Source organism: Thioalkalivibrio sp. ALRh, from assembly GCF_000381425.1.
Taxonomy (GTDB): Bacteria; Pseudomonadota; Gammaproteobacteria; order Ectothiorhodospirales; family Ectothiorhodospiraceae; genus Thioalkalivibrio.
The window spans coordinates 57,314-114,984 of sequence record NZ_KB906521.1 but is presented as its reverse complement, the minus strand read 5'-3'; the positions used below and the strand labels follow the sequence as shown (position 1 = coordinate 114,984).

At 66.5% G+C, this 57,671-nt stretch carries 47 protein-coding genes (2 of these 47 running past the window's edge); 22 read left to right on the top strand and 25 right to left on the bottom strand.

Annotation, left to right across the window (positions count from 1 at the left end):
* The 6 genes from alaS to F791_RS0109330 form a co-directional block, all read right to left on the bottom strand.
* Positions 1–1,254, bottom strand: the 5' end (the start) of a protein-coding gene (alaS, locus tag F791_RS0109355) for an alanine--tRNA ligase (protein ID WP_018994154.1). Its footprint begins 1,356 nt before the window's first position; the window shows 1,254 of its 2,610 coding nt (coding positions 1–1,254); its start codon is at positions 1,252–1,254; the stop codon falls past the left edge of the window.
* A gap of 390 nt (positions 1,255–1,644) precedes the next feature.
* Complete coding sequence (locus F791_RS0109350) at positions 1,645–1,881, bottom strand: GIY-YIG nuclease family protein (protein ID WP_018994155.1); 237 nt, start codon at positions 1,879–1,881, stop codon at positions 1,645–1,647.
* Between the two features lie 310 nt (positions 1,882–2,191).
* Complete coding sequence (locus tag F791_RS0109345) at positions 2,192–2,680, bottom strand: regulatory protein RecX (protein ID WP_018994156.1); 489 nt, start codon at positions 2,678–2,680, stop codon at positions 2,192–2,194.
* Entirely contained in the window at positions 2,655–3,701 is a 1,047-nt protein-coding gene (recA, locus tag F791_RS0109340; RefSeq protein ID WP_018138517.1) for a recombinase RecA, read from the bottom strand. The genes F791_RS0109345 and recA overlap by 26 nt, the downstream gene beginning before the upstream one ends.
* Before the next feature lie 153 nt (positions 3,702–3,854).
* On the bottom strand, positions 3,855–4,385 hold the full coding sequence (locus F791_RS0109335) for a CinA family protein (protein ID WP_018138516.1): 531 nt from the start codon (positions 4,383–4,385) through the stop codon (positions 3,855–3,857).
* Between the two features lie 7 nt (positions 4,386–4,392).
* Positions 4,393–4,692 (bottom strand): PilZ domain-containing protein, encoded by a 300-nt coding sequence (locus F791_RS0109330; protein ID WP_018138515.1) that lies wholly within the window; start codon positions 4,690–4,692, stop codon positions 4,393–4,395.
* Between the two features lie 389 nt (positions 4,693–5,081).
* On the opposite strand from F791_RS0109330, the gene mutS reads away from it, so the two are divergent.
* Positions 5,082–7,724, top strand: a complete 2,643-nt coding sequence (gene mutS / locus F791_RS0109325) for a DNA mismatch repair protein MutS (protein ID WP_019592478.1) — start codon at positions 5,082–5,084, stop codon at positions 7,722–7,724.
* A gap of 12 nt (positions 7,725–7,736) precedes the next feature.
* Here mutS and F791_RS0109320 read toward each other — a convergent pair whose 3' ends face one another.
* The 6 genes from F791_RS0109320 to recC all read right to left on the bottom strand — a co-directional run bounded on the left by F791_RS0109320 (position 7,737) and on the right by recC (position 23,153).
* On the bottom strand, positions 7,737–9,209 hold the full coding sequence (locus F791_RS0109320) for an efflux transporter outer membrane subunit (protein ID WP_018138513.1): 1,473 nt from the start codon (positions 9,207–9,209) through the stop codon (positions 7,737–7,739).
* A 7-nt stretch (positions 9,210–9,216) separates the two neighbouring features.
* Positions 9,217–12,363 (bottom strand): efflux RND transporter permease subunit, encoded by a 3,147-nt coding sequence (locus tag F791_RS0109315; RefSeq protein ID WP_018994159.1) that lies wholly within the window; start codon positions 12,361–12,363, stop codon positions 9,217–9,219.
* A complete protein-coding gene (locus tag F791_RS0109310; RefSeq protein ID WP_018174008.1) occupies positions 12,363–13,667 on the bottom strand; it encodes an efflux RND transporter periplasmic adaptor subunit in 1,305 nt (434 codons plus the stop codon). Before F791_RS0109310 ends, F791_RS0109315 begins: the two co-directional genes overlap by 1 nt.
* A 227-nt stretch (positions 13,668–13,894) precedes the next feature.
* Positions 13,895–15,934: an exodeoxyribonuclease V subunit alpha gene (gene recD / locus F791_RS0109305; RefSeq protein WP_019592477.1), complete on the bottom strand. Its 2,040-nt coding sequence runs from the start codon at positions 15,932–15,934 to the stop codon at positions 13,895–13,897.
* Positions 15,931–19,665 (bottom strand): exodeoxyribonuclease V subunit beta, encoded by a 3,735-nt coding sequence (gene recB, locus F791_RS0109300; protein ID WP_019592476.1) that lies wholly within the window; start codon positions 19,663–19,665, stop codon positions 15,931–15,933. Before recB ends, recD begins: the two co-directional genes overlap by 4 nt.
* Positions 19,662–23,153, bottom strand: a complete 3,492-nt coding sequence (gene recC / locus F791_RS0109295; protein WP_081622319.1) for an exodeoxyribonuclease V subunit gamma — start codon at positions 23,151–23,153, stop codon at positions 19,662–19,664. Before recC ends, recB begins: the two co-directional genes overlap by 4 nt.
* A 176-nt stretch (positions 23,154–23,329) precedes the next feature.
* Here recC and F791_RS0109290 point away from each other — a divergent pair, with 176 nt between their 5' ends.
* From F791_RS0109290 to F791_RS13515, 5 genes are all read left to right on the top strand, one after another.
* Positions 23,330–24,583, top strand: a complete 1,254-nt coding sequence (locus F791_RS0109290; protein ID WP_018994163.1) for a NupC/NupG family nucleoside CNT transporter — start codon at positions 23,330–23,332, stop codon at positions 24,581–24,583.
* 260 nt (positions 24,584–24,843) lie between these two features.
* On the top strand, positions 24,844–25,644 hold the full coding sequence (gene modA / locus F791_RS0109285) for a molybdate ABC transporter substrate-binding protein (RefSeq protein ID WP_018994164.1): 801 nt from the start codon (positions 24,844–24,846) through the stop codon (positions 25,642–25,644).
* A 6-nt stretch (positions 25,645–25,650) separates the two neighbouring features.
* Positions 25,651–26,343: a molybdate ABC transporter permease subunit gene (gene modB, locus F791_RS0109280; protein WP_018994165.1), complete on the top strand. Its 693-nt coding sequence runs from the start codon at positions 25,651–25,653 to the stop codon at positions 26,341–26,343.
* On the top strand, positions 26,340–27,446 hold the full coding sequence (modC, locus tag F791_RS0109275; protein WP_018994166.1) for a molybdenum ABC transporter ATP-binding protein: 1,107 nt from the start codon (positions 26,340–26,342) through the stop codon (positions 27,444–27,446). Before modB ends, modC begins: the two co-directional genes overlap by 4 nt.
* 314 nt (positions 27,447–27,760) lie before the next feature.
* Positions 27,761–30,031, top strand: a complete 2,271-nt coding sequence (locus tag F791_RS13515) for an ATP-binding protein (RefSeq protein WP_156000520.1) — start codon at positions 27,761–27,763, stop codon at positions 30,029–30,031.
* A gap of 215 nt (positions 30,032–30,246) precedes the next feature.
* Here F791_RS13515 and F791_RS0109265 read toward each other — a convergent pair whose 3' ends face one another.
* Together F791_RS0109265 and F791_RS0109260 are read right to left on the bottom strand one after the other, a co-directional pair.
* Positions 30,247–31,542 carry an NAD(P)/FAD-dependent oxidoreductase gene (locus tag F791_RS0109265; protein ID WP_026296456.1) on the bottom strand — a complete coding sequence of 432 codons (1,296 nt, stop codon included), beginning with the start codon at positions 31,540–31,542 and terminating at the stop codon, positions 30,247–30,249.
* 18 nt (positions 31,543–31,560) lie between these two features.
* Complete coding sequence (locus F791_RS0109260) at positions 31,561–31,875, bottom strand: c-type cytochrome (RefSeq protein ID WP_019592474.1); 315 nt, start codon at positions 31,873–31,875, stop codon at positions 31,561–31,563.
* Between the two features lie 356 nt (positions 31,876–32,231).
* On the opposite strand from F791_RS0109260, the gene F791_RS0109255 reads away from it, so the two are divergent.
* Together F791_RS0109255 and F791_RS0109250 are read left to right on the top strand one after the other, a co-directional pair.
* A complete protein-coding gene (locus tag F791_RS0109255) occupies positions 32,232–32,726 on the top strand; it encodes a GFA family protein (protein WP_018994170.1) in 495 nt (164 codons plus the stop codon).
* 97 nt (positions 32,727–32,823) lie between these two features.
* Positions 32,824–33,141, top strand: a complete 318-nt coding sequence (locus F791_RS0109250; protein WP_018994171.1) for a HigA family addiction module antitoxin — start codon at positions 32,824–32,826, stop codon at positions 33,139–33,141.
* Between the two features lie 72 nt (positions 33,142–33,213).
* On the opposite strand, the gene F791_RS0109245 is transcribed toward F791_RS0109250, so the two are convergent.
* On the bottom strand, positions 33,214–33,723 hold the full coding sequence (locus F791_RS0109245; protein ID WP_018994172.1) for a DsbC family protein: 510 nt from the start codon (positions 33,721–33,723) through the stop codon (positions 33,214–33,216).
* Positions 33,724–34,475: 752 nt separating this feature from the next.
* Positions 34,476–35,936, bottom strand: coding sequence for a membrane-bound lytic murein transglycosylase MltF (gene mltF / locus F791_RS0109240; RefSeq protein WP_018994173.1), 1,461 nt, complete (start codon positions 35,934–35,936; stop codon positions 34,476–34,478).
* 367 nt (positions 35,937–36,303) lie between these two features.
* On the opposite strand from mltF, the gene pyk reads away from it, so the two are divergent.
* The 5 genes from pyk (at position 36,304) to F791_RS0109215 (ending at position 42,253) form a co-directional block, all read left to right on the top strand.
* Complete coding sequence (pyk, locus tag F791_RS0109235) at positions 36,304–37,761, top strand: pyruvate kinase (protein ID WP_018994174.1); 1,458 nt, start codon at positions 36,304–36,306, stop codon at positions 37,759–37,761.
* A 512-nt stretch (positions 37,762–38,273) separates the two neighbouring features.
* A complete protein-coding gene (locus tag F791_RS0109230) occupies positions 38,274–39,365 on the top strand; it encodes a tetratricopeptide repeat protein (RefSeq protein WP_018994175.1) in 1,092 nt (363 codons plus the stop codon).
* 402 nt (positions 39,366–39,767) lie between these two features.
* Positions 39,768–40,247 carry a cupin domain-containing protein gene (locus F791_RS0109225; protein WP_018994176.1) on the top strand — a complete coding sequence of 160 codons (480 nt, stop codon included), beginning with the start codon at positions 39,768–39,770 and terminating at the stop codon, positions 40,245–40,247.
* A 263-nt stretch (positions 40,248–40,510) separates the two neighbouring features.
* A complete protein-coding gene (locus F791_RS0109220; protein ID WP_018137879.1) occupies positions 40,511–40,945 on the top strand; it encodes a DsrE family protein in 435 nt (144 codons plus the stop codon).
* 267 nt (positions 40,946–41,212) lie between these two features.
* Positions 41,213–42,253, top strand: coding sequence for a diguanylate cyclase (locus F791_RS0109215; RefSeq protein ID WP_018137878.1), 1,041 nt, complete (start codon positions 41,213–41,215; stop codon positions 42,251–42,253).
* Positions 42,254–42,476: 223 nt separating this feature from the next.
* Here F791_RS0109215 and F791_RS0109210 read toward each other — a convergent pair whose 3' ends face one another.
* Both F791_RS0109210 and F791_RS0109205 read right to left on the bottom strand, forming a co-directional pair.
* Entirely contained in the window at positions 42,477–44,594 is a 2,118-nt protein-coding gene (locus F791_RS0109210; protein ID WP_018994177.1) for an alpha/beta fold hydrolase, read from the bottom strand.
* 110 nt (positions 44,595–44,704) lie between these two features.
* A complete protein-coding gene (locus tag F791_RS0109205; RefSeq protein WP_018137876.1) occupies positions 44,705–45,112 on the bottom strand; it encodes a rhodanese-like domain-containing protein in 408 nt (135 codons plus the stop codon).
* A gap of 237 nt (positions 45,113–45,349) precedes the next feature.
* Here F791_RS0109205 and F791_RS0109200 point away from each other — a divergent pair, with 237 nt between their 5' ends.
* The 4 genes from F791_RS0109200 (at position 45,350) to F791_RS0109185 (ending at position 47,210) form a co-directional block, all read left to right on the top strand.
* Positions 45,350–45,763, top strand: coding sequence for a GreA/GreB family elongation factor (locus F791_RS0109200; protein ID WP_018174828.1), 414 nt, complete (start codon positions 45,350–45,352; stop codon positions 45,761–45,763).
* A 147-nt stretch (positions 45,764–45,910) separates the two neighbouring features.
* Complete coding sequence (locus F791_RS0109195) at positions 45,911–46,189, top strand: hypothetical protein (RefSeq protein WP_018174827.1); 279 nt, start codon at positions 45,911–45,913, stop codon at positions 46,187–46,189.
* 87 nt (positions 46,190–46,276) lie between these two features.
* Positions 46,277–46,579 carry a DUF3817 domain-containing protein gene (locus F791_RS0109190; RefSeq protein ID WP_018137873.1) on the top strand — a complete coding sequence of 101 codons (303 nt, stop codon included), beginning with the start codon at positions 46,277–46,279 and terminating at the stop codon, positions 46,577–46,579.
* A 283-nt stretch (positions 46,580–46,862) separates the two neighbouring features.
* Complete coding sequence (locus F791_RS0109185) at positions 46,863–47,210, top strand: antibiotic biosynthesis monooxygenase (RefSeq protein WP_018994178.1); 348 nt, start codon at positions 46,863–46,865, stop codon at positions 47,208–47,210.
* A gap of 63 nt (positions 47,211–47,273) precedes the next feature.
* Here F791_RS0109185 and F791_RS0109180 read toward each other — a convergent pair whose 3' ends face one another.
* Entirely contained in the window at positions 47,274–48,734 is a 1,461-nt protein-coding gene (locus tag F791_RS0109180; protein ID WP_018994179.1) for a plastocyanin/azurin family copper-binding protein, read from the bottom strand.
* A 239-nt stretch (positions 48,735–48,973) separates the two neighbouring features.
* Here F791_RS0109180 and mscL point away from each other — a divergent pair, with 239 nt between their 5' ends.
* Complete coding sequence (gene mscL, locus F791_RS0109175; protein WP_018994180.1) at positions 48,974–49,375, top strand: large-conductance mechanosensitive channel protein MscL; 402 nt, start codon at positions 48,974–48,976, stop codon at positions 49,373–49,375.
* Positions 49,376–49,406: 31 nt separating this feature from the next.
* Here the strand turns inward: mscL and F791_RS0109170 are convergent, their stop codons facing one another.
* Positions 49,407–50,723 carry a rhodanese-like domain-containing protein gene (locus F791_RS0109170; protein WP_018994181.1) on the bottom strand — a complete coding sequence of 439 codons (1,317 nt, stop codon included), beginning with the start codon at positions 50,721–50,723 and terminating at the stop codon, positions 49,407–49,409.
* Positions 50,724–50,840: 117 nt separating this feature from the next.
* On the opposite strand from F791_RS0109170, the gene F791_RS0109165 reads away from it, so the two are divergent.
* Positions 50,841–51,191 (top strand): hypothetical protein, encoded by a 351-nt coding sequence (locus F791_RS0109165; RefSeq protein WP_018994182.1) that lies wholly within the window; start codon positions 50,841–50,843, stop codon positions 51,189–51,191.
* Positions 51,192–51,223: 32 nt separating this feature from the next.
* Here the strand turns inward: F791_RS0109165 and F791_RS0109160 are convergent, their stop codons facing one another.
* Positions 51,224–51,796, bottom strand: a complete 573-nt coding sequence (locus F791_RS0109160) for an NUDIX hydrolase (protein ID WP_018174822.1) — start codon at positions 51,794–51,796, stop codon at positions 51,224–51,226.
* A 1-nt stretch (position 51,797) separates the two neighbouring features.
* Positions 51,798–52,412: a microcompartments protein gene (locus F791_RS0109155; protein ID WP_018137866.1), complete on the bottom strand. Its 615-nt coding sequence runs from the start codon at positions 52,410–52,412 to the stop codon at positions 51,798–51,800.
* 294 nt (positions 52,413–52,706) lie between these two features.
* Here F791_RS0109155 and F791_RS0109150 point away from each other — a divergent pair, with 294 nt between their 5' ends.
* Together F791_RS0109150 and F791_RS0109145 are read left to right on the top strand one after the other, a co-directional pair.
* Complete coding sequence (locus F791_RS0109150; RefSeq protein ID WP_018994183.1) at positions 52,707–53,336, top strand: alternative oxidase; 630 nt, start codon at positions 52,707–52,709, stop codon at positions 53,334–53,336.
* Positions 53,337–53,489: 153 nt separating this feature from the next.
* Complete coding sequence (locus tag F791_RS0109145) at positions 53,490–55,121, top strand: methyl-accepting chemotaxis protein (RefSeq protein ID WP_018174820.1); 1,632 nt, start codon at positions 53,490–53,492, stop codon at positions 55,119–55,121.
* A gap of 78 nt (positions 55,122–55,199) precedes the next feature.
* Here the strand turns inward: F791_RS0109145 and F791_RS0109140 are convergent, their stop codons facing one another.
* From F791_RS0109140 to F791_RS0109130, 3 genes are all read right to left on the bottom strand, one after another.
* Entirely contained in the window at positions 55,200–55,700 is a 501-nt protein-coding gene (locus tag F791_RS0109140) for a DsrE family protein (RefSeq protein WP_018137863.1), read from the bottom strand.
* Between the two features lie 71 nt (positions 55,701–55,771).
* The gene (locus tag F791_RS0109135; protein ID WP_018137862.1) at positions 55,772–56,260 is read right to left on the bottom strand and encodes a DsrE family protein; all 489 of its coding nucleotides are present in this window, start codon (positions 56,258–56,260) and stop codon (positions 55,772–55,774) included.
* Between the two features lie 11 nt (positions 56,261–56,271).
* Entirely contained in the window at positions 56,272–56,895 is a 624-nt protein-coding gene (locus tag F791_RS0109130) for a TetR/AcrR family transcriptional regulator (protein ID WP_018174819.1), read from the bottom strand.
* Between the two features lie 186 nt (positions 56,896–57,081).
* Between F791_RS0109130 and F791_RS0109125 the strand changes: the two genes are divergently transcribed.
* Positions 57,082–57,671 carry the start of a diguanylate cyclase gene (locus F791_RS0109125; RefSeq protein WP_018137860.1) on the top strand. It continues 820 nt past the right edge of the window, so only the first 590 of its 1,410 coding nucleotides appear in the window; its start codon is at positions 57,082–57,084; its stop codon lies beyond the right edge, outside the window.

Below are 57,671 nucleotides of genomic sequence, written 5' to 3'. Positions count from 1 at the left end.
GCCCGCCATGTCCAGCTCCAGACCGCGCTCGCGGGCGATGTCACCGGTCAGGTCCACCGGGAAGCCGTAGGTGTCATACAGCAGGAAGATGGTCTCGCCCGGGATCACCGTGCCCTTCAGGTCACGCAGATCGTCTTCCAGGATCTTCATGCCCTTGTCGAGCGTCTCCAGGAACTTGCGCTCTTCCTTCTCCAGCACCTGCTCGACCCGGGCCTGTGCCTCTGCCAGCTCCGGGAAGGCCTCGCCCATCGCGCGCACCAAATCGCCGACCATCTGGTAGAGGAAGGCGTCCTGCGCGCCCATCTTGAACCCGTGGCGTGCGGCGCGGCGGATGATGCGGCGCAACACGTAGCCGCGGCCCTCGTTCGACGGCAGCACGCCGTCGGTGATCAGGAAGGCGATAGAACGGATGTGGTCGGCGATCACGCGCAGCGAGGCGGAGTCCTGCTCCTTTGCCCCGGTCACTCGCGCGGCGGCCGCGATCAGGTCCTGGAACAGGTCGATCTCGTAGTTGGAGTGCACGCCCTGCAGCACCGCGGCCAAGCGCTCGAGGCCCATGCCGGTATCCACCGACGGGCGCGGCAGCGGGTTCAGCGTGCCGTCCGCGTCGCGGTCGTACTGCATGAACACGAGGTTCCAGATCTCGATATAGCGGTCGCCGTCCTCGTCCGGGGAACCGGGCGGGCCGCCCTCGACCTCCGGGCCGTGGTCATAGAAGACCTCGGTGCAGGGGCCACAGGGGCCGGTGTCGCCCATCTGCCAGAAGTTGTCGGAACCGCCGCCTGGCTTGTCGCCGATGCGCACGATGCGCTCGGCTGGAACCTGGATCTCGTTCGCCCAGACGTTGTAGGCGTCGTCGTCGGTCTCGTAGACCGTGACCCACAGCTTTTCCGGCGGCAGACCGATGGTCTCGGTCAGAAACTGCCAGGCGTAGTGGATGGCATCGCGCTTGAAGTAGTCGCCGAAGCTGAAGTTGCCCAGCATCTCGAAGAAGGTGTGATGCCGCGCGGTATAGCCGACGTTTTCCAGATCGTTGTGCTTGCCGCCGGCGCGCACGCAGCGCTGGCTGGACACCGCGCGGTTGTACGAACGCTTCTCGCGGCCGAGGAACACATCCTTGAACTGCACCATCCCCGCGTTGGTGAACAGCAGCGTGGGATCGTTGCCCGGTACCAGTGGGCTGGAAGACACGATCGTATGACCATGCCCTTCAAAGAATTCGAGGAAACTCCGGCGAATGTCGGCGCTTTTCATGCGGTTCCGATTGAATATGGGGTCAAAACCGGAATCCTATCACGCAAGCCCCCAACCCGCGTATTGCCGCCCCCGCCTTCGGGCCATGTTGCCTATCATCACCAGGCTCCGAAGAGGGTGTGGCAATCGGCTGGGCCTGGCCAGAATCGGGATCAGGTGGTTCCGTAGAGCGATTGCTTCGCTGCGCTCGCAATGACGGGACAATGACGACGTCATTGCGAGGAGCAACGCGACGAAGCAATCGGCATCCACGGCCACCTGATCCAAGCGCCGAGTGACCCACCAACGACTGCCACGGTCCCTCCAACGCCTCGCAATGACGCACCATGATCGCGGTCATTGCGAGGAGCCCGGCGACGAAGCAATCGGCAAGTACCTCCCCAGCCGCGTTCAACCCACAATGTCGTCGAACAAATCCCGCCACCCGGGATTCACCTGCTCGATCAGCGCAACCTTCCTGCGCCGCGGACCCGCCTTCAACTGCTTTTCGCGTTCGATCGCGGATTCCATCTCCACGCATTGCTCGAACCAGACGAGCCGATGCAGACCGTAGCGGCTGGTGAACCCGGATACCTCTCCCGAACGATGCTGCCAGACCCGCTGCACAAGGTTACTGGTCACACCCACTTAGAGGGTCCCGTCACGACGGTTGCTCATCATGTAGACACAGGGTTGTTTCATCGCTCCCTCCGTGGGCGACTGCACATTGGTACTCAGCGGCCGAGAATCCTTTCGGCCATTCACCACCGGTGACACTCGCGTGTCCTCGATACCAGCACGTCATTGCGATGGCCTGAAGGGGCAGTGGCAACCGCTGGTGGATCACTCGGCGTCTGGGCCGGGTGGTTCTGGACACAGATTGCTTCGTCGCAGGGCTCCTCGCAATGACGGGTTTGGAGGAACGTCATTGCGAGGAGCAACGCGACGAAGCAATCGGTCAGGAACCACCAGCGTCGTCTTTCCAGGCGGCGAGGGCCTGGTGGGCGACACCGCCGGGGAAACCGCGCCCGGCGAGGTGGCGCAGGTAGCGGGCCTCGTCCTCGCGGGTCTCGGGGGGGTGGCGGAAGTGGCGTTCGAGCTGGCCGCGGGCCTGGTCGGTCCAGTCGACCTCCAGGGCGTCGATGGCGGCACTGACGGTCTCGCTGCCGATGCCGTTATGGGCGAGTTCGGCACGGATGCGCTGCTCGCCGTAACCCTGCTCGGTGCGGTGGCGGGCGATGAAGTCCGCGTAGCGGGTGTCGCTCAGGTAATCGAGCTCGCGCGCACGCTCAAGAGCGGCATCCACCGCGTCGCGCTCGAACCCGCGCTCGGCCAGCTTGCGCGCGAGCTCCAGCGCGGAGTGCTCGCGCCGCACCAGCAGCCGGAGCCCGGCCTCCAGTGCGGCGTCCGGATCAGCCGGGTCAGCCCTGCTCCTCGACCGGGGCATCGACCGGCTCGTCCTCCACCGCAGCCTTGTTTCGCTTCGGCAGCAGGCGTTCGCGCAGGGTCTTTTCGACTTCCTCGGCGATGTGCGGGTTGTCCTTCAGGTACTGGCGGGCGTTTTCCTTGCCCTGACCAATCCGCTCGCCGTTGTAGCTGTACCAGGCGCCGGCCTTGTCGATCAGGCCTTCCTTCACGCCCATCTCGATGATCTCGCCGACCCGCGAGATGCCCTCGCCGTAGAGGATCTCGAAGTAGGCCTCGCGGAACGGGGGTGCCATCTTGTTCTTGACGACCTTCACGCGGGTCTCGTTGCCGATCACCTCGTCGCCCTTCTTGATCGCGCCGATGCGGCGGATATCCATGCGCACGGAGGAGTAGAACTTGAGCGCGTTGCCGCCGGTGGTGGTCTCGGGGCTGCCGAACATCACGCCGATCTTCATGCGGATCTGGTTGATGAAGATCACCAGGGTGTTCGACCGCTTGATGTTGGCGGTCAGCTTGCGCAGCGCCTGCGACATCAGGCGTGCCTGCAGGCCGACGTGGGAGTCGCCCATCTCGCCCTCGATCTCCGCCTTGGGCGTCAGCGCGGCCACGGAGTCGACGATCACCACATCCACCGCGCCGGAGCGCACCAGCATGTCGGCGATCTCCAGCGCCTGCTCGCCAGTATCCGGCTGCGAGACCAGCAGGTCGTCGACGTTCACGCCCAGCTTCTCGGCGTAGGTCGGGTCCAGCGCGTGCTCGGCGTCCACGAACGCGGCGGTGCCGCCCAGCTTCTGCGCCTCGGCCACCACCTGCAGGGTCAGGGTCGTCTTGCCCGAGGACTCCGGGCCATAGATCTCGACCACGCGCCCGCGCGGGACGCCGCCAATCCCGAGCGCGATATCCAGCGCCAGGGAGCCCGTGGACACGGCCGGCACATCCACCGCCTGCTGATCGCCCATGCGCATCACCGCGCCCTTGCCGAATTGGCGTTCGATCTGCCCCAGTGCGGCGGTCAGGGCCTTCTTGCGATTCTCGTCCACGGTATGCCTCCCGATACTTGCAGCGATGGTTTCCGATCCGTTGCGGGGCGGATACGGGGCCGCAGTATCCCACAGGGCGGGGAGCGACCCAACCCGGGTTCACGGCTCGAAGGGAATCACCGGGGCGCCATGCCCCGGGGGATGGTCGCGGGGTCAGGCCGCCTCGTGCGCCAGCAACGCACTGAGCGCGTGCAGCATCGCCTGCAGGCGTACATCGTGGCGCTCGCCATCGAAATGGAGGGTCTCGACGCGCGCGTCCCGCCCGCGCTCCTGCCAGCCGAAGCAGACCGTACCCACCGGCTTGTCCGCGCTGCCGCCACCGGGCCCGGCGATGCCGGTCACCGACAGCGCCAGGTCGGCATCGCAGTGGGCAAGCCCGCCCTCGACCATCGCGCGCGCCACGGCCTCGCTGACCGCGCCATGCTGCTCGATCAGTTCGGCCGGCACCCCGACCATCCGCGTCTTGGCCGCGTTGGAGTACGCCACCCAGCCGCACTCGAACCAGCCCGAGCTGCCCGGGACATCGGTAATCGCCTGGGCAATCCCGCCGCCGGTACAGGACTCGATGGTGCACAGCTTGCGTTCGCTGGCGAGCAGCCGCTCGCCCAGGTCGTAGACCAGCGCCGAGAGCCCGGCCAGATCAGCCTCGCGCGGGCTTGCAATCAGAGTCGATTCCGCTTCCATGTCCGGATCATCCCTCGCTGTCAAAGGCTATGGCCACACGCCAGATCACCCGCTCTTCGCCCAGGGGCTCGCTGCGCACCACCTGGCCGGCCCGCTCCAGGGAGGGCAGTCGCCCGTCCGGGCTGTTGACCGCGATGCTCACACGCTCGCCCGCCTGCGGTGCATGCGGCCAGCGAAAGGCACAGCCGCTGGCCGAAAGGTCCTCCAGCCGCACCTCGTCCGCCGCACCAGTCGCCATCCAGGTCACTCGTGCGGGGGTGTCGACCTGCATGCGCCGGAAGCCCCGGCGGTCATCTTCTCCCAGCATGCGCATCCTCCATGACTCCACCCGAGTGTGGCACATCACGTCTCGTGATGGTGCACCTGCCACACGGGCCCGCGCATCCGTATACTGCGCGGCAGGGAAACACTGATTAATGTACACGCTCGCGTTGGTACCCCAGGTTTTCCGAGACAAGGCGCGTCGTGCAGCGGGTAGTGGTTCTACCCGCAAGCGGCGCAACGCAGAATCGGGGAACCTGGGGTGCCAACCCCAAGGGGCTCGGCCGCTTTTGCGTGGGAACGGCGTTGCGGTTCCCTTGTGCAGAATGACTGCACGACAGTCACCGCGCCTTGTTCGCACGCAAAAGCGACTCGAGCGCGAACGTGTACATTAATCAGTGTTTCCCCAAGCCCGGATCGACCGCAGCCGAACCGATGAGCACCGCCGAGCCCCTCTCCGCCCATGCCCCGATGATGCAGCAGTACCTGGCCATCAAGGCCGAGTACCCGGATACGTTGCTGCTCTACCGCATGGGGGATTTCTACGAGCTGTTCTACGACGACGCCGAGCGCGCCGCGGGGCTGCTCGACATTACCCTGACCCGGCGCGGCGAATCAGCCGGGGCGCCCATCCCGATGGCCGGGATCCCCGTGCACACGCTGGAGAGCTACCTGGCCCGCCTGCTGAAGATGGGCGAGAGCGTGGCGATCTGCGAGCAGACCGGTGCGGTGGGCGCGCAAAAGGGCCCGGTCAAGCGCGAAGTCGTGCGCATCGTGACTCCGGGCACGGTTACCGAGGAGGCCCTGCTGGATGCCCGCCAGGTGAACCGCCTGGTCGCCGTCTGCCCGGCCGCCTCCGCCGCCGTAAAGGGCCGCAAGACCGGCTACGGCATCGCCAGCCTGGAGTTCGCCAGCGGCCAGTTCCGCGTACTGGAGGTCGGCGACGAAACCGAGCTGGCCGCCGAACTGGCGCGGCTCGACCCGGTGGAGCTGCTGATGCCGGATCAGGCGGGCGCGATCCCGGGCACCGAGTCCTTCGCCCCCCAGCGCCACGCCGACTGGCATTTCGACGCCGTGTCCGCCCATCGCCTGCTGATCACCCATTTCGGCACCCGCGACCTGTCCGGCTTTGGCTGCGAGGGGCTGGCCCTGGGCATCGCTGCCGCCGGGGCCCTGCTCGCCTACGTGCAGAACCGCCATCGCGGCGATCTCGCCCACATCACCAGCCTGGCGCACGAGCAGCGCAGCCAGATGCTGGTGTTGGACCCGGCCACCCGCCGCAATCTGGAACTCACGCGCACCCTGACGGGCGAACGCCGCGGCTCCCTGCTCGCCCTGCTGGACACGACCCAGTCCGCGATGGGCGCCCGCCGCCTGATGCAGTGGCTGCACCAGCCGCTGCGCGAGCGCGCGATCATCCGCGAGCGCCAGACCGCGATCACCGCCCTGCTGGAGCAGGAGGCCGTCACCCCGATCCGCGACGCCCTGGCCGGCAGCGCCGACAGCGAGCGCATCCTCTCGCGCATCGTGCTGGGCAGCGCGCGCCCGCGCGACCTGACCGCCCTGCTCGCCAGCCTGGAGCGCCTGCCGGCCCTGCACACCGCCCTGGCGCCGCTGGCCGATGCCGCCGAGCGCCTGTCCGCGCTGCATGCCGCGCTCGCGCCGGAGGATGAGCTGACCGCGCGGCTCGCCGCGGCCCTGGTGGAGGAACCACCGCTGCGGGTGACCGACGGCGGCATGATCCGCGCGGGCTACGACCCCGAGCTGGATCGCCTGCGCGCGCTGGAAAGCGACGGCGACACCTTCCTGCGCGAGATCGAGGCCCGCGAGCGCGAGGCCACCGGCATCCCCACGCTGAAGGTCGCCTACAATCGCGTGCACGGGTACTACATCGAGGTCTCGCGCAGCCGCTCGGCCGAGCTCCCCGGCCGCTTCATGCGCCGCCAGACGCTGAAGAACACCGAGCGCTATACCACCGAGGAGCTCAAGCGCTTCGAGGACGAGATCCTCTCCGCCCGCGAACAGGCCATGCTCCGCGAGCGCGCGCTGTTTGACGACCTGATCGCCGACCTGCAGGCGCGTGCGCCGCGTCTGCGTACGATCGCGGACGCCGTGGCCGAACTGGACGTGCTCGCCTGCCTGGCCGAGCGTGCGGCCCGCCTCGACTGGCACTGCCCGGAGCTGGTCGGCGAACCCGGCATCCAGATCGAGCAGGGCCGGCATCCGGTGGTCGAGTCCGGGCTCGACACCCCGTTCGTCGCCAACGACACCGAGCTGGACCCGGAGACGCGGCGGCTGCTGGTGATCACCGGCCCCAACATGGGCGGCAAGTCCACCTACATGCGCCAGACGGCGCTGATCGTGCTGCTCGCCTGCATGGGCAGCTTCGTGCCGGCCGCGCGTGCGCAGATCGGCCCCGTGGACCGCATCTTCACCCGCATCGGCGCCTCCGACGACCTGACCTCCGGACGCTCGACCTTCATGGTGGAGATGACCGAGGCCGCGAACATCCTGCACAACGCGGGCCCCGAGAGCCTGGTGCTGATGGACGAGATCGGCCGCGGCACCAGCACCTTCGACGGGCTGGCGCTCGCCCTGGCCTGCGCCGAGCGCCTGACGCGCCACAACCGCGCGCTGACCCTGTTCGCCACGCATTACTTCGAACTGACCGCGCTGGCCGAGCGCGAGCCGGCCGTGGCCAACGTGCACACGGACGCCATGGAGCACGAACACAGCATCGTGTTCCTGCACCAGGTCCGCGAGGGCCCGGCGAATCAGAGTTACGGGTTGCAGGTCGCGCAGCTGGCCGGCGTCCCGGCCGACGTACTCAAGCTCGCGCGGGAACACCTGCGCGAACTGGAGGATCGGGCGGCCGCGACGGACTCGCCGCAACTGGGGCTGTTCGCCGCCGCCCCGGACACCGCGACCGCGGCCCCCGAGTCGGTTGCCGAAGACTGGCCCTCGGAAGAACGAGCCCTGAAGGCCCTGTTCGACACCCTGGAGCCGGACGAGATGAGCCCGCGCGAGGCCCTGGACGCCCTCTACCGCATGAAGGATGCCCTGCGCGATCGGCAATAGGCGTCCTGGCGGTCAGTCTTCCGAATCGGCCGGAACGATGATTTGTTCCTCGGCCTCCGCCTCGGCGACATCCGGATCGCCGTCCTCCAGCACATCATGCGGAATGGCGGCGCTATCCCAGCCACCGCCCAGGGCGCGGAACAGTGTCGCGGTGGCCGCCAGGCGATCGCGCGAGGCCTCGGTCAGCGTCAGGCGCGCATCCAGCAGGGCCCGCCGCGCATCCAGCACCTCCAGATACCCCACGAACCCGCCCAGATAGCGGCGCTCCGCGAGATCCAGGACCTCGACCCGCGCCCCGACCTCGCGCTGGCGCACCTCCACCCGTTCGTGCGCTGCATTCAGCACGCTCCAGGTGTTGGCGACCTCCTCCAGGGCCTCCTGAATCGCCGCGCGGTATTCCAGCTCGGCGATATCGCGCTCGGCCTCCACGCCTTCAATGGTGGCGCGCCGACGGCCGAAATCGAGAATCGGCACCGTGGACTCCGCCAGGAACTCCCAGAAGAACGAATCACTGGAGGAAAACTGACTGACCCGGCTGACCTCCTGCCCGAACAGCGCGGCCAGGTTCAGGCTGGGCAGCCATTCCGCGCGGGCCACACCGATATCGGCATTGGCCGCAATCAAGCTGGCTTCCGCCGCGCGGATATCCGGCCGGCGGATCATCAGGTCCGACGGCACCGAGTGCGGAAGCCCGGAGATCGTATCCGGCAGATCCTCCAGACCCTCGTCACCGAGCCCTTCCAGGCCCTCGACCACGGCCTCGGTATCCCCCACCAGGACTGCCAGCGCCCGGCGCTGCTGTGCGGCATCGGCGCGCAGGTCGGGCAGGCCCGCGCGGCTGGTCTCCAGCTCGGCCTGAGCCTGGCGCACGGTCAGATCCGTCGTGGCACCGCTCTCGAGGCGCGAGCGCTCCAGCTCCAGGGCCTCGATCTGGGACAGGATCGTCGCCTCGGTGGTCTCGATCTGCTCCTGCGTGGCGCGATAATCGAAATAGGTGCTGACCACATCGCTCACGACCGCCAAACGGGTGGCATCACGGGTAAACGCGGTGTTCAGCAGCTGCGCGCGGGCCGCTTCTTCCGAACGCGACAGCCGGCCCCAGAGATCGACCTCGTAGCTTAGCAGGGCCCCAATCGTCATCTCGGTCTCCGGGTCGGCATCCCCCGCGGGGTAGTCGCGCTCGACCGACGCCATGCCTTCCAGTTGGGGAAACTGCTCGGCACGGCTCAGGCCCAGCACCGCGCGTGCCTGTACCACCCGCGCCGCGGCGATCTCGGCATCCACGTTGTTCTCCAGCGCCTCGCGCACCAGACGATCCAGCAGCGGGTCCTCGAACATCTCCCACCAGAACTCGGCATCGGCGTAGTCGGCATCCATCTGGTCACCGATCTCCTCCGGCCACTCGTCCGGGAGCGTGACCTCCGGGCGCTCGTAATCCGGCCCGACTGCACAGCCCGCCAGCAGCGCGGCCGCAGAAACCCCCAACAACGTCCTACGCATGCGTTCCGGCCTCCTTCGAGTCGTCCGTGTCGCGCGGGCGCTTGTGCAGGCGCTCCAGGCCACTGGAAATGACGAAATAGAACAGGGGTACGAACAGCAGCGCGAGGAAGGTCGCGCTCAGCATGCCGCCGATGATGCCGATACCGATCGCGTGCTGGCTGTTCGCCCCCGCCCCGGAGGCCAGCGCCAGCGGCACCGCGCCAAGGATGAACGACATCGCCGTCATCATGATCGGCCGGAAACGCAGCCGGGCCGCCTCCACCGAGGCATCGAACAGGCTCAGTCCCTCTTCGCGCTTGTTCTGCGCAAACTCGACGATCAGGATCGCGTTCTTGGCCGCCAGCGAGATCAGCACCAGCAGGCCGATCTGGAAGTAGATCCCGTTCTCCTGCCCGGTCAGCCAGATCGCCACCAGGGCCCCGAAGACCGCAAAGGGCACGGCCATCAAGACCGCCAGCGGCAGGCTCCACCGCTCGTACTGTGCGGCAAGGATCAACACCACGAAGACCACGCCCAGCACGAAGGCCAGCACCGAGGTCCCGGCCGCCTGCTGCTCCAGATATTCCGCGCCAGTCCAGCTCAGCAGGTAGTCGTCCGACAGGGTCTCGTCGACCACCTCCTCCAGCGCCTGTATCGCATCGCCCGAGCTGTAGCCGGGTCCCGGATCGCCCATGATCCGCGCGGCCGGGAACACGTTGAAGCGCTCCACCTCGTCCGGCCCCTGTACCCGCTCGACCGACACCAGGCTGGACAGCGGCACCAGGTCGCCGGCATCCGAGCGCACAAAGATGCGGTCCAGGTCATCCGGGCTGCGGCGATAATCGGCCTCGGCCTGCATCTGCACCTGCATCACCCGGCCGAACAGCGAGAAGTCGTTGATGTAGACCGCACCAAAGGTGCTCTGCATCGCATCGAACACGTCTCCGAGTGGCACTCCGGCCGCAAAGGCGCGTTCGCGATCCACATCGGCGTCGTAACGAGGCACCTCGACATTAAGCGAGGTACGCACATCCGCCAGCTCCGGGCGCTCCGCGGCTGCCTCAATGATCTCTTCGGCCCGCGCCCGCATGGTCTCCGAGTCATCCCCGACCCGGCTTTGCAGGTAGGCCTCGAATCCGCCGGTAGTGGAGATCCCGGAAATCGGCGGCGGATTGAACGCGCGGATCGTCGCCTCCGGCTGGCGCTCGCCATCGGCGACCAGACGGTCGATCACCGCATCGCTGCTCTGATCATCGCCGCGACGCTCGGACCAGTCATTGAGCGTCACATAGGCCGCACCGGCATAGGTCTTCATGCCGTCCGACAGCAGGTCCATCCCGGAGAAGGCCACGACATCCGCGGTGTCGTCGTACTCCAGTGCCTCCTCGCCCAGGCGATCCATCACGCCACGGGTACGCTGCAGCGAGGCCGCAGCGGGCAGTTCGGCGGCCGCGAACACATAGCCCTGGTCCTCCTGCGGCACCAGCCCGCCAGGCACGATCCGGAACAGCACCACGATCGCCACCAGCAGCAGCGCGAACAGCCCCATGCCCACAAAATTGCGTCTCAGCAGGAAGCGCACCCCCACCATGTAGGCGGCGGTGAAGCGGTCGAACGCGCTGTTGAACCAGCGAAACGGAAAGGCCGGGCGGCGTGGCTTATCGGACAACAGCCGCGCGCACATCGCCGGGCTCAAGGTCAGCGCGACGATCCCCGAGATCCCCACCGACACGGCGATGGTGATCGCGAACTGCTGATACATCTGCCCGCTGAATCCACCAATAAAGGCCACCGGCACGAACACGGCGATGGTGACCAGTGTCATCGCGATAATCGGCGTGGCCACCTCGTCCACGGTCTGGTAGGCCGCATCGACGGCCTTCATCCCCTGCTCGCGCATCAGCCGCTCGGTGTTCTCGAGCACAATGATCGCGTTGTCCACCACAATCCCGATCGCCAGCACCAGCCCGAACAGCGTCAGCATGTTCGCGGAGAAGCCGAGCACGTACATCCCGGCCAGCGTCCCGATCAGCGACACCGGTACCGCGATAATCGGGACGGCCGTGGCCCGGAACGTCTGCAGGAACAGATACACCACCGCGACCACCAGGATCAGCGCCTGCACCAGGGTCAGCAGTACGCGCTGCACCGACTGATCGATGAAGATCGTGGTATCGAACGGGATCGAGTATTCCAGCGAGTCCGGGAAACGTGGCTCCAGCTCCTCCAGGATCTCGCGCACCCCGCGCGCCGTCTCCAGCGCGTTGGCGCCGGGCTCCAGGTAGATCCCCACCGGCACCGTGGACTGGCCGTTGTGCTTGGCCTCGAAGTTGTAGAAGTGCGCGCCCAGCTCCACGCGCGCCACATCCCCTAGCCGCAACGCGGAGCCGTCCGGTGCGCTGCGCAGGATCACCTGCTCGAACTCCTCCTCCTCGGAGAACCGTTCGGGGGTCGTCACCGCGTAGGTAAAGTCGATCGCGTTGTCCATCGGCTCGGCCCCGAACTGGCCGGCCGCGTACTGCTCGTTCTGCTCCTGGATCGCGGAACGGATGTCACTGGCGGTCAGGTCGTACTCCGCCATCTGGTCCGGCTGCAGCCAGATCCGCATCGAATAGATCTGCGCGCCAAAGAAGGTCTGGTCGCCAACCCCCGGCGCGCGACGCAGCTCCGCATAGACGTTGCGCCAGACGTAGTCACTGATAAAACGGTTGTCGAGGCTGCCGTCGGACGAGGTGAACGTGATCATCTGCAGCATCGACGGGGCACGTTTCTCCACCGCGATCCCGGCGCCGGTCACCGTCTCCGGCAGGCGCCCCATCGCGCCCTCGACTTCGTTACTGACGTTGATCGCGGCGATATCAGGGTCGGTCCCCACCTCGAAGGTGACGATCAGCTCCATGTCGCCATCATCGGTGGACTTCGAGCGCATGTACGCCATGTTGTCCACGCCATCGACCGTCGCCTCGATCGGGGCGGCCACCGTCTCCGCCACCGCCTCGGCGCTCGCGCCCGGATAACTGGCGGTCACGATCACCTTCGGCGGCAGGATGTCCGGATACTGATCCACCGGCAGCAGCAGGGCCGAAGACAGCCCGGCCAGCACGAACAGGATCGAGATGACCGAGGCCAGTACCGGCCGGCCGATGAAGAAGCGCAGCATTAGTCGGACGCCTCGTCGGCGTCAGAATCATCCAGACCCGGCTCGGCGCCATTGCCCAGCCCATCCAGGATGTCCTCGACCGCATCGGCCTCGGTCTCCGGATCCATCACCTCATCCAGCAGATCCGGCGCCACCTCCGGCAGCACGCCCGGCGACACGGGTTCTTCCGTCTCGCGCGGGGCGTCCCGGGGATCGATCCGTTCGCCCTCCTCGACGCCCTCAACGCCCCGGACCACAATCCGGTCGCCATCGCTCAACCCGGCGGTGACCAGAAAGTCCTCGTCGAGGTCCATGCCAATCTGGATCGGCCGCACATGCGGGATGTCATCGGCGTCGACGACATACACCGCGGCCCCGTCAGAGCCCTCGATGACCGCGGCATGCGGCACGCGCATGCCATGCCCCGCCATCAGCCCGCTCAGGGTCACGCGCACGAACTGCCCCGGCAGCAACTGGACCTCGCGGTTGGGGAACAGCGCGCGTACCTCGACCATGCCCGTGGCCTCGTCCACCGCGGCCTCGGTCACGTCGATCTGCCCCTGATGCGGGTACAACGAGCCATCCGGCAGGGTCAGCACTACGGTCAGGCCAACGCCGGAACGGATCTGCGGGCCATAGGCCGTCAGATGGCCCTCGGGGATCGCGAAGTCGGTACGGATGGGGTCGAGTTGGGTCACGGTGGTCAGCAGGTCACCCGCCTGCAACAGGCTGCCTTCCGGGCGCTCCTCCAGCCCCGCAACCCCTTCCAGCGGCGCCGTCACGGAGGTGTAGTCGAGATCCAGCTGGGCCTCCGCCAGCGCCGCCTCGGCCTCCGCGACCGCGGCGTCACCCAGCTCCAGTTGCGAGCGGGCCTCATCGCGCTCACGGCCACTGGCGGCGTTGTCCTCGTACAGGTCCAGCACGCGCTCCCACTCGCGCTCGGCCTGGCGCTTCTCGGCCTCGGCGCGTTCAAGGCTGGCCTGCGCGCTGCGCACCTGGACGGCATAGGGCGAGGGGTCGATGCGGAACAGCTCGGTACCGCGCTCCACCATCTCGCCCTCTTCGTAGCGCCGGCTCTCCAGCACGCCCGCGACCCGCGCGCGCACCTCCACCTCGCGCGGGCTGCGGGTGCGCGCCGTATAGGTTCGGGAGATCGAGACCAGTTCGCTCTCCATCTCCCGTACCGGCACCTCGACCGCCTCGGGTTCAGCATCGTCTTCGTCGTCGGATTCCGCCGCGCAACCGGGCAGGACAAGGGCCAGCAAAAGGGCCAGTAGAGGAATGCTCAGGGCCGAAAGGGGGGCGGCCAGTCGCAGGTGGTGCATGAATGCTTCTCCCGCTGATCCGGGCGCGCCCGGAGTCCACCCCCGTCAGGGGCGCAAAACTGTGATTTCCGTCACGCCAAAAAGTCGCAGTCGTCGAAAATATGGGCCGGCATACGATCGTTACCCGGCCGAAACGGCGCCATGACGGTGCTTGGAACCACGGTAGCGTGCCCCGATGTCGCACGTAAACAACCCTTGTTATTGCGCACCCACTCCAGAAAGGGCCGCTACAGCCAGGTCAGCAAGCCGCCACTGCGCCGGGTCGGTTGCCGGCTCGCCTGCTGCAGCACCCCCGCCTGTGGCTCGAACAGGCTCAGCCAGCCGCTCGCGCGCGTGATCGCGGTGTAGGCCAGCTCGCGCGTCAGCAGCGGGCTCTCCGGCGGGGGCAGCAGGAAGGCCACATGCTCGAACTCCGAGCCCTGGGACTTGTGCACCGTCAGCGCGAACGCCGTCTCCACGGACTCCAGGCGCTGCGGGATCATCCAGCGCACATGCCCGTCCGCCGCGACAAAGGCGACCCGCAGGGCGGTTTCCGCCGCATCGTCCGCGCCCGGTTCGGCATCACCCCGGGCCAGCCAGGCGGGCACGCGCAGGGTCAAGCCGATGTCGCCGTTGATCAGTCCCAGCGCGTAGTCGTTGCGCGTGACGATCACCGGGCGCCCCTCGTACCAGACGCCCTCCGCCTGCAATACACCCCTCGCCGTCAGCGCCCCGGCAACGCGGCGGTTCATCCGGTCCACACCCCAGGGCCCCTCGCGCACGGCGCACAGCAACTGGAAGCGCCCGTGCTCGCGCAGCGTGCCGCGCGCCCATTCCTCCCACGTGCCGCGCGCATCGCGGGATGCCGGGCGTCCGGCCGTCAAATGCTCCAGATAGCGGACGACCCCGAACGGTGCCGCGTCGGCATGCCCGGCCCCGTCCAGCACGCGCCGCAGCAGGGCCGGATCGTCCGGGCCCTGCAGCACCGCCGCGTGGACATCCTCGCCCGGGTGGCCCGCCACCTCGGCCGTGCCGTCGTTCACCGCCGCGGCCAGACGACCGATCCCGCTGTCCGCGCCGAATCGCCGGCTGCGGCGCAGCATCGCCACGTGCTGGTCCAGTGCCCGCCCGTCCTCGTCCACGTAGCCGGCCGGCAGCGCCAGCCCGGCCACCTCGCGCAGCCAGGCCGCCGTCTGCGGTGTGTAATGCCCGCCGTCCGCCCGCGCGCACAGCTCGCCCAGCACCGCCCCGGCCTCTACCGAGGCGAGCTGGTCGCGATCCCCCAGCAGCACCAGCCGCGCATGCGCCGGCACCGCGGCCATCAGGCTAGCCATCAGCTCCAGATCCACCATCGAGGCCTCGTCCACCACCAGCACATCCACCGGCAGCGGATTGCGCGCATCGTGGCGGAAGCGCCGGGTATCCGGTCGCGCGCCCAGCAGGCGGTGGAGCGTAACCACCTCGCGCGGGATCGCGGCGCGCAGGCGCTCGCCACCGGGGAAACGTTCGAGCCCCAACGCGTCCACTGCCCCGGCGACCGAGGCATTCAGCCGGGCGGCCGCCTTGCCGGTCGGCGCCGCCAGACGGATGCGCAGCGGCTCGCCCTCCCCCTGGAGTCCCTGCAGCAGCGCGAGCAGTTGCAACACCGTGTAGGTCTTGCCGGTGCCCGGCCCGCCGGTAATCACGCTGAACGCGGATCCGGCCGCCAGCACGCAGGCCAGGCGCTGCCAGTCCGGTTCGCCATCGCCCTCCTCGGCCGGACCGAACAGCCGATCGAGCCAGGTGCGCAGCGCATCCGCATCCAGCCCTTCGCGCCAGGCCGGCTGTTCGCGCAGGCGTCCGGCCACCGCCTCCCCGATCCGGCGCTCGGCCTCGCGGTAGCGGCGCAGGTACAGCCGGTCCTGCGCGCGCACCAGCGGGGTCCCCGCGTCCGCGTCGACACCGCAGATCCGATGCCCCTCCAGCGCGGCGTCCAGTGCCCCACGGTCCAGGCCGCGCAGGACATCCGAGGGCCTAGGAAGCCCCCGCTCCGCGCCCTCCGGCGGCAGCGACAGCATCCGGTCCGGGGCCTCCAGCAGGCCGTCGAGGTCCAGGCAGACATGCCCGCGCCCGGCCTGATGGCTGGTCAGCGCCGCCAGCAGCAGCGTCAGCGGCGGTGCGGCGGGCACCTGTTCGCGCAGAAAACGCACCAGCACGCGGTCAACGCCGCGCACCCAGCCCGCGTGCTCCCACTCCCCGAGCAGATCCAGCAGCGCCCCGGCGTCCTGCAATGCGCGCTCGGCCGTCATGCCCGCGCCTCCTGCGGCCGGTCCGGCCCCTCGGCGAACCAGTCGTCCAGTTGTTCGATCAGCGCCCGTGGCGGGCAGTCGTGGAACACGCCGCGCCCCGGCGCATCGATCCCGCGCAGGAACAGGTACACCCCGCCCCCCATGTGGCGGTCGTAGTCGTATCCCGGCATCCGCGCCTGCAACTGGCGATGCAGGGCCAGCGTGTAGATCACCAGCTGCAGGTCGTAGCGGTGTTCCAGCACGGCGTCGCGCAGGCGCTCGGGCACATAGGCCTCGGGGCCGGGCCCCAGCCAGTTGGACTTGTAGTCGGCGACGTAATAGCGGCCCTCGTGCTCGAAGACGAGATCGACGAAGCCCTTGAGCATCCCGTTCAGCAGCCGGTCGCCCGCCGGCGGCCGGGGCTGTCCGGGCAGCAACTGCTCGCGCACGGCGGCATCCAGCCGGCGGCTCTGCAGCCAGCGCGTCTCGAACAGGAACTCGAGCTCCGGCTGATACACGCCCAGTCCGTCCAGGCGGAACACGCCACCGGAGGCCAGCGCGTACTCGGCCGTAATCAGCCGCCGCATCCAGTCCTGCACGACGGGGGTCCAGTCGCCCCAGTCGCGTTGTTCGCAGCGCTTTTGCACCTCGTCGTCCAGCCGGGCGCGATCGGCGACGACCGCCGACCAGCCCTGCTCGGCCGCCCACTCCAGCAGGCCGTGCAGGAAGGTCCCCGGGGCTGGCCCGCGCGGGAAGTCGTGCAGCCCTCCAGCCACCGGTACCTCGGGCAGCGGCAGCGCCCGCGTCGGGTCGTGCCCGGCCTGGGACCCGGCCCCGGAGCCGACTGCGCTCTCGCGCAGCATGTCCTCCAGCGCGGAATCCGGGGCCACCGGGTCGGCGACCAGCGGCGCCGGCGCATCCGCCTCGTCCGGGTGCGCAATCGCGCTGTAGCTGGCCACCCACCAGGGCTCGCGTACCGGGCGTGTCGGGGTACGCGCCCGCCCGGGGGCGGCCGTGTGCTGTGCCAGTCGCACGCCCCTGCCCGTGATCTCGGGCAGGGGTTCGATCGCAATCGCGGCCTCGTCGCCACGGGCCGCCTGCAGCCGGTCCTCCAGCTCGCCGTTCGGCATCGGTTCCGGGCCATTCAGCAGATAGCCGACCGCACTGCGGTGCAGCTCGTTCTCCTTGCTTCGCCCCGACACGATCGGCACCAGCCCCATCCAGCAGGCGTGGCGCGCACGGGTCATGCCCACATACAGCAGGCGCAGGTCCTCGGCCAGGCGCTCGCGATCGGCGCGCTCCTGGGCACGTGTATCCATACGAAAGATCCAGCGCGGCCTGCCGCCCGGCGGGCGATCGATACGCGGCACATCCTTCTTCGGGTCGACCGCGCGAAACGCGCAGACAAACGGCAGGAACACCAGCGGGTACTCCAGCCCCTTGGACTTGTGCAGCGTGACCACCTTGACCAGGTCCTCGTCACTCTCCAGGCGCAGCACCTGCTCCTCCGCGGTCGCGCGCTCGCCCTCGCGGTGCTCCACCAGATGCCGGATCAGGGCCTGCTCGCCATCCAGCTCCGCGGCCGCACGCTGCAGGAGTTCGCTCAGGTGCAGCAGGTTGGTCAGCGCGCGCTCGCCGTCGGCACTGGCCAGCAGCCGGCGCGGCACGTCGAAGTCATGCAGCAGGCGGCGCAGCATCGGCAGCACACCACGCGTCTGCCACAGGCGGCGATACTCGCGGAACTGCTCGACGCGGTGCTCCCAGCGCAGTTCGTCGGTGGTCAGCCGGTGCAAGTCGGCCAGCGACTGCCCCAGTGTCGGGGTCGCCAGCGCCGCGCGCAGCAGGCGCTCGCTGGTCGGCTCGGCACAGGCCCGCAGCCAGCGCAGCAGGTCGCCCGCCTCCGGGGTCACGAACACCGATTCGCCCTCGGACAGGTACACGCTGCGCACCCCCCGCGCGCGCAGCGCCTCCTGCATGATGCGGGCCTCCACCTTGCTGCGCACCAGCACGGCGATATCCCGCGGACGCACCGGCCGCAGCGCGTCTGAATCCCGAAAGCCGCAGGTCCCGTCCGTCCCGCCATTGAGCAGGCGCACCATCTGCTCGGCCGCGGCCGTGGCCATCTGTTCGCGATAGACACCGGTGCCGACCGGTGTGCCCGGGTCCATGCACCACAGGGTCAGCGCCGTCACCTCGGCGCCGTCCTGTTCCAGGCGCTCGCCGCGATCCTGGGCATCCACCGCGTGGAACGGCAGCTCGCCGTCATCGCCCTGGCCAAACAGGAACGCCCCCTCCGACCAGCCGTCGGCATGGGCAAACAGGCGGTTCACCGCGCCGACCAGGCGCGCGGTCGAGCGGAAGTTGCGCGGCAGCGTGTAGTGACGCCCGGCGGTCGCGCGACGCGCCTTCAGGTAGCTGTGGATGTCCGCTCCACGAAAGCCGTAGATCGCCTGCTTCGGGTCACCGATCAGGAGCAGGCCCTGCTCGGCCGGGTTGTCCTCGATGCGGTAGACGCGTTCGAGGATGCGGTACTGCACCGGGTCGGTGTCCTGGAATTCGTCCACCAGGGCGACCGGGAACTGACGCCGCAGCGTCTCGGCCAGCGCCTCGCCGCCGGGCCCCTCCAGGGCATCGCGCAGGCGCAGCAGCAGGTCGTTGAACCCCATCTGCACCCGCACGCGCTGGGCCTGGCGGAACTGGAGATCGATCTCCACCGCCGCCGCCTGCAGCAGGCGTTCGCTGTCGTCCGCGCAGACCTCGGCGGCGGCATTGAGCGCGGTAAACGCCGGGTGCAGGTCGTCCGGCAGGGACTTGCCCTTCTTCAGCCGCTCGGCCATCCCCGCCGCGCACATGCGCTCCAGCACAGGCGTCGTGCCGACCTTGTCCGGCAGCAGTGCGGCCGGGTCCTCGGCCCAGGCGCGCATCACTTCGATCAACTCGTCCGGCTTCTGGTACTTCGTGCCGAGCAGCACGTTCGCCAGCAACTCGCGGAACTGTCGCTCCACCTCGGCGGCATCCTCGCGCCAGACGGCCTTCAGCTCGGCCAGGCGTGCGAGGCGCGTGGCCAGCTCCGCATACAGCCCGTCCGGCGTGCGGTAGGGCTCCAGCCCCGCCGTGTCTGTCAGATGGCCGAGAAGCGGCCGCACCCGGGCCTGCAGTTCGTCGGGTCCTTCGCCAAAGGCCTGGCGCAGCAGCTTCAGGTGATCCGCCGGCTGCGGGTAGACAAAGCGGCGCCAGTAGTCGCGCGCCGCCTCGGCCTGCAGCTCGCTCTGGTCCGCCTCCAGGCGCTGGTTGAACAGGCTTCCGCTGTCGAACGCATGCTCGCGCAGCATGCGATAGCACCACGAGTGGATGGTCGAGACCGCCGCCTCGTCCATCCACTCGGCGGCCAGCTCCAGCCGCCGCGCGGCCCCGGCGCGTGCGGCCGGATCCGGGTAGGCGGCCAGCAGCGCCGGCCACAACGCCTCGTGGGCCGGGGCCGGTTCGCCGCGCAGGATGCGCGCCCCGCGCGCCAGCACCGCGCGGATGCGCTCGCGCAGCTCGCGGGTGGCCGCCTCGGTAAAGGTCATCACCAGGATCTGCGGCGGGGTCAGCTCGCAGGTACCCTCCGGCAGCTCGCCGTGGCCCAGCACCAGCCGCAGATACAGCGCGGCGATGGTGTAGGTCTTGCCGGTGCCGGCACTGGCCTCGATCAGGCGGCTGCCGTGCAACGGCAGTTCCATCAGCTCCAGCGGCTGCGCACCTGCACTCATTCCATCTCCTCCCCGGCGGCCAGCGCCTCGAACAGCGGCCGGTACAGCCGGTCGCGCCAGTGCCCGAACGCCGGATCCTGCAGCAGCACCTCCGGGTCCGGCCAGGCACGCGCCAGGGCCGGGCTGCGCGCCCATTCTCCGGGGCTGAAGTCGTCCCCGACCAGCACTTTGCGCGCCCGCGCCAGTGGGTCGGGGTCGTCCTTCGCCTCGGCCTGCAGCCAGGCGAAGGCGGTGGCGCAGGCCACCGGCAGCGGGCGTTCCAGCCCGGCCACCCAGCCCTCGACCAGGGCCCCGAGGTGCTCGCGGGCCTGCTCCGGCCCCACGCCCGGCAGGCGCATCCCGGTATCCAGCCCGATCACCTCGGTCGCGACCCGGCCGCCTTCGCCCGTGCCCTGGTTCGCCAGCAGGTGTTCGAGCCAGGGCTTGGCCACCTTGTCCACGCGCCAGTCCTTTTTCTGTTTCAGCCGGCTCACGGTGTAGTCCAGCAGCACGGCCTGCCCGGCCCCGCCGCGCAGGGGCGGGGCGGCACCCTCCAGCATCCAGCCCCCCTGCCCCAGACGCACGGCGGGCGATGGCGGCAGCCGTTCCGGCCAGACGGCCAGACGCAGGCCGATGCGCTCCAGCAGACGTGCGGCCTCGGCGATCATCGCCTCGCGTTCCAGCTCGCCAGCCGCGCCGAGCGGCAGCGCACCGGCGCGCTGCAGCCGCGCGGCCTCGGCCTCCAGCACCGGGCCCCAGGTCTCGGGGTCCTCGCCATGGTCCAGCGCGGCCGCGACCAGGGCCTCGCGCACCTGCCACTGTTCCAGCCCGGCCAGGGTGAACGGCTCCAGGTCCTCGCTCGGGGCCTCCTCGCGATCGAACACCACGCCCAGCCGGTGGCGGAAGAACGCCTCCGCCGGATCGCGCAGGAAGCGCATCAGCGTATCCGGGCCCAGCACGCGTTCATCGTCGGCTTCGTCCGGCGGCGGCAGTTCGAGCGCGTCCGGCGCCGGGGTCTCGTCGGCGTGGTGGACCGCCTCCCACTCGCGCGCGTAGGTGAAGTGCCGGGCGTGTGCCGGGTCGGGCGGGAAGTTGGCCGGCGAGAACGGCTGCAGAGTGTGCACGGTGGTCAGGTGTTCCAGTAGCGGCTCCTTCCGGGCCTGCCCGTCGACCTCCTCCGCGCCCTGGAGCCGCCAGCCGGCGGCCAGGTGATCGCGCAACTGCGCGACCAGCACCGAGGGCGGCTGCGACTCGTTGTCGCGCGCGCTGTGGCCGACCCAGCTGACATGCAGCTGTCGCCGCGCGGACAGCAATGCCTCCAGGAACAAGTAGCGATCGTCCTCGCGCCGCGAGCGATCGCCGGGGCGGTAGTCGCGGCGCATCAGGTCGAAGTCCACCGGCGTCGGGCTGCGCGGATAGTCGCCGTCGTTCATGCCCAGCAGGCAGACGATGCGAAACGGGATCGCGCGCATCGGCATCAGCGTGCCGAAGTTGACCGAACCGGCCAGGAAGCGCTGTCCCAGCCCGCTGTCCTCCTGGCTGGCCAGCCACTGCTCGCGCACAACACCCAGCGGCAGGGGGTCGTCCAGTTCCGCCTCTGCGCAGTCGGCCTGCCACTGGTCCAGCGCCTCGCGCAGGCGGCCCAGGGTGAACAGCTCGGCGTCGGTCTCGCCGGCGAAGAAGGTATCCAGCAGCTCGCGCAGCCGGGTGTTCCATTCGCCGGGGGTATGGGCGTGGCGCAGCCAGCCCCAGGCCTCCGCCAGCGCGGTAATCAGGTCATCCATCGGGCCCAGCAGCACGGCATCCAGCCCGCCGATCTCGTCGAACGGCTCCAGCCCCTGCCAGGCCCCGGCGCCCCCGGACGCATAGCCCAGCAGCATCCGCCGCAGGCCAAAGCGCCAGGTGTTCTGCTCCAGCCCCTCCGGCAGGCCGAGCCCCGCGCGCTGTTCGGCATCCAGCCCCCAGCGCACGCCCGAGCCCTCGGCCCAGCGGTGCAGCGTGGTCAGGTCCTCTTCCGCGATTCCGAAGCGCCGGCGCAACGCGGGCACATCCAGCAGGTCCAGCACCTCGGCCACGCCCATCCGGCTCTCCGGCAGCGACAGCAGGCGCTCCAGCGCGATCAGCACCGGGTCGCGCCCGCGCGGCCCCTGGTCGGACAGGGTGTAGGGGATGTAGCGCGGGTCGTCCGGCGGGAGCTGGCCGAACACGGCCTCGATATGCGGGGCGTAGGCGTCGATGTCCGGGACCATCACGATCACGTCGCGCGGGCGCAGGCCCTGGTCGGCGTCGAAGTGCGCGAGCAGCCGGTCGTGCAGGATCTCCACCTCGCGCAGCGGGCCATGGGCGACATGGAACTGGATGGAGTCGTCGTCCGCCGCCACCGCCGGCCAGGCCTCGCGCGTCTCGCCCAGCGGGCGCAGCTCGCGGATGTCCTCCTGCAACTGGTGCAGCAGGCATTCGCCGCCGTGCGGCTCGAAGTAGTCGACCCGCTTCCAGGCGAGCGTCTGCAGCACGGCGTCGTAGGCAGTGGGGTCGTCGTGTTCGTCCAGCAGGCCGATGTAGTCGCGGCCCTGCTTGCCCCAGGCGGCCAGCAGCGGGTGCGCGTGCTGGTGCAGCTCGGCGTCGTCCAGCACGCTGGGCATGCCGGCCTTGCGTGCCTGACGCTGGCGCGTCGCGCGCAGCAGGTCCTTGTCGGCGACGATGTCGGCCCAGTAGTGCTCGCAGGGGTTGTGCACGCAGACGAGGATCTGGCACACGCCGGCCAGCCCCTCCAGGGCCTCCAGGATCTGCCCGGGCATCGAGGAGATGCCGAACACGATCAGCCGCCGCGGCAAGCCCTGTGGGCGCTCGCTCAGGCCCTGCACCGCCTCGCGGTAGCGGGCGTGGACCGTGGCCCGGCTGGTGTCGGCCGCACCCTCGCCGATGTCCTCGCGCAGCAGGCGCCACAGCGCGGCCTGCCAGCGGTCGTCCTCCCCCAGCGGGGTCTCGCGGCCACGCGCGTCGCGCAGGACATCGCGCCCGGCGGCCCAGGAGGTCAGCCAGTCGGCACGGTAGACCTGATACTGGTCGAACAGGTCGGCCAGGCGCTCGGCGAGCTGGTGGCGCTTGCGCAGGTCGCCGCCGTCGCGCGGGTCGTCATCGGCGAGAAAGCGCGCCAGCGGGGCGAACTCGGGGTGCGTCAGGCACTCCGGCAGCAGACGCATCAGGCGCCAGATCAGCGGGCGCTTGGCGTACGGGGATTCCAGCGGCACGGCCTCGAGCCCGAGCACCGCGCGGTAGGCCGACCAGACAAAGCGCGACGGCAACTGCATGTCCAGCGCGGCGGCGATGCCACAGCCGGGCGGGTCGGCATCCGGGTGCGCGGCCAGGGCGTAGCGCAGCCACTGCGCCATGCCGTTGCTCTGCACCAGCAGGGTCTCGTTCTCCAGCGGGCCGAGCGGCGCACGCTGCATCCAATCGACCACCAGGGCACGCAGCGACTCCAGATGGTTGCCGTGCAGCACCACCATCCCTGGCTGCAAATCGCCGGACTGCGTCACCCCTGCTCCTTGTGCCCCATGTGAGCGCCGTGTAATGGGCCTACCCTACCAATGTGCACGCCCCTGCGCCCGCCCCCATTGGCATCCGGCCCAAAGCCGGTATCCTGTGCGGTTTTTGAACGCCGTCACAGAATAAAGGAAGGCGCATGCTCGCACTGCAAGCCGGGCTGGGACTGCTCGTATTCGTGGCCATCGCCTGGCTGCTGAGCGAACACAAGACACGCTTCCCCTGGCGCGAGGTGCTGGCCGGGCTGGCGCTGCAGTTCGGTATTGCCGTACTGCTGTTGAGCGTCCCCGGCGCACAGCATGCGTTCCTGTGGCTGAACCAGGTCGTGATCGCGCTAACCGATGCCACCCAGGCCGGCACCTCATTCGTCTTCGGCTATATCGGCGGGGACGACCCGCCGTTCGCGGTCGACGACCCGGCCAACAACTTCATCCTCGCGTTCCAGGCGCTGCCGCTGGTGCTGGTGCTCTCGGCCCTGTCGGCGTTGCTGTTCTACTGGCGCGTGCTGCCGGTGCTGATCCGCGGGGCCTCGCTGGTGCTGCAGCGGGCGTTCGGCATTGGCGGTGCCCTGGGCGTGGGCACGGCGTCGAACGTGTTCCTCTCCATGGTCGAATCCCCGCTGGTAATCCGCCCGTATCTGCGCCAGATGAACCGCAGCGAGCTGTTCGCGCTGATGAGCGTGGGCATGGCGACGCTCGCCGGCACGATGCTGGTGCTGTACTCGACCATCATCGGCACGGTGCTGGACGATGCGCTGGGCCACCTGATCGTCGCCTCGCTGATCAGCCTGCCGGCCGCGCTGCTGATCGCCACCGTGATGATCCCGCCGACCGCGCCCTCCACCGCCGGCGATCTGCTCCCCGAGACCGAGAGCGCGACCAGCGCCATGGACGCGATCACCCGCGGCACCCTGCGCGGGCTGGAACTGCTGCTGCAGATCATCGCGCTGCTAATCGTGGTGATCGCCCTGGTCGCGCTGGTCAACGTGATGCTGGGGGCGCTGCCCGAGGTCGCCGGGGCCGCGCTGAGTCTGGAGCGCATCCTGGGCTGGGTCTTCGCCCCGCTGGCCTGGCTGATGGGCATCCCCTGGGCCGAGGCCACCACCGCCGGCTCGCTGCTGGGGGTCAAGACGATCCTCAACGAGATGGTCGCCTTCCTGCAGATGGCGGAGCTGGGGGACGATGCGCTGTCCGCGCGCAGCGAGCTGATCCTGATCTATGCGCTGAGCGGCTTCGCCAACCTGGGCAGCCTCGGCATCCTGATCGGCGGCCTCGGCGCGCTGGTGCCGGAGCGGCGCAGCGAGATCGTGAGCCTGGGCATCCGCGCCATCGTCGCCGGCACGCTGGCCACGCTGATGACCGGCGCCGTGGTCGGCATCGTGCATATCGCCTGACACGCGGCGGGGTCCGCCAAACCGTTGGCAGCCGGAGGCCGTTCCGGTGTAGGCTTCTGTCTGGCGATATGCAAACTGAAATATAACGACCCGCATATCCCCAGCCTCACCGTCACTGCGAGGAGCACCGCGACGAAGCACAAAAGCAGCGAAGCTGCGTTGAACGGCCGAAGGCCGGCCCGAAGGGCGAGCGCAGCGAGTAATCGCGAATGGAACCACCCGAACCCACCTGGACCCAACCACCGGGAAGCCCCCACAGCATGCACCTGCGCGCCCTCCTCCTGACCCTCGTCCTGCTGCTGCCCGGCCTGGCGCACGCCTCCGGCCCGCTGACCATCGCCGCCGCCTCCGACCTGCGCTTCGCCCTGGACGAGATCGTGGAGGCCTACCGCGAGGCCTATCCGGACGACCGCGTGCGCGTGACCTACGGCTCCTCCGGGCGCATGACCACACAGATCCTGAACGGCGCGCCCTACGACATCTTCTTCTCCGCCGACATCGCCTACCCGAAGCGGCTCCACGCGGAGGGTGCCGCCGTCACCGAGCCGTCCGTCTACGCAATCGGCCGCATCGTGCTGTGGAGCAACCGCATGGATGCCTCGGAGCTGACGCTGGAGGACCTGACGCGCGACGACATCCGCCGCGTGGCCATCGCCTCGCCCACCCACGCCCCCTACGGCGTGCGCGCGCAGGAGGCGCTAAAGGCCGCCGGCGTCTGGGACGCGCTGCAGCCGAAGATCGTCAACGGCGACAACATTGCCCAGACCGCGCGCATGGTGCAGGCCGGCGGCGCGGACATCGGGATCATCGCCTTATCGCTCGCCAAGTTTCCCGATCTGGCCGAGCACCCGCACCACCTGATAGACGATGCCCTGCACGAACCCCTGACCCAGGGCTTCGTGATCACCCGCCGCGGCGCGGACAAGGACTCGGCCCACCGCTTCGCCGAGTACATGAATCGCGACACCGCACGGGACATCATGCGCCGCTACGGCTTTGTCATGCCCGACGATGAAGCCGCCGAGAACGCCTCCAAAGGCGCCGACCGCGAGGCTATGTAGAGCTGTATGTTCGACCTGAGCCCCACGGACTGGATGGCGATCGAGGTCACCCTCAAGCTCGCGCTCTACACCACGCTGATCCTGCTGGTGATCGCCACGCCGATCGCCTGGTGGCTGGCCAACGGGCGCGGCTCGCCCGGCGTGCGCACCGCGGTGCAGGCCCTCGTCGCCCTGCCGCTGGTGCTGCCGCCCACCGTGCTCGGCTTCTACCTGCTGGTGCTGCTTGGCCCGGCCGGGCCAGTCGGCAGCACGCTGGAGAACTGGGGCCTGAACCACCTGGCCTTTACCTTCCAGGGCATCCTGATCGGCTCGGTGATCTACTCCCTGCCGTTCGCCGTGCAGCCGCTGCAGCAGGCCTTCGCCAACCTCGGCCGCCGCCCGGTGGAGATCGCCGGTTCACTGGGCGCCGGGCGCATCGACCGCTTCGTCACCGTGATCCTGCCGATGACCCGCGGCGGCTTCATCGTCGCCGCCACGCTCGCCTTCGCCCACACCCTCGGCGAGTTCGGCGTGATCCTGATGCTGGGCGGCGCGATCCCCGGCGAGACCCAGGTGCTGTCCATCCTGATCTACGACCACGCCGAGGCGATGGACTTCGACTCCGCCCACCGCCTGTCCTTCGGGCTGCTGGTGTTCGCCTTCGCCGTGCTGTTCATCGTCTACGCGATCAACCGCCGCTTCGACACGGTGCGCCTGTGACCCGGCCCGATCCCGACACGCTGCGCATCAAGGCCCGGCTGGAACGCCCCGGCTTCGCGCTGAACGTGGACACCGCCTTCCCGCTGGAGGGCGTCACCGCACTGTTCGGCCGCTCCGGCTGCGGCAAGACCACGCTGCTGCGCATCATCGCCGGGCTGGAACATCCACCCGGCGGCGAGGTGCACTTTCGCGATGCCGCCTGGCAGTCCGGCAAGACCTTCGTCCCGCTGCACCGCCGCCGCGTCGGCCTCGTGTTCCAGGAATCCACCCTGCTCCCGCACCTGTCCGTACGCGGCAACCTGCTCTACGGCTACAAGCGCACGCCGGAGCCCCAGCGCCGCCTGCACCTGGACGAGGTCGCCCGCCTGCTCGGCATCGACGACCTGCTCGAGCGCCGCGCCGACCAGCTCTCCGGCGGCCAGCGCCAGCGCGTCGCCCTCGGCCGCGCCCTGCTCACCAGCCCCGACCTGCTGCTGCTCGACGAACCGCTGAACGCCCTGGACACCCAGACCAAGCGCGAGATCATGCCCTTCCTCGCCCGCCTGTCCGAGGAGACCGGCATCCCCAGCCTGCTCGTCACCCACGCCCCGGACGAGGTCGAACGCCTCGCCACCCGCGTCGCCTTCATGCAAGACGGCCAACTCGAACGCCTGGAACCCCTGCGCGAGGCACTGGCCCGCGCCGACTCCCCCCTATTCCGCGACGAAGGCGCCGTCTCCGTCCTGCAAGGCACACTGGGCCCGGCCGACGCCCACGGCCTGCACCCCTTCGGCCCGCCCGAGGCCCGCTACCGCGTACCGTCCACCCCCGGCTCCACCAACGGCGCCGGCCGCCCCGCCCGCCTGCGCATCGATGCCCGCGACGTATCCATCGCCCTGACCCCGCCTCAGGACGTCTCCATCCTCAACATCATCCCCGCCACCATCGAATCGCTGGACGAGGCGCCTGGGCACCACGGACCCGCACGGGTCCTTGCCGTGTGCCGGCAGGACGATGGGCAGACGTTGATGGCGGAGTTGACGCGGTTATCTACCGAGCGGCTTGGTCTCAGGCCCGGCGCTCGCGCCCACGCACTCGTCAAATCCGTCGCCTTTCTCGACTGAACGTCCCGGCCACGCCCAACACCACTACACCGTCCAACCACTTCGCAAACCCACACCATCCATGCCAGAATCAGCCTAAAAACAACCCAAAGCTGACCTACCGCCGACACCATTACGCCAACCAGCACTGCCGAAACTCGCCACGGCGCACTCATCAGTCATACGCCATAACCACCTCATAACAACGCACAATATGACGCCCCATCATCCAGAAAATATACGTCAGACGCTCACCCTACATCAACGCCCGAAACCTAATCACTTTAGTTCGAACACCTCTGCAACCCAAACTGACAACCCCATGGACGAAATAGATGACTAGACTTTCTCAAAAAGAAAGGGTGGTCTCGCTAGGGATAGACCTTCTACTACTTTTAGTAATATGCCTTTTGGCGTTCGGCACCCCTTACCCTCCGGTTGGCGATACAGGGTTCTGGTTTTATACGGCACTCTTGAGCATCTTGGTCGGATCGAAAATTGTCACCCCATTTTACGTTAAACCCGTGGACGCAGTCGCATACTCCGTCCCTGCGTTTGTATCTCTCATGGTCGTAAACGATTGGAACCTATGGCCAACAGCGACAAAGTCTGCATTTCTAGCTGTCACGGCTCTCCCCGCCTCCGTTCTTGCTCTTGCATTAATCACCATTACTCTAAATAACTGGAGAGACGACCGCCTAAAACAAGTCTCCAATAGAATTCGCATTCTTCTTGAAGTATTCGCAAAGCCCCAGGTTATCTACACCCCGATAGTCATTTTTGCTATGTACGCCTACCACATAGGTAGCCCACACGAACTCATTCTCATCTCCATCGCTGTGTTGCTCACCGTCGCGATGTCGTCTGGCGATGTCATGATCAAGGCATATAACCGAATGCAGCGAGCCGCCAGCACCGACTGGAAACTATCAAATGTCGCGGAGGTCGCCGCTTATCAAGACCCAAAAGTCATTCTCCTACGGAAAATGAATGATGGCGATATCCCCCCGAAATCTATTGTTTACATAAAAGACCGGGACTCAAGGTCGAAGTTAGCCCTGACCCTTGACTTCGTCGGCAGGGACAATGGTTTATTGATACGGTCTGTCGAGATCGCGGGAGCCGATTCCACCACATTCAATGAGATTGAATCGTCGATACCCAATAACTCGGTCGCAACAATCGAACCAACACACCTCAAAAAGATCTGCGATTCGGGGAACATTAATCTTCCGCAGAAAGATTCCGTGGTCGGTATTGTAGCCCCAGACACGTCAATACAACGGCTGTTCTTTGAGGTCGTCGATAACACCAACCTCGAAGAAGGTCGCTTAGTCAGCGTATACATACAAAACCAGCAAGTTCTATATCAGATCGTTGGCGGCTTAACAAAAGAAGAAATCGTCCATCAAAAGAATACGTATGGGTACCTCCGCGCTCAAGCCCAGCAAATCGGGCTCTGGGATCAAGACCGGAAGAAGTTCGCTCAGTTTAGCTGGCTACCGAACATTAACGAACCGGTATACCTAGAGAGACAAGACATTTATACACCAGAACCCGACACCATTGGGCACTTCCCAAGTAGCAATTACCAGATAAGAATTGGCAACCTCAACCATCTGGTAACTCACAATACCGCTATCCTGGGAATCCTTGGCGTGGGAAAATCAATGCTAGCCATTGAACTGCTCGAGAGAATGATGGCTGAAGGCATTAAAGTTGTATGCTTAGACCTCACCAACCAATATTCTACGGAGCTATCGGAATACTATGACTCACCCCATGAAAAAACTTGCATAGATAAGCTTCGTGCAGCAACCGAAAAGGACAGGAATGCATGGCAAGAAAACCCAGAACAAGGAGGAAGCCTGCCTAACCTTAAGAGCGCATTCTATCGAGATCTTCACGAGTTCATTAACAATACGAGAGGCCATGTTCTAAAAATTTACAATCCAGCAGAGTTTGTGGCTACTCGGCAAGAACGCGCTCCTGGTAGCTATCAGTCCGGCGGGCAGTGGCAACGAGGGGCGGCACTATTTAGTGTTACGCCTGTAGAGGTCACACAAATAGTGTCCGAATCTGTCCTGGAGATACTGTCTTCAGAAATGTCTGACAATGCTAGAGTCTGCCTAGTCTATGAAGAAGCTCACTCTTTGGTTCCGGAGTGGAACTCCGTTGTTGCAGACCGTGACAAGCACGCAACGAGTGGTACAGCTAGGGCGATACTTCAGGGCAGAAAGTATGGGTTGGGTTGCATGCTTATCACCCAAAGAACAGCCAACGTCACCAAAACCATACTCAATCAATGCAATACGATATTTGCGATGCGGACATTTGACGATACGGGTAAGGACTTTCTTGGAAACTATATTGGAAAAGATTATGCAGAATCGCTCTCAGCAATAAGGGAGCGGCATGCTGTCTTTTTTGGTAGGGGTTCAAGTTGTGAGAATCCCGTATTGCTGAGATTGAATGACAGGGACGAATTCCTACGATCCTTCCGGCCCCTCCATCGCCCGCCTCAGTTTCCGCAGGAACACGAAGGCACACCTGAGAGCCACGAATTGCAGGCAGACAACCAATCAGAAGATGAGATTCCGTTCTAAGGAAAAGTCGGGACACGAGTAGAGGACACCCACTATTCTGCGCGAAAAATGGGGACAGATTTATTTTCTCACGCCCCGAGTAGAGGACACCCACTTTCTGCGGGCTTGCCCGTACGCAGCACGTAGGGGACACCCACTTTCTGGCCGCCTACCCGAAAACGAACTCGGCGCCCGGAGGCGCCGATCGATGTGAGTGGGAAAGTGCCGGGCCCTAGCTAGCCCCAGATGTCCTGGGTGATCCCAGCGTACCAGGCGCGGGTGTGTTCGGCCTCCTGGCGGCGGAAGGTTGAAGACTGGCCGAGCGGGCTTACGCCACCGGAGCCTTCGACCGCCGCCTGGGCGCCGTTCTGGTACTGGTATACGGCGGCGATGCTGATGCCGTAGTCCGGGGTGATCAGGCCGTAGCAGGTGCTGGCCGATGACGGCTCCAGGGGCTCCTGGCCCGATAGCTCGCGCAGGATGGCCGCCGCGACGATCTTGCCCTGGTTGTTGGCCGCGTGGCCGGACTTGGGCATGGCACCCGCCACGCTGGCATCCCCGATCACATAGATGTTGTCGTCCATGACGGACTTGAAGGTCCGCTGATCGACCGAGGCCCAGCCTTGTTCGTTGGTGAGGCCTGCATCGTGGGCAATCTGTCCGGCGCGCTGGGCGGGGACAAAGTTCATCACGTCCGCGCGGACACGCTCCTGACCACCATCCGCGTGGGCGGTCTTCCCGCTGACGTCGATCTCCTCGACGCGCCCACCGTTGGAGCCGCCCCGCCATTCGATCATGTCTCCGTAGTGCTCGGCCCATCCCTCCTCGAACAGGCCCTGCTTGGCGAAGTTCTCCTTGGGGTCGAGGACGATGACCTTGGAGCGTGGTTTGTGCGTCTTGAGGTAGTACGCCACCATCGAGACGCGCTCGTACGGCCCCGGCGGACAGCGGTACGGGTTGGGTGGGGCGACCATGACGTAGACCCCGCCGTTGGGCATGGCCTGTAGCTGCGCGCGCAGCAGCTCGGTTTGCGACCCGGCCTTCCAGGCGTGCGGGATCGTCTCCGCATCGGCCTCTTCGATGCCGGGCATGTCGTCGTACTTGAAGTCGATCCCCGGAGACATGACCAGCTTGTCGTACTGCAGGCTGTCGCCGCTTTCGAGCCGGACGGTGCGGCTGTCGGCGTCCACGCCAATGACCTTGTCCTGTATGACATCCACACCGTCGCGATCGCGCAGGTTGTCGTAGCCGTGCGTGATCGCCTCGATGCTCTCGAAGCCGCCAAGCACCCAGTTACTGCCGTAGCACGTGACGTAGGAGGCGTTGGGCTCGATCAGCGTGACCGCCATGCTTGGCGAGAGTTGTTTCAGGTAGCGCGCCGCGGTGGCACCGCCAGTGCCGCCCCCGACCACGACTACATGGGCCTTGCCAGCGCTATGCGCAGCATGAGGCGTTAAACCGATTCCGGTCAGGGCAGCCGCGCTGGTGATCCCGAAGGCCTTGAGGAAGTGACGTCGCGTAAAGTTATGCATTGTTGTTATCCCCCGTGATCAGAAGCGCGCGAAGTAGACCGACATGGCTTCGATCTCCTCGTCGGTGTAGCCCCTGGCGTGACGATCCATGATGGTCGCCTCACGCTCGCCATCGCGGAATGCGCGCATCTGGCTCTGGATGACACCCGCCGAGACACGGCCGAGATCGGGAACGCCGTTTTCGGCCGCGGCCGCGTTATGGCAGGCCATGCAGGACGCGGCCATTAGCTGGCCACGGGTGATTTCGTCATTGTCGGCGATGGCCTGGGATGCGGTGCCGACCATCGCCAGCGAGGCGACCAGCCCCGCCGCGAACAAGCGTGAGTGCTTCATGCGAACGAACTCCTGACGGTTGGGGTTCATGGTTCCCCGGCATTCAGCCGGGCCACTCAACCCCAGTGCAGAAAGCGCGCCAAGAGCCCCGCCGCCCCTTGCTACGGCTGTTTTCGCCGCATACAGGCCAGAACCGTCGGGGTAGCGAACGGACAATTCAGCACTTTGTCGGCCAAAGTGACCGGTTTGGCCGCTTTGTCAGCACAGGACAAACGAGGGACGGCCCTTGCATCTGATCCGAGCGCATGGCGCCAAACCGGTTGGTAACGGGCAACGAACCGCTCCATGGGCTTTCTATTGGGTCTCGTGAGCCTGCACTAGACTCACAGTAGGCCCCCACATCGGGAGAAGAGGACATGCTGCTCGAAGGGTCCTGTCACTGCGGCGCGGTGCGCTTTCGTGTGGAATCGCCGCATCCGTATCCCTACCAGCGCTGCTACTGCTCGATATGCCGCAAGACGGCTGGGGGTGGCGGCTATGCCATCAACCTGAGCGGACGCGCCGAGACGCTGGAGGTCGAGGGTGCCGAGCACACGGGTATCTACCATGCAGTGATCGACGGCGAGCCGAGCGTCGGCGAACGCCACTTCTGCCGCCACTGCGCCAGCGCCCTCTGGGTCTATGATCCGCGCTGGCCCGCCCTCGTCCACCCCTTTGCCTCCGCCATCGACAGCGAACTGCCGACCCCGCCCGAGCACGTCCATATCCTGCTCGACAGCAAGGCCAACTGGGTGGAGGTGGAGGCAGACGACACCAGTCAATGTTTCTCCGGTTTCCCGGAGGAGAGCATCGCCGAGTGGCATCAGCGGTTGGGGCTAGAGATGAACAACGAGAGCAATAATGAAAACTGAAGCGGCTAGGCTGTATCGGACATTACTGCTCAGCGGCAGGAGACCCATCTTCCTTCGCGCTTAACACGGCTGCCGTAGGCTTCGAGGATTACCACTGATGACCATACACAAGCCTCCGCATCCGGGCGCGTTCATTCGCGAGGTCTATCTGGCACCGTTTGGACTGAGTGCCCGCCAACTGGCCAGCAAGCTCGATGTCTCGCCTTCCACCCTGGGGCGCGTCCTGCAGGGACGTAGCGGGGTGAGCGCCGAAATGGCACTGCGTCTGTCTAGAACGCTCGGCCGATCGCCGGAAAGCTGGCTGGCCATGCAGGATCAGCACGACCTCTGGTGTGCACGGAAGAGCGTGAAGCTGGACGCCGTGCAGCCGATGCGGTTCGACGGGCACAGAGAGAACGGGCAGCCAGCCGCGTAGCTGCAGAAAACGCGCACTAACGGCTTAGGACCAAGTAGGAACAAGAGGACACCCATCTTCTTGATACGCTGCTTACCGGGCCGCCTCGGCTTCCAGCATATCCACGAGTTCGGCGGCGGAGACAAGGCCGTACCTGATCCGGCCCTGGGGGGTGATGATGGTGGGGGTGCCCCGGAACCGCTGCTCCCGGGCGATGGCCAGATGGTCGGCCACGGGATGCGGGCAGTCTTCCGCCTTTATGGTCTCGCCCAGCTTGGCCCGGGTGATGGCATTCTGCCGGTCGTCGCTGCACCACACCGCTTCCATCTGCTCGAAGGCGTTGCCGATGACGGGGAACGCCGCATAGCGAATGCGGATGTCCCATAAGAGGTAGTCGTCGATTTGCTGATGGAACTCGCGGCAATAAGGGCAGTTGACGTCGGTAAAGACCGTCACGGTGTACTGGGCATCGTCCGGCTCAAAGACGATGAGCTCGTCCTCGTCCAGGCCTTCCACCAGTTGCACGATCTCGGCCTCCCGTTCCCCGGCGGCCGCGTTGCCGCTCAGGCCGAACACGAGAAGCGCCACGGCCACCAGAACCATGGGGCATGCGCAGATCCTGTTCCGTATCACGTCCACCGTCCTTCCGGCTTGATGCGCTGACAGCCGGTGTTTGTCGGCCTGCCGGATCCCCTGCCCCGATACTTATACCGATGGACCATTGCGAGAAATCCGGGTTCCGCCTGACCGGAAGGCGAAAACCAGCGGGAAACGGGCTCGGACCTCGATAGCATCATTTTATTGCCCGTTAGGGCGAGGCCCCGGGGGGCGTGGCAATCTCCGAACGCAACTCCTGACGTTTGCCTCTGCCAGTGGTGATAGAGAGGACACCCAGTTTTTTCTGGCCGTCATGGCGAGGTCCCGCAGGGGCCGTGGCCATCTCCGAACGCTACCTCCCGCGTCCGCGCTGGCCAGCGCTGGGGACAAACCCTCGGAGATCGCCACGGCGCTGCGCGCCTCGCGATGACGGTGTTTGGTTGCGAAGACGGGTTGAGAAGGCGACGAAGATAGAGAGGACACCCAGTTTTTTCTGGCCGTCATGGCGAGGTCCCGCAGGGGCCGTGGCCATCTCCGAACGCTACCTCCCGCGTCCGCCCTGGCCAGCGCTGGGGACACACCCTCGGAGATCGCCACGGCGCTGCGCGCCTCGCGATGACGGTGTTTGGTTGCGAAGACGGGTTGAGAAGGCGACGAAAAAGAGGACACGCACCTTGTTGAGGTTTGCCCGCTTCGCTAGACGTAGCTGCTGCCCGCCTGGGCGCAGACGCTGGAAGAAGAATTGACCGGCGGCCCGCTCAGTCCGACAGCAGCCGCGAGAAGATGGACGGCGCCGGCCCGTCCACGGCGACCTCGTCCCCCACGAAGGCGGGCCGGATCACGGCACGGTAGTTGCGGATGCGCTGCACGTAGTACACCGGCTGGTAACCGCGCGCGTAGCCGAACCGCAGATCGCGGTAATAGCGTTCCTCGGTCAGCAGCGGCAGCACCTCGCGCATGTCCGCCCAGCGGTCTGGGTCGCGATCCAGTTCTCTCGCCAGGCGCCGTGCATCCAGCAGGTGCCCGCGGCCGATGTTGTAGGCCGCCAGCGCGAGATACGTACGGTCCGGTTCCGGGATGTCCTCGTCCAGGCGCTCGTGCATCTGGTGCAGGTAGCGCGCGCCACCACGAATGCTCTGCTCCGGATCCAGGCGGTCCTCGATCCCCAGCTCCTGCGCGGTGCGCTGGGTCAACATCATCATCCCGCGCACCCCGGTGGGACTGCGCGCCTGCGGATCCCAGTGCGACTCCTGGTAGGCCAGCGCGGCCAGCAGGTCGGCTGGCAGTTCGTACTCGTCAGCGGCCTCCTCGAACACCGGGCGGAAATCCGGCAGCCGCTGGTCGATGCGCCGCGTCAGTGCACGCAGGTCCACGAAGTCGAATTCCGGGACGTAGGCATAGTACTGCTCGTCCACCCGGGCACGCACCTGCGTCCCCTCGTCGGTGTCCATCCACGCACCCGCCTGCGCCGCAAGTTCCTCGAAATCGGGGTGCAGATACCAGCCGATCGCGCGTTCATCACTCACGTCGAAGGCCACTTCCAGGTGCGGGAAGATCCGCTGGTTGAGGTCGACGATATGCGAGTCGGCCACTGTACAGTCGAGTTCGCCCTCTTCCACGGCCGCCAACAGCCGCTCGGTGCCCTCCGGCTCGGCGCGATGGGCCACCGGCTCGTCCAGCGCCTGCAGGGTTTCGACGTAGGCGCTGCCGGCGCTGACTGCCAGCTCCAGCCCGTCCAGATCGGCGGCCGACTCCGGCAGCGAGCCGCGATCGCGGTGACACACGACCTGCTCGGTCACCTCGGTATGCTGCGGCCCGCGGAGGAAATCCGCATCGCGCGATTCCAGATGCGTGAGACCGGCCGCCGCCATATGGACCTCGCCGGAGGCCAGGCTCTTCAGCACCTCGCCCACCGAGTCCACCACCTTCCATTGGACCTCCCAGCCACGCGCGGCTGCGAAGGCTTCCACCAGGTCGTGTTCCGGGCCTGCGGTCTCGGTGTGGCGGTCGTAGAACCAGGCGGTGGGGGCATTGCGGGTCACCACCACCAGTTCACCGGTGCCCTCCGGATGTTCCAGCGACGAGCCCGACACCCCCGGCACTTCCGACTGCCCATCCCCGGGACCACAGGCCATCAGCACGACCGCCGACGCGGTCACCAGACCTGAACGCCGCCAGCGACGCGGATGCAGCAAATGGATGTACGAATCAGTGGACATGAGATCCCTCCCCGAGCGGCGTCTCCTGACAGCCGGCTGGCCCGAACGGCCCGAAAGCTACCCTAGACCTTCGGTAGATGCGGTCCGCCCCACAACCAACCCCGATTTCATGAGGGTTGTGACGCGGAACCCCGCCGCGCCCCCTAGGGGTATCTACCAGGCAAACACCGACCGCCCGAAGGGAGACATTCGATGCAAGAAGTAGAGAAGGAAGAAGAGGACACCCACCCTCTTGATGCTGCAGCTACTCGTCGTTCAGCGCCAGTTGTCCCCCCACCTGACGGCGGACGAACCAGAAAGCCCAGCGGCGACAGGCTGGCGCGGACGGTTTACCCTCAAGGGGCATTGATCGAGTAAGGGCCTGCCCATGCCGTTTCCCGCACAGAAGACAAAGATAGTGGCCACCATCGGGCCGGCGTCCGACTCCCCGGACACGCTGCGGCGGATGATGCAGGCCGGGCTCAATGTGACACGGCTGAACTTCTCGCACGGCGATGCCGCCTACCACACCGAGCTAATCAGCCGTATCCGCGAGGCGGCGCAGGAGACCGGCGCCCGCGTCGCGATACTCGGCGACCTGCCGGGGCCCAAGATGCGGATCGGCGAGCTGGCCGAGGAGCCGATCGAACTGGAGCCCGGCGCGACGATCACGCTGACCACGGAGGACTGCGTCGGCGATGCTTCTCGTGTCAACGTGTCGTTCTCCGAGCTGCCGGAGGCGGTACAGCCCGGTGATGCGCTGTTTCTGAATGACGGCTACATCGAACTGGAGGTGGTATCGGTCGAGGGCCGCGAGGTCGCCTGCCGCGTGCTGACCGGCGGCGAGCTGCGCTCGCGTAAGGGCCTGAACCTGCCGGGTATCGACCTGGGCATCCGTGCCTTTACCCTGGACGATCACGACTGGCTGCGGTTTGCGGCGGAACATGGCGTGGATGCCGTGAGCCAGAGCTTCGTCGTCGACGGCGACGACATCCTGGCCGTGCGCAAGGCGGCGGAGGCGCTGGGCTACAACCCCTTCATCATCGCCAAGATCGAACGGGCCGCGGCGCTGGAGCAGCTCGACGGCATCCTCGAGGCGGCGGACGGCATCATGGTGGCGCGCGGGGATCTGGGGGTGGAGATCCCGATCGCGAGCATCGCCCGCGCCCAGCGCCGCATCACCCGGCGCGCCAACCAGCACAACCGTCCGGTGATCACCGCCACCCAGATGCTGGAGTCCATGGTCACCTCACGCCGGCCCACGCGCGCCGAGGCCACCGACGTGGCGAATGCCATCCTCGGCGGTACGGACTGCGTAATGCTCTCCGGCGAATCGGCCATGGGGCGTTATCCGGTGGAATCCGTGGCGATGCTGGCCGCTATCGCCCGCTCGATCGAACCGGAGCGTGACAGCGGCATGGCCCCGGATAGTCCAGACGAGCCCGAAGAAGCCGGGCACGATCGCGCGGTCGACCTGATCGCGCGCAGCGTATTCCACACCGCGCAACGGCGCCTGCCGCGCGTCACCCTGGCGCCCACGCTCAGTGGCGCGACCGCCCGGCGCATCGCGCGCCTGCGCCTGCCCTGCTGGGTCGCCGCCTTCACCCCGGATCCGGAAACCGCCCAGAACCTGCAGTTCTCCTACGGCGTCCAGCCGGTGGCAGTCGCCGAGGACCGCAGCGACTGGAACGACTTTGCGCGCCAGTGGCTCGCCGAGAACGCCATCCACGACGGTCTCGCCCTCCTCGTTCAGGGCCCCTCGGGCCCCAACCCCACCGGCAATCATCGCCTGGAGCTGCTCGAACTCGACAGCCCCCGCCAGGGACACGCACCAGGGCATACCTGAGCAAAGGTCAACAAGAACACATCCTTCTTCCCTGCCGCGTCATGGCGAGGTCCCGCAGGGGCCGTGGCCATCTCCGAATCCAACCCAAACGTCCGCCTCGATCAACGCCGGGGACATCCACAGAGATCGCCACGGCGCTGCGCGCCTCGCGATGACGGTGTTTGCTTCTCCGCCGTGATGAAACCTCAAAGGGGCGACGAAGACGAGGACACCCACCTTCTCTGCCGCGTCATGGCGAGGTCCCGCAGGGGCCGTGGCCATCTCCGAATCCAACCCAGACGTCCGCCTCGATCAGCGCCGAGGACATCCGCAGAGACCGCCACGGCGCTGCGCGCCTCGCGATGACGGTGTTTGCTTCTCCGTGTGGTGAAGCCTCACGGGGGCAACGAAGACGAGGACACCCATCGTTTCCGCTCCGCAACGGGGTGGTCAGCGCCCGGGGTTGCTTGCGGCCGAGTGCCCAGGCTGTATGCTCGGGCGCTCCGCAAACACTGCCAGCGAGAACCACCACCATGGGTACGCCTGCCGACTCCCCGGACCCGGAACAGCCCGAAGGTCCGAGCATTGCCGATCAGGACGGCTTTGCCGCGTTTGAACGCGGCGACTATCGGACCGCCGGGGAACTGTGGGCGGCCAGCGCCGAGGCCGGCTCGGCCTGGGCCCAGTTGGGTATGGGGATTCTGTATGCCGACGGCCTGGGGCTGGAGGCCGATGCCGAGCGTGCGCGCGGGTACTGGGAACAGGCCGCGGAGCAGGGGCTGAGCGATGCCAGCTTCAACCTCGGCGTGATGGCGGAGAAGGCCGACCCCGCCGATGCCGACGCGGCCCGACACTGGTACCGCCATGCGGCCGAGGCGGGTCACGTCGTGGCGCAGAACAACCTGGCCGTGCTGCTGCAGAACGCGGGCGACGAGGCCGCCGCCACCGAAGCCGTCCAGTGGTGGAAACGCTCTGCGGAACACGGCGACCCCGATGCCCTGAACAGTCTCGGTGTCGCGCACCAGCAAGGCAGCGGATGCGCGCGCGATCGGGCCGCGGCAGCCGAGTACTACGCCCAGGCCGCCGAGGCGGGACACCGCGACGCGGCCTTCAACCTCGCCCTGGCCCTGGAACAGGGCGACGGCGTGGCGACGGACATGGCCGGGGCCGCCCACTGGTATCGGCAAGCCGCCGAGGCCGGGGACCCGGACGCCGCCGCCCGCCTGGGGAACCTCTGCCGCGACGGCAACGGCACGCAGGAAGACCTGACGGCGGCGGCCCGCTGGTATCGCGCCGCGGCCGATGCCGGCCATCCCCTGGCTCAGGCGAATCTGGGCGTCCTCCTGGAACGGGGGCTAGGGGTGGCTCAGGACGAGGCGGCCGCGGCCGCCTGGTACCTGGCCTCGGCGCGGCAGGGGCTGGCCCCGGCGCAGTACAACATGGGCATCGTGCTCGCCGAGGGCCGTGGCGTGGAGGCCGACCTGCCCGGTGCCTGGGTCTGGTTCGCGCGCGCAGCCGATCAGGGCCACAAGCCGGCCGCGGAAGCCCGCGACTACGTCCACCAGCAGCTCACCCCGGAGCAACGCAGCGAGGCCGAGGCGCGCAAGACCGAGACCTCCCGCTAGTCCACCAGCGCGGCAACCAAAGGGCAGCAAGCCCAATCCCCGCCTCGTCATGGCGAGGCCCGGAGGGGCCGTGGCCATCTCCAAACGCAACCCCGGACCTCCGCCTCGATCAGCGGCCGGGCATCCCTTCAGCGATCGCCACGGCGCAGCGCGCCTCGCGATGAAGGAGCCGGCCCGTGAAGGCGACCGCCACCCTCGGCCGACGCCGCGCGACGCGGCGCGACGCGGTAACCGCAACATCCGCTCCCCCGCCGCAAGATTGTGGAAGCGACCCCGACCGGCCCAAGCCAGAATCCTGGATACAGGCCGCGCACACCAATCTCTGTGGCGGGGCCGCCATGCCAAAGCCAAGGTCACGCCCGGCCCGCGGCCGCGCAAGCCATGGACCACAGGAGGTGCATCATGTACGACCACTCGACCCGGCCCGCGGGAGCGCTTCGCCACCTGGCCACGGCTGCCGCCGCGCTCGCCCTGGCCGCCCCCTTGGCGAGCCTGGGGGCCGACGACGGCCAGGCCTTCATCTGGGATCCGGACTCCCCCGACCTCGAATGGAACCCCTGCCCGGCGTTTATGCCCGACGACTGCCGCCTGGCCGTCCTCCAGGGCGACCCGGCCGAACCCAACGCCGATGTGTTCTTCCTGCTGCCGGGCAACAGCACCGCGCCCCACCACTGGCACACCAGCGCCGAACGCATGGTGCTCGTTCAGGGCGAGATGCAAGTGGATTACGACGACCAGGAGCCGGTTGTACTCCGACCGGGGACCTACGCCTACGGCCCGCCGCGCCTGGCGCACACCACCCACTGCATCTCGGACGAGGACTGCATCCTGTTCATCGCGTTCGAAGACCCGGTGGATGCGCACGAGACCCACGACCACTAAGCCTGCCGCCCTCAACGGTTGTTGCCGGATGCGGTGCCCCCGCACCCGGCTCCTCCACCCGGATGGTGCAGCCGGTTGCTGAAGCAGAGGACCTTCGCATTTTCGAGAACTGCGAAGGGACACCCACTTTCGAAAAGTGCGTAGGGAAACCAATTTCGAAGGTGCGTGCTTTGTATGGCCCCAGCCTTGCGAGTAGCCCTTGCCCTATCCATTAGCATGTGCTTATCTTGTGATTCGCTCATACGAAGACCGAAGGAGATTCTATGCGAACCCTCAAGACGCTCGCCGCTTCCGCCGTTCTCGCCATTGCCGGTGCCAGTGGTGCAGCTCAGGCTGCCGAACCCAACAAGCTGTTCGTAAGCCTGACCTCGGCCGACGACCACACCCAGTTCATGTCCATGGTGCTGGCGAACCAGACCATGAGTCAGGGTCAGGAGATCCGCGTGCTGCTGTGCGGCCCGGCCGCTACCATGGCCACCGAAGACTTCGACGGCCCGACCATGGAGCCCGCCGGTCGCAACGCCCAGCAGCTGCTGATGAACCTCATCAACAACGGTGCCAAGGTGGAAACCTGCGCGATCTTCCTGCCCAACACTGACTACACCGAGGCGGACCTGCTGGACGGCATCACCCCCGCCGATCCGGAAGAAGTCGGCGCCTACATGGCCGACCCGAGCGTGCGCTTCTTCTCCAACTGATCCCCCGCGCAGGATCACGTCAGGGCCCTCTTCGGAGGGCCCTGTTGTTTTCGACTCCAAACCTGGCGAGCAACCGGCTGGGCATTACGGCCCTCCACTTCGGGTCCCTTCTCGGCGTCTGCGGAATGGATCCATCTGCGTAACCCGGTGAAACGAGCCCGGCAGGGAAATCCCAGCGTCACACAGCTCGAGCTTGTCTTTTCGCTGGTACCCTGAAAGCATCTGCGAAGAACCACACAGCGCCTTCGCCGCCACGAGAACAATGCCATGAACAGCGGTCGAGACCTGCTGGACGGACTAGCCCAACTGACGGGCATACGTGATGCCCAGCGACTGGAACACAGTCTGCTCAAGACCCTGGACGACATCTACGAGTCCGCCTGCACCCGGACCATCCGGTTCGATGCCGAAGGCCGCCCCCGGAGCCTGCATTTCTACGATCGCAAGCGCGACGCGGTGATGAGCGTGCCCTTCGACCCCGAACATCCCTTTGTACCTGCGGGGCTGCTGGATCAGGCACTGGCCAGCGGACACTGGGTCGCGGATCAGGACGAAGCGGGTCGCGCGATATCGATCTTCCCGATGTCGGGACTCAAAGAATTCAGCATCTGCCTGGTATTCGCCTTTGACCGGCACCTGGGCAGCAAGCGAGTGGACCAGCGCCTAGTGGAAAGCTTTCTCCTGGTCTATCGCAATTTCGTCAATCTGATTGATGATGCCCAGACCGACGCGCTCACCGGGCTGCTCAACCGCAAGACCTTCGATGACAATTTCCATGATCTGACAACGCTCGAGCGGATCAGCCCGATGCCGGGATTGCCGGAAGACCGCCGCCAGCTGCAAGAGCCGGGGCAGACCGGCGTCTGGCTGGGCGTGATCGACGCCGACGACTTCAAGAAGATCAACGACGGTTTCGGCCATGTGTATGGCGATGAAGTACTGATCCTGCTCGCGCGCCTGCTGAAACAAAGCTTCCGCGAGAACGACCTGGTCTACCGCTTCGGCGGCGAGGAATTCGTGGTACTGGCCGAGTTCGCCGACGCCAGCCAGGCCCTTGCCACCTTTGACCGGCTGCGCCGCGCTGTAGCCGAGTACCCACTTCCACGGGTAGGGCGGCTCACCACCAGTATCGGCGTGACGCGGCTGGCACCCTACAAGACCGCCAGCGCGGCACTCGACGAGGCCGACCAGGCCCTGTACCACGCCAAGGCGCACGGCAAGAACCGAGTCTGCCTGTATGACCGGCTGGTCGAGGAAGGTGCAATCAAGCCCACGCCAATCGAGGCGGGCGAGATCGAACTGTTCTGACCCCGCAGCCGTGCGGGACACTGCACGGCCTGCCGGAATACTGGGCGACCTACATCGCCCGTGGACAGCGGGGAAGTCGAGCGCCGCCTGGCCGCGCTGGCGCATAACGTAGTCGCGCACAACCTCCTCTGAATGCAGCTTGAGCTTGCCGACCCACAGCACATCGCTGTTTCACCTTCACCGAAGTTGCACGCATCCTCCTCGGGCAGGGCGCGCTAGACCCTTACGGAGCCTCCACCTCGTCGACGTCCTGGCGCAGCAGGTCCAGGCGCTCCTGCACGGCCTCGGGGTAGTCCGCCTGGTGGCGGCCGCCCAGGTGTTCGGCCAGGAAGGTCTCCAGCCCGGCGAAGAAGGCGAGCCGGTTGGTCTGGTCGACCAGGCCGTGGCCCTCGTCCGGGGCCAGCAGGTATTCGACCGGGTGCCCGGCCTCGCGCAGCGCCGCGACGATCTGGTCGGATTCCTGCTGCTTCACGCGTGGGTCATTCGCGCCCTGCCCGACCATCAGCGGGACCTGGATGTTCTCGACGTGGAACAGCGGCGACTGGGCCTTGAGGCGCTCGCGGTCTTCGGCGTCTTCCGGGTCACCGACGCGGCCGTGCATGCGGCGGATGCCGGCCTCCCAGTACGGCGGGATGGACTCCATCAGCGTAATCAGGTTGGACGGCCCCACCATGGAGACGCCGGCGGCGTACAGCTCGGGCGTCCAGGTGAGCCCGGCCAGGGCCGAGTAGCCCCCATAGGAGGCCCCGAAGATCGCGACCCGGTCGGGATCGGCGATGCCCTGGTCGATCAGGTATTTCACGCCGTCGGTGACGTCGTGCTGCATCACGCCCGTGCCCCACTCCTGGTTGCCGGCGTTGAGGAATTCCTTGCCGAAACCGGAGGAGCCACGGAAGTTGGGCTGAAATACCGCATAGCCGCGGTTGGCGAGGAACTGCACGGTGCCGCTGTAGCCCCAGGTATCGCGAATCCACGGGCCGCCGTGCGGCATCACCACCAGCGGCAGGCCTTCCGGCTCCACGCCATGTGGCAGCGTCAGGTAGCCGGGGATCTCCTGGCCGTCGCGCGCGGTGTAGCGGATCGGCTCCATCGGCGCGAGGTGCTCGCGCGGCAGATCCGGGCGCCCCTCGTACAGTAGTTCGATCTCGCGCGCCTCGACGTTCGCGAGATACACGCTGCCCGGGTCGGTGTCCCGGATGACCCCGACCGTCCAGAGGGACTCGTCACGGGTGCGCGAGGTGATCTCCAGCTCGCCCTCGCCCAGCTCTTCGCGCAGCCACTCCAGGTGCGACTCGAAGTCCTCGTCATGGGCATAGATGCGCTGGCGATCCCCGGTGTACACGGTGGCCAGTAGGCGATGGTCCCGGTCGGAGAACTTCGCGCCACCGAGGTCGACTTCGCCCTCCGGGTCGCGGTGCACCAGCTCTTCTTTGCCGGTGGCCGGGTCAAACAGGACCAGCTCGACCAAGTCACGCTCGTCCCCCGCGTTGGTGCGCATATAGAGCCGCTCGCCGTCGGGGTGGAAGTTGGCAATGGAGCAGGTCTCGCCGAACGCGCAGGTGTAGATGGACTCGAACTCGTCCTGCGACTTCACGCGCAGGATCTCGGTGCCCGCGTCGTCCGTGGTGCGCACCGCCTTGCGCAGTTCGCCTTCGTGGAAGCCCCAGCCCTCGATCTCGGCGGTGTTCTTCGCCACAAGCGTCTTCTCGCCGGTCTCCAGCGATACGCGATAGACATCGTGCAGGCGCGGGTCGCGTTCGTTCAGCCCGACGAAGATGTACTCCGGGGTCGAGCGCGGGACATGCTGCACCCGCGCCTGCACGCCATCACCCCCGGCGAGCCGGCGTGACTCGGGGATGCCATCCTGCCCGGCGGCGTCCTCCAGCGCGATCACGCGCAGCTCCAGGTTCTCGTCGCCGTCGCGATCGCGCACGAAAATCAGGTGCCGCCCGTCGCGCGACCAGAAAAAGCCCATGATCGAACGCGGCTCCTCGGTCAGCGGACGCGCCGACTCCAGGGGCTCGCCCCGCTCCATCAGGTGCAGGTTCATCGCACCCTCGTGGGCGCTCACCAGTGCCACGTAGTCGCCATCCGGCGAGATGCGCCCGGCGGCATGCTGCGGATCGCGGAAGAACTGCTCCAGCTCGAGCAGCGGCGGCGCCTCGCCCTCGGCCCACGGGCCTTCGTTACCCTCCACGAGTTCGGCCTCGACCTCGGTCTCGGCAGCGCCAACGGCCGGTACGGCGAACAACGCCAGCGACACGCTCAACGCGATGGCCGCAGGCGACCTGCGCCGCTTCGTGATCCAGTGATTCGCCAACCGCTCACCCGTGGACTGCATGCCTGTCTCCCGTTACGTGCTGCACCAGCGACAGCCACGCACGCCCACGGGTTCCCGACAAGGCCCGGAATCGCCGGACAGTCAACGAATCGCCAAAATACGACAGGCCCCTAGTCCTTCCAGCCGCGAAAGCCCTCACGTACCGAGAGACAGCGTGCATAGCCCAGCTCCCGCAGCAGTTCGGCGGCGCGCAGGCTGCGCCGACCGCTGTTGCACAGGCACAGCAGGATCTGATCCTGCGTCACGTGGTAGCGATTGATCAGCGAGAGGAAGTGCTGAAAGTCGCGATCATCCGGCTCGTCCGCGTCCAGCAGTTCCTGCTCCTCCTCCGAGATCTCGCGCCCCAGCAGCTGTTTCAGCCGGAACAGCGGCACCGACACCGCGCCTTCCACCTCACCCTCCAGCTCCAGCTCGAAGGGCTGGCGGATATCCAGCAACACGGCCAGGCCGATATCGACCAGTTCGCGCGCCGAACTGACGCTGATTTCCAGTTGCGGGTCGTTCGTCTCGTTCGCCATGAAGGCTCCTTTGCACTCGGGATCGAAAAAATCGGGATTAGGCACACTAAAAATGCCACGATTCACATGGATTTGCCTTTTTCGGGGTGCCTGGGTAGCATCCTTATTTCTTTAATTCTAACAGACACTTATCAAACGATGGAGCTCACGATGACGGGAACCCTCACTTAGGCCGGGCGCCGAATGTTCCGCGCCCGGCCCATGCCTTCTTCTAACACCTGAACAGGAGATGCGACCGTGGCGCGCAAGAATTCGTCTTACCTTCGTCAAGCCTACGATTCCCAGGTCAATCGCTGGGTCCGCCAGGACTACTGGGGCGCGATTGGCACACCAGTCGACCTGGCCTCGCTACTCGAGAAGATCGAGAGCGAGACACCCCATACGGACACAGCTCCCCAGTGCGGGAAAGTCATCCAGGCTGGCTGCTGCGTCCGGTTACTGGACCTGCAGACCGAGGAAACCTATCTGGTCGAGCTTTGCGAGCCGGAGCATGCCCAGCCCGAGCGCGGCAAGATATCGATCCTGTCCCCTCTGGGCTCGCGTCTGCTGGGGCTGCGCAAGAACTCGCTGGCCGAGATCACGCTGCTCCGTAGCCGACTGCGATTCCTGGTGATCGAGATAGTGGCACCGGGGCACAATCCCGACCAATAATCCATACATGCCTGCCGGAGGTTCACGCCCCGGCAGGCAGAATACCGTGTCCGTGTGCTGCCTCTTCATCTTCGCGAGAGGCTTTGGGCACAATCATTCCATAGCGGGGCCGCCACCAATTCCTTGCACCCTGCCCGAGGAGGATGCGTGAGGCTTTGGTCGAAGTGGAAAAAAGGCGGTGCGCTGCTGGCCGACGTGCTCAAGCGCAACGGGATCGACCCTACGGCCGCCGCTGCCCAGGAGGTGTTCAGCAAGATCCTGAACGAGGCCGAGGCGGCAGCCGATACACGCCTGAAGAACGAGCCGGCCGACGGAAGCCTCTCGCCCGACGAGCACAACACACGCTGGGAGGCGCTGTTCTTCGAGGAGATCCGCGCCCGGGCCAAGGGCTACGCCCAGTCGGTGCGCAACCCGCGCAAGGATTAAACCGGCCACATTGCCTGGTCCATTTCGTGGCGCCCGTCGCACTTCGTGCTACCCTCCGCCGCGTTTCCCGTTCCTCCGGTCCCTCCCATGAAATTTTTCCGCCTGATCAGCGTTCTCGAGGGTTTGTCGCTCATTACCCTGCTGTTTATCGCGATGCCTCTACGCACCTATGCGGATATGCCGCTGGCCGTCACCTATGTCGGCTGGGTGCACGGCATCCTGTTCATCATCTACGGCGCGACTTCCCTGATCGCCAGCCACCTTAGCGGCTGGCCGGTGTGGAAGTGGCTACTGGTCCTGTTCCTCGGCGTCGTGCCGTTCGGCTTCCTCTACGTGGATTACCTGATCCGCCGCGAGGCTTCCCCCAGCGGGGAGGCCGAGACGGCCTGAACCCGCCTGTCATCGCTCGGGGCCCTGCCTCGAGCGGCGGTCGCCACACCTGGTCATCCCGGCCGAAGCGAAGCGTAGAGCCGGGATCTCATGCACCGGCAAGCCCCACCGACCGCACCCGTCCCGCGAGCGGAGATCCCGGATAACCGCTGCGCGGTTTCCGGGATGACTAGCGGGTGCTGGGTGACGGGTGCGCCGTGGGTCACAGGTGCGCCGCGGCTTCCGCACAATGGGCTTTGGCGTGCTTTAATCGGCGCCTCATCCCGCCGATAGCGAAGCCGCCATGATTGCCGTGATCTTTGAAGTGGAACCGCATGCCGAGCGCAAACAGGACTACCTGGATGCGGCCGCGCGCCTGCGCGAGCACCTGAAGGACGTGGACGGCTTCATCTCCATCGAACGTTTCGAGAGCCTGAGCCAGCCGGGCAAGGTGCTGTCGCTGTCGTTCTGGCGCGACGAGCACGCGGTGCGCCAGTGGCGCAACCTGGAGGCGCACCGTCAGGTGCAGGCGGCCGGGCGCGGCGACATCTTTGTCGACTATCGCCTGCGCGTGGCCGAGGTCGTGCGCGACTACGGCATGCACGACCGCGACCAGGCACCATCCGACTCCCGCGCCGCCCACGGCTCCTGAAGCCTGCCTGCGGCGCGGCGATCATCGCCGCCTGTTGCGGGCGCTGTCCCGCTCGGGCCGGAGTCAGTCGCTGTCGCGCACGATGATGCGGCCCTGCATGTAGGGGTGCGGGGCGCAGATGTAGTCGTAGGTGCCCGGCTCGGTCAGGGTGACGCTGTCGCTCTCGGCGTGTGCCAGCAACTCAGTGGCGAACGACTGCGGACCGCTCAGGGCCACCGCGTTGTGCGCACCGGAGGTCTCGCCGTGTCCGTAGGTGAAGACATCCTCGTTAACCCAGGTGATCTTGGTGCCGGGCGCCACCTCGACGATCTTCGGGTAGAAGGCATTGCCCTTCATCTCGATCACGACTTCCTCGATATCCGAGCTGAACCGAACCGGCCGATCGGCCCGCGCGGGTACCGGGTTGGCATCGGCGTCCGGGATGCCGAATGGCGAAAGAATTCGCCGCGCTTCGCCAATCCGCTCTTCCAGTTCCGCCGGCTCGTAGCTCGGGCCCTCGGCCAGGATCTCGGAAGGCGTATCGGCGTCCGCACGGGCATCCAGCAGCCCAATGGCACCGCGACTGGTGCCCCCCACGCCATGATCCAGCATGGTGTAGACGCCCTCCTCCGGCGGTATCCGGAACTCGATCACCCAGGAGTCCGAGGGACCCGCGGTGACCGTCTGCCCGCCGGGCCACATGGCCTCGGGGTGGCCCTGCCAGTACACGTAGTCCCAGACGATGCCGACGATATGGAAGGTCGAGAGCAGGTTGGGCCCCACGTTCAGGAAGTACATGCGCACGTAATCACCGGGGCGCACCGGGATGGGGTTTTCCACGTAGCGGAACAGCTCGCCATTGAAGGCGGTGTAGCTGGGATCCCCTTCCACCGCCTCCTTGCCGCTGGCGTACAGCTCGTGCTGCAGCATGTAGAGCTTCAGATCGGGTTCCTGGCCCAGGTCCTCTTCCAGCTGGTACGGCTTGTCGCGCGGCTCGACCACCATCATCCCGTACTGGCCGAACATCACGTGCATGGGGATCGCATGGCCGCCCGGCGCACAGTGATACATGAAGACCCCCGGCGTGGTGGCGCGGAAGGTGATCGACTTGGTCTGCCCGGGCATGATGGAACCGACATGCTTGGAGGTCTGGGTGTAGGCGGCATGGAACGACGCCCCATGCATCACCGCCCCGCTATTGGTGATCTCCATGCGCACGATGTCGCCCTCGGTCACGCGCAGGGTCGGGCCCGGCAATTGGCCGTCGATCAGAAAGCCGTCGTAGACCACGCCCTGCCCGATCGGCACCTGGCCCTCGTTGAGGTCGATCCGGAGCACGTGGTCCGGTTCGACATCCTGCGAGACGTACCCGGTCGGCCGCGTCTCCAGCCCCTCGTCGCGTTCGATGATCTCGATAAAGTCGCTGTCACCAAAGAGCTCGCTGAAATCCGGGCCCGGCGACGCCTGCGCCGCGGAGGCCACCCACCAGAACAGTCCGATCACGCACCAGAGCACGAGGTGCATATCCCGATGGCGGTGACCCATGGTCGAAGATGCTGCTTCTGTGTGTTTCATGGCGCTTTCCCCCGGGCCGCGTGCACGGCACCCCATACAAACCTGTATTGCCTATATACCTATTTCTAGACGCACGGAACGAAGTTGCGCAAGTCACGCGCCCATGGGGCTACCGATAATTGCCTTGAATACGGCCCGTCACCGCCCATGGAAACGGCCTTAGCGCTGGCCTATAGGAACTTCTTTACCTCCGGGAATGGAGAACGGTCATGGGCATCGTCGAGGAGTTCAAACAGTTTGTAGCGCGCGGCAATGTCATCGACATGGCCGTAGGCGTGATCGTGGGGCTGGCATTCGGGCAGATCGTGTCGTCGCTGGTGTCGGACGTGCTGATGCCGCCCATCGGCCTGCTGGTCGGCGGGGTCGATTTCTCGGAGCTGGTGATCGTGCTGCGCGAGGCGGAGAACGGCGTCGCCGCGGTGACGATCAATTACGGCATCTTCATCAAGCGCGTGGTGGATTTTCTGATCATCGCGATGGTGGTGTTCGCCGCGATCAAGATGATTGGCCGGCTGCAGCGCAAAAAAGATGCCGCGCCCGCCGAGCCGCCCGCCCCCAGCAACGAGGAAAAGCTGCTCGCGGAGATCCGCGACCTGCTGAAGTCGAAGTAGCGGCGAGGGAGGCCCCCGCCGCCAGTTGGCATCAGAAGTCCTCGAACTCCATGGTGCGGAAGACGCGGCCGGCGTTTTGCCGGTGGAGCTCGTCGTAGGTGTCCAGGTGGCGGTAGGCCGACTGATCGATGTTGTAGGCGTCGTTCAGCGTGCCACCGGTATCGAGAATCTCCTGCACCTCCTCGCGCAGGAAGACGAGGTAGTCGCGGGTGTACTTGCGCAGCTGCTCGAAGTCGGTCACCGGACCGCCGTGGCCGGGGATGATGTAGTCGGCCTCGATCGCCTCCAGCTTGTCCCAGGTCTCGATCCAGCCGGCGGTGTCGGTGTACTCGAAGATCGGCAGCATGCGCTCGTGGAAGGCGAGGTCGCCGGTGATCAGCGTCTTGCGTTCCGGGGCCCACAGGGCGATGTCCCCCGGGGCATGCGCGGGACCGAGGTAGAGCACCTCGATAATCTCGCCCCCCATGTCCAGCTCGACGCGATCCTCGAAGATCTTGTCCGGCGTGCCGAGCTCGGTCAGAAACGCCTTGTCGCGGGTGCGGTTCGGGGCACCCTCCAGGCTGCGCTGGCCGTTCTGCTCGATCTCGCGCGCGGCGTCCTCGTGTGCGATCACCGTTGCGCCCTGCTCCTGCCAGTAGGTCATGCCGAGCATCGCGTGCCCCTGGGCGTTCTCCAGCACCACATACTTCACCGGCTGATCGGTGCGCTTCTTGATCTCCTCGTGCAGGGACTGAGCCAGCAGATAGTTGTCGCCGGCGTTCATCACCACCACGCCATCGTCGGTGATGATGAACGACAGGTTGTTGTTGTGGCCCGAGTTCTCGTAGGTGGAGGGCTGGGTGGCACCGATCGCGGACCACACGCCATCGGTCACTTCCTGCGGCATGTCGTAGAGGAAGGAATCCAGCGCCTTGTCGAGCACGTACAGCGGCAACTCGGCCTCCTTCCACTCGGGGAAGCCGCCGGCGTAGTTGTGCACGTTGGTATACCCCATGCGCTCGAGCGTCTGCGCCGCGAGGGCGGAGCGGCGGTTCTCGTCGCTGTAGACGACGATCGCCGTGCCCTTGTCAGACACCGCACCCGGGATGCGAAACTCCAGCTCGCCCCGCGGGATGTTGAGCGTGAGGTGCGAGCGGATCTGCCCGCCGCCCAGCTCGATCTCCTGGTGCGAGCGCACGTCGATCAGGACATGGTCCGGCTCGTTCGCGATCAGCTCGCGCAGGCCCTCCCGGTCGATATCGGTGACCTCGGACCGGGCATCCTCGACCAAGGAATCCGCGGTGATCTCGTCCCCCTGCGCGACGGTTGCCGCCGCGAACAGGGCCAAAGCCAGCCATGATGTACGCATCGGGGTGTCCTGTTGTTGCCGGATGTGATTCCCTGAACATAGACAGCCACGGCGCGAGCTTCCATAACAGCGCCCGGCAACGGAACGCCCAGCCCAAGGGGTACAGGAGAAACCACCATGACAGACGCCGCCGAGCTGGCGCGACTCAAGGAACGGATCGATCAACTGGCCGGGATGGCCGCCGATGAACATGCGGCTGCGGCACGCACGCTCGCCGACGAGCTGAAGGGAGAGCTGGCGGCACGGTCAAGTGGCGATAAACCCGCCTCGGGAACCAGCCAGGCGGACCATTCAGGGGAGTTGCGGGCACCCCGGGAGACGAATCTGAGATGCCCGCGCTGCACGCTGCATTCGTTCAACTTCCAGCCCGGCTCGATGCGCACACGCGATGACGGCGCGGGCTACGAGGCGCGCTTTCACTGCATGAGCTGCGGCTTCGAGGACTACGCGCCGGTCAAGCCCCGCTGAGGGAAACGCTGAGCGGGCCTGGGGCCGCGTGATCAGCGTGGATGCGTGTGCAGCCAGGTGCGCAGGCGGCGGGTCTTCTCGACCATGCGCCAGAGGGAACGGCTGTTGTTGTAGCGCGAGACGTGCTGCAGCGGTACCCAGAGGATGTCGTGCGATTCGTGGCTGCCGGGGACCGGAAGGCGGTCGTCGATCTCCAGCAGAAAACGCACGTCGATGTGCTCGTGCATCGGGAAATGCGGGCTCGCCGGGATCGTGTGGATGTCGAGGTCGAAGACGTCCTCGGCCACCAGGTGGATATGTTCCCGCGCCAGGCCCGTTTCCTCGTGGATCTCGCGCAGGGCGACCTGCAGGATGTCCGACTGGCCATCGGCATGCCCGCCCGGCTGGAACCACCGGTGGTGCTTGCCATGCAGCAGGAGCAGCGCGCGCTCGCGATCCGGGCTGACCACCCAGGCCGAGCCGGTCACGTGCGCCGGCAGGAGATCGCAGTGGAAGCAGTCCGGATGGGCCTGCACGAAGTCCAGTGCGCGGCGCACAAAGCCGGCTTCCTCGATGAACGGGGTCTGGTGATGGGCGAGCAGCTCGAGCAGTTGCGCGCGATGCATCTTATGTTCCGGCGGGGTTGTGCAGGGCGTGGATCGCCGCCCGCGCCGCCTCGTCGATGTCCGCCTCGGAGCCGGCCAGCGTCAGGCGGCCAAACGCGCCCACCGCGCGCACGTCGATCAGCGAGACATGGGAGGCCTTCAGCGCCTGATTGGCCGCATAGATGATGTAGCCGGCCGGCTCCGCCTCGAGGATGAACATGCTCTGGTCGGGCAGGATCATGTTGCCGCGCCGGTTCTGGCGGTTGATCAGCACCGTGTGGTCCGGCGTCATGCCGCGGATCGTCTCCTGCCACGGGATACGGCAGGGCTGGCGATCGGACTGATCCGCCCCCAGGCGCTGCAACAGCACGCGACCGGCCTCCTGCACATCGCTCTGGTCGCGATGGTGGATCACCATGGAACCGAACTCGCGCTCCACCACCTGCTGCGCGAGGTGCACCCGGGTGGCCTTCAGCGCGACGTCGGTCAGCCGGTGCACGGCCATGCCCGGCGACACCTCCACCCACAGGCACGCGTCCCCCGGCACGGGCAGAAAGCCCTGGGAGACGGTGGCCATGTATTCCGCCAGCTGGGGCTGGAGGGAATCCATGTAGACGTAGGTGCGCAGTTTGATCATCGATTCGCTCAGGGCCGGGGCAACGCCCCGTTAGCCCCCGCGCGGCGCGGCCCGGGCCCGCGCGGGAATCCGCACACACGAATTTGAGCCGCCAGAAAACCGCCGGCTTGTTCGCGCACACGGGAGATATAGAGGGGCGTATTGTGAACGCAGCGGCCCCGAACCTCAACGCCAGACGCTCCTGCGCTGCGCGAAACGGCGCATTTTTGTGACACGGCGGAACGACAGTGAGGGTGGCTGACTCTACTCTCGAGACAGGACATCCATGGTTTTGCGCCCTGCCCGGGAGCCTGTATGAGCATCAACCAGGAAACGGACCTGAGTCGCCATCACGAACCGCGCGATTTCTCCGACCGTGTCGCACGCGCCTTCACATCGCTGATGCGCCTGTTCGCCGACACCTTCTTTGCCCGCCGCTACGGGCACCGCGCCGTGGTGCTGGAAACCGTCGCGGGGGTCCCCGGCATGGTCGGCGCCACACTGCAGCATCTGCGCTCGCTGCGCCGCATGGAGGACGACCACGGCTGGATCCGCACGCTGATGGACGAGGCCGAAAACGAGCGCATGCACCTGCTCACCTTCATCGAGATCGCCTCGCCCAACTGGCTGGAGCGGCTCCTGATCATCGTGGCGCAGGGGTTCTTCTACACGCTGTATTTCCTGATTTACGTGGTCTCCTCGCGCACCGCGCACCGGATCGTCGGCTACTTCGAGGAGGAGGCCGTGATCAGCTATACCGATTACCTGGAGGAAGTGGAGACCGGTGCGATCGAGAACATCCCGGCACCGGATCGCGCCATCCAGTACTGGGACCTGCCGGAGGGCGCACGCCTGTCCGATGTTATTCGCGCCGTACGCGAAGACGAGGCCGGCCATCGCGACGTCAACCACGGCTTCGCCGACCTGCTCAACAACAAAACCTGAAGCTGCGACACACACCCGCATGCCCTTCCGCCCGCCACATGCGGATCGCCCCCTTCCCTGACCACTCCCTAAAAACGGGCTTGACCCTGCCGTTAAACTCTCTGCCCCGAGCACAATCGCCCGGGATCGAAGTACTAACGAAAGGACTTGCCCATGCCCCGTTCGCTGAATATCCGCTCCCGACTGGCGATCACCATCATCGTCCCTGTGCTGGCACTGCTCGTGGTCGCGCTGATGGCAGGACGCGGCATCGCGACCATCGAGGATGGGGTGCAGAGCATCTACGACGACCGCGTAGTGCCGCTGCAGCAGCTCAAGACGATCGCGGACAACTACGCGATTCTAGTGATCGACGCGGTGAACAAGGCCGACAACGGCCTGATGTCGGCCGAGGAAGCCCTCGACGGGGTCCAGACCGCCCGCGCCGAGATCGACGAAATCTGGGAGCGCTACATGGCCACGACGCTCACCCCCCGAGAGGAAGAGCTGGCCACCGCCGCCATCGAGGAATTCCAGGCAGCCAATGCCGATCTCGACCGCCTGGAACAGGCCCTGTCCGGGATGACCGGCAACGTCGAGGGCGAGCTGGGCGCGTTCAACGGCCCGCTGTACGACACCATCGACCCAATCAGCGACCGCATAACCGAACTGGTCGACCTGCAGATCGAGGTTGCCGGCGTGGAGGCGGAGCGTGTATCGGAGGTCTACGGCCAGGTACTCCTGCGCACCGGCATCGTGCTGCTGATCGTGCTGATTGCGGTCGTCGTGATCGGCACATGGACCTACCGCGCGATCGCCACCCCGGTGTCGCGGATGCGCGAGACCCTTTCTGCAATCGTAGAGAATCACGACTTGTCACAACGGGTCGAGATCGGGAACGACGACGAGATCGGGGCCACTGCCCGAGCCCTGAACGGCATGCTCGAGCAGTTCGAGGGATCGATCCGGGAACTGCGGGGCCTGACCGACCAGATGGCCTCTGCCGCGGAGCAGCTCTCTGCCGTCAGCAGCCAGACCAACAGCAACGTCGACCAGCAGCAGTCGCAGACCGAACAGGTCTCCACGGCGATGAACGAGATGGCCGCCACCGTGCAGGAGGTCGCACGCAATGCCTCCGATGCCGCCTCGTCCAGCCAGGAAGCGGATCAGGAATCCCGGGACGGGGGCGAGGTCGTGCGCTCGGTGGTCAAGGAGATCGGCCGACTGTCCGGCGAGGTCGCGACCATCGAGGGCACCGTCCGCAGCCTCGACGAAAAGGGCCAGCAGATCGGCTCGGTGCTGGATGTAATCCGCGGGATTGCCGAGCAGACCAACCTGCTGGCGCTGAACGCCGCGATCGAGGCCGCCCGCGCGGGTGAACAGGGTCGCGGCTTCGCGGTGGTCGCCGACGAGGTGCGTACCCTCGCCTCCCGCACCCAGGACTCCACCGCGGACATCCAGGCCATGATCGAGGCCCTGCAGGCCGGCACACGGGAGGCCGTCAACGCGATGGGGCGCGGGCGCGAAATGGCGGAATCGACCAGCCACGACGCGGAACGGGCCGGCGAGGCACTGGAATCGATCGTTCAGGCGGTGGGACGCATCAGTGACATGACGACCCAAATCGCCAGCGCGGCCGAGGAACAGAATGCGGTGGCCGAGGAGATTAACCGCAATATCGCCACCATCAACGACCTCACCGGCGATACCTCCCGTGGCGCGCAACAGACCTCCACGGCCAGCCAGGACGTCGCCGGCATCGCCGCCCGCGTGCGGGACCTGGCCTCGGCCTACCGCATCGCCTGACGCGGCATGGGCACAAAAAAGGCCGTCACATCCCTGTGACGGCCGGAAAAGGGACCGTGTGAGAGGTCCCGGAGGTGCTCAGTAGACCGGAACCAGCGCGTAGCCCTGATTCTGGTAGCCCATCACGGCGATGAAGCCGCTGCGGACCGGCTTGATCGCATCGAGGACCTTGTCGTTGTCCACTCCATAGGCACGCGTGGCCGCGGCACAGACCTCCATGCGCACGCCCAGCTCGTCCAGGCGTTCGACGGCCTTCGCGATCTCCTCCAGCGTGTCGCCGTGGTCCATCGCGATCTCGGGCTCGGGGTCGGTGGTGATGAACTTGACCGCCTCGGCGATGAACACCATGCGCAGGTCCGGTTCCACGCCTTCCTTCACCAGATTCTCGTGATTGGTGGCGATGCCACGGAGGTAGGCGAGCATCACGTCGGGGTCGGACTTGCGCATGTCGTAGACCGCGCGCATGGTCTCGATGCCCTGGGTGGCCTCGCGGTTGTCCAGGCCTTCTGCATTCGCCTTCGAGATCAACCCGAGAGGCAGCAAGGCGGCCAGCAGCAGGATCAGGATTCGGTTTCGCATGAGCTATGTCTCCTTTGGGGTTGGGGCCCGCTTGTCTTGTTTTCGGGCCCGGTGTGGCCGCATTAGGCGGCTCAGTAGATCGGGATCACTGCGTAGCCCTGGGCCTGGTAGCCGGTCAGCGAGACGAAGGTGTTGCGCACTGGCTCGATGCCCGGCAGCAGTTCGCCGTGATCCACCCCGAACAGGCGGGTGGCAACGGCGCACGACTCCATCCGCACGCCCTTCTCCTTCAGCGCGGCAATGTGTTCCTCGATCGCATCCAGATGGTCGAACTCGGTCAGCTCGAAGCGCTCGCGATCCTCGCTGACCATCGTCACCGCCCGACCACGAAAGGCGAGGATCATGTCCGGCTCGACGCCCTGATCGGTCAGGTCGTTGAAGGTCTCGCGGATTACCATCAGATACAGCGCAAGCAGCTCTGGGTCATTGTTGTTCAGGTCAAACACGACCCGGCCCTGGTCGACACCCTCCAGGGCCCGGGTATCCGTCGGTTCCGCATGCGCGGACAGTGACACCACGGACAGCGTCAAGATCAGGGAAAGAACAGCCAGCATTTTCATTCTTCGGTCTCCTAGGTAGGGTGGTTTGTGGCCGCAGGCGGATCACTCGCAATCGCCCGCCAGGCCGCGTCCTGCATCGACGCGAGGTAGCACGACAGGGGCTCTTCGAGGACGCCGTCCAGATGAAGGTGGAGCAGGCGGATCGCCCCGCCAAACGCCACGGTGGCAGCGACCGGGACTTCGATAGGGCGAACCTCGCCGGAGGCAATGCCCTGCTCGATGCACTCGCGCATCCGCAGGAAGGGCCGCGACGAACAAACGGGCGGCTCGTTTGGCAGAAACTCCCGATGGCGCGCCTCGAGCACGAAGCGCATGGTGCGGGGATCGTCGGTCGCCGCCCGGAACATGAAGGCGATGATGCCGTCGCAGCGCGCGCGGCACGTCCGCTGCTGCTCCATCACCTCGCGCAGCCCACTATCCATCCGCTCCAGCAGGTCGTCGTACAGGGCCTTGGCCAGCGACTCCTTGTTGCCGAAGTGGTGGTAGATCGAGCCGATCGAGACCCCGGCCTCGCGCCGAATGTCGTGAATCGAGGTGTTGAAATACCCGGCCGTGCCGAACAGCTCCAGCGCCGTTTCCAGCACACGCTGGCGCAGCGCATCCCCGCGCAGATTCTCCTGTACCGCAGCCGACATGTCGCACCCTAGAACGAACGTTCGTTCTACCCTATGACAGAAACACGGCGATTGCCATCCCCAACGCGGCACGCGCGAAAACGTGTCGCTTCTGCCAACATCAGGGCTCAGGGGGAATCAATGACCGATTCAGATAATCCGCACACCCAGGCCATGACGCCTGGATCCGGCCGACGCCAATGGCTTGTGTGGCTGGCGATCGGGCTTGTGGCCACCATTGCCTATGTGGCCATGCCTTACGGCCACACTGCCGCGGCCTTGTATGTAGCGGCAAGCCTTGGCGCCGCCGCCGTGGTTGCGGCCTCGCTGTTTCGTGACCGGGGCCCCTGGTGCCGTTCGGCCTGGATCCTGATCGCGACCGCCCTGCTCCTCGGAGGTACCGGGCACCTGATCTGGTATGTCCTGGATCTGCAGGGCCTTGAGCCGTTTCCGGCGGCGCCGGACTTCCTGTACCTGGCGGTGTATCCGCTATTCATTGTCGCCCTGTGGCGACTGGGCGGCCCCACGGACCGGCACGATGGTGCCCTGGGCGACGCCCTGATCGTCGGCATCTCCGCGGCGGTGCTCGCCTGGGCGCTGCTGATCCAGCCCTATGTGTACGATCCGGAACTGACCAGCCTCCAGCTGCTGGTGTCGGCCGGCTACCCAGTGTTCGACCTGATGCTGCTGCCACTGGTACTGCGCCTGGTGTTTCGCTACAACACGCACATTGATGGCCAGCTGTTGCTGCTGCTCGGCGTTCTGGCCTATCTGAGCGCCGACCTGCTCTACGCCCA

Bases quoted from the DNA above. Each gene is read 5' to 3' on its own strand.
- F791_RS0109345 (WP_018994156.1), bottom strand. From the start codon at position 2,680: ATGCCCCGGTCGAGGAGCAGGGCTGACCCGGCTGATCCGGACGCCGCA.
- F791_RS0109335 (WP_018138516.1), bottom strand. From the start codon at position 4,385: ATGGAAGCGGAATCGACTCTGATTGCAAGCCCGCGCGAGGCTGATCTG.
- F791_RS0109330 (WP_018138515.1), bottom strand. From the start codon at position 4,692: ATGCTGGGAGAAGATGACCGCCGGGGCTTCCGGCGCATGCAGGTCGAC.
- mutS (WP_019592478.1), top strand. From the start codon at position 5,082: ATGAGCACCGCCGAGCCCCTCTCCGCCCATGCCCCGATGATGCAGCAG.
- F791_RS0109315 (WP_018994159.1), bottom strand. From the start codon at position 12,363: ATGCTGCGCTTCTTCATCGGCCGGCCGGTACTGGCCTCGGTCATCTCG.
- F791_RS0109310 (WP_018174008.1), bottom strand. From the start codon at position 13,667: ATGCACCACCTGCGACTGGCCGCCCCCCTTTCGGCCCTGAGCATTCCT.
- recD (WP_019592477.1), bottom strand. From the start codon at position 15,934: ATGACGGCCGAGCGCGCATTGCAGGACGCCGGGGCGCTGCTGGATCTG.
- recB (WP_019592476.1), bottom strand. From the start codon at position 19,665: ATGAGTGCAGGTGCGCAGCCGCTGGAGCTGATGGAACTGCCGTTGCAC.
- recC (WP_081622319.1), bottom strand. From the start codon at position 23,153: ATGGTGGTGCTGCACGGCAACCATCTGGAGTCGCTGCGTGCCCTGGTG.
- F791_RS0109290 (WP_018994163.1), top strand. From the start codon at position 23,330: ATGCTCGCACTGCAAGCCGGGCTGGGACTGCTCGTATTCGTGGCCATC.
- modA (WP_018994164.1), top strand. From the start codon at position 24,844: ATGCACCTGCGCGCCCTCCTCCTGACCCTCGTCCTGCTGCTGCCCGGC.
- modB (WP_018994165.1), top strand. From the start codon at position 25,651: ATGTTCGACCTGAGCCCCACGGACTGGATGGCGATCGAGGTCACCCTC.
- F791_RS13515 (WP_156000520.1), top strand. From the start codon at position 27,761: ATGACTAGACTTTCTCAAAAAGAAAGGGTGGTCTCGCTAGGGATAGAC.
- F791_RS0109265 (WP_026296456.1), bottom strand. From the start codon at position 31,542: ATGCATAACTTTACGCGACGTCACTTCCTCAAGGCCTTCGGGATCACC.
- F791_RS0109260 (WP_019592474.1), bottom strand. From the start codon at position 31,875: ATGAAGCACTCACGCTTGTTCGCGGCGGGGCTGGTCGCCTCGCTGGCG.
- F791_RS0109255 (WP_018994170.1), top strand. From the start codon at position 32,232: ATGCTGCTCGAAGGGTCCTGTCACTGCGGCGCGGTGCGCTTTCGTGTG.
- F791_RS0109250 (WP_018994171.1), top strand. From the start codon at position 32,824: ATGACCATACACAAGCCTCCGCATCCGGGCGCGTTCATTCGCGAGGTC.
- F791_RS0109245 (WP_018994172.1), bottom strand. From the start codon at position 33,723: ATGGTTCTGGTGGCCGTGGCGCTTCTCGTGTTCGGCCTGAGCGGCAAC.
- mltF (WP_018994173.1), bottom strand. From the start codon at position 35,936: ATGTCCACTGATTCGTACATCCATTTGCTGCATCCGCGTCGCTGGCGG.
- pyk (WP_018994174.1), top strand. From the start codon at position 36,304: ATGCCGTTTCCCGCACAGAAGACAAAGATAGTGGCCACCATCGGGCCG.
- F791_RS0109230 (WP_018994175.1), top strand. From the start codon at position 38,274: ATGGGTACGCCTGCCGACTCCCCGGACCCGGAACAGCCCGAAGGTCCG.
- F791_RS0109225 (WP_018994176.1), top strand. From the start codon at position 39,768: ATGTACGACCACTCGACCCGGCCCGCGGGAGCGCTTCGCCACCTGGCC.
- F791_RS0109220 (WP_018137879.1), top strand. From the start codon at position 40,511: ATGCGAACCCTCAAGACGCTCGCCGCTTCCGCCGTTCTCGCCATTGCC.
- F791_RS0109215 (WP_018137878.1), top strand. From the start codon at position 41,213: ATGAACAGCGGTCGAGACCTGCTGGACGGACTAGCCCAACTGACGGGC.
- F791_RS0109210 (WP_018994177.1), bottom strand. From the start codon at position 44,594: ATGCAGTCCACGGGTGAGCGGTTGGCGAATCACTGGATCACGAAGCGG.
- F791_RS0109205 (WP_018137876.1), bottom strand. From the start codon at position 45,112: ATGGCGAACGAGACGAACGACCCGCAACTGGAAATCAGCGTCAGTTCG.
- F791_RS0109190 (WP_018137873.1), top strand. From the start codon at position 46,277: ATGAAATTTTTCCGCCTGATCAGCGTTCTCGAGGGTTTGTCGCTCATT.
- F791_RS0109185 (WP_018994178.1), top strand. From the start codon at position 46,863: ATGATTGCCGTGATCTTTGAAGTGGAACCGCATGCCGAGCGCAAACAG.
- F791_RS0109180 (WP_018994179.1), bottom strand. From the start codon at position 48,734: ATGGGTCACCGCCATCGGGATATGCACCTCGTGCTCTGGTGCGTGATC.
- mscL (WP_018994180.1), top strand. From the start codon at position 48,974: ATGGGCATCGTCGAGGAGTTCAAACAGTTTGTAGCGCGCGGCAATGTC.
- F791_RS0109170 (WP_018994181.1), bottom strand. From the start codon at position 50,723: ATGCGTACATCATGGCTGGCTTTGGCCCTGTTCGCGGCGGCAACCGTC.
- F791_RS0109165 (WP_018994182.1), top strand. From the start codon at position 50,841: ATGACAGACGCCGCCGAGCTGGCGCGACTCAAGGAACGGATCGATCAA.
- F791_RS0109160 (WP_018174822.1), bottom strand. From the start codon at position 51,796: ATGCATCGCGCGCAACTGCTCGAGCTGCTCGCCCATCACCAGACCCCG.
- F791_RS0109155 (WP_018137866.1), bottom strand. From the start codon at position 52,412: ATGATCAAACTGCGCACCTACGTCTACATGGATTCCCTCCAGCCCCAG.
- F791_RS0109150 (WP_018994183.1), top strand. From the start codon at position 52,707: ATGAGCATCAACCAGGAAACGGACCTGAGTCGCCATCACGAACCGCGC.
- F791_RS0109145 (WP_018174820.1), top strand. From the start codon at position 53,490: ATGCCCCGTTCGCTGAATATCCGCTCCCGACTGGCGATCACCATCATC.
- F791_RS0109140 (WP_018137863.1), bottom strand. From the start codon at position 55,700: ATGCGAAACCGAATCCTGATCCTGCTGCTGGCCGCCTTGCTGCCTCTC.
- F791_RS0109135 (WP_018137862.1), bottom strand. From the start codon at position 56,260: ATGAAAATGCTGGCTGTTCTTTCCCTGATCTTGACGCTGTCCGTGGTG.
- F791_RS0109130 (WP_018174819.1), bottom strand. From the start codon at position 56,895: ATGTCGGCTGCGGTACAGGAGAATCTGCGCGGGGATGCGCTGCGCCAG.